The organism is Neorhizobium sp. R1-B (genome assembly GCF_004368875.1).
GTDB lineage: Bacteria > Pseudomonadota > Alphaproteobacteria > Rhizobiales > Rhizobiaceae > Neorhizobium > Neorhizobium huautlense.
Genome location: NZ_SOEM01000001.1, coordinates 283886 through 340516, shown reverse-complemented (window position 1 = coordinate 340516; position 56631 = coordinate 283886). Strand labels below are relative to the sequence as shown.

The window sequence follows — 56631 nt, the reverse complement described above, 5'->3', positions numbered from 1 at the left end:
GCTCCCGCCGCTCTCAATTCATCGCAGGTGCCGCGGGCTGGCCCCAGGTCGAGATCGGCTGGCCCGCCTTGGTCGCAACGCGCATGTCGTAGAGCGCAAGCGAGGCCTGAAGCTGCCGCATGTCGCTGCAGCGGTTGATGATGCCGCCGATATATTGCACGCAGTCGCTGGCGGTTCCCTGCACCGAACCGCTCGCCCAGTCCCTCACGATCCCGTCCGGCCCCACCAGGAAATAGGAAAGCCGGTTGTTCTGCGAGACGCTCGAACTGCCGACAAGGCCGGCGAAATTCGTGCCGCTCTCGGTCCTGGCGCCGGGCGCCATGTGCCGGTAGATCGTCGTGCCATTGGTAAGTTGCGTCTCACCGATCATCGGCCCGAAGGTCGCGCCGGAGCCGGAAAGCCGCGCCATCGGCGATTGGCCGAGATTGGCGACCTCCTGATAAGGCTTGCCCAGCGCATAGCTGGTGAACGAGCGGTTGGCGGCACTCTCCGCCTTTTCCGCAACTTGAGAACACCCCGCCAAAGCGATGGCGAGGCCGATCGCCAGAATTGTCGCAAAACCCATGCCGTAACCCCCGTGCCGGCTGCCGCCACGCTTCGGAACCCAGCAGGCTCCCATCGCCATCCGGTCGGCAGCTGTCCCCTTTACCCGCCGTCTTTGCTAGCAGATTCCGGGGATTTTGGAAGCGGACGTCACGCCTTATCGAGCGCCATCGTCAAATCGGCGATCAGGTCGTCCGGGTGTTCGATGCCGATCGACAACCGGATGGTCGAGTCGAGGACGCCGATCCGCTGGCGCACATTCGCCGGCACGCCGGAATGCGTCATCGTCGCCGGATGGCTGGCAAGCGATTCCGTGCCGCCGAGGCTGACCGCCAGCTTGAAGATCGACAGCGCGTTCAAAAACCGGAAGGAAGCTGGCTGTCCGCCCTCGATGTCGAAGGAAAAGGTCGATCCGCCACCGGTGCATTGGCGGGCAAAGACCTGTCCGGTCGGAGACTGCGGGTCGTCGAACGGCAGGTAGTGGAGTTTTTCAACCCGGGGGTGGCTGCGCAGGAACTCGGCGACCGCCGCCGCATTCGCATTCGCCTTTTCCATGCGGATCGACAGCGTCTCGAGGCTGCGGCCGAGCATCCAGCAGGAATGCGGATCGAGCTGGGTGCCGATTGCCCCGCGCAAGGCCTTCACCAGCTTGATGACCGCCTTGGAGCCGAGCGCGGCCCCGGCGATCAGGTCTGAATGGCCGCCCACATATTTGGTCAGGGAATAAAGGGAGATATCGGCGCCATGCTCGATCGGCCGCTGGAAGACCGGGCCGAGCAGGGTGTTGTCGCAGGCGATGACCGGCATATGCCCCTGGGTTTCCCGGATCGTCTCAGCGACGCGACGGATCATCGCGACATCCACGAGGCTATTGGTCGGGTTTGCCGGCGTCTCGATCAGGATCACCGAAACGCGGCCTTTCGACATCGCCTCTTCCGCAGCGGCGGTGACGGATTTTTCGTTCACGCCGTCCGCAAAACCCACCGCCGCGACGCCGAGATTGAGGAAGGTTTTCGCCAGCAGCGTCTCGGTGCCGCCATAGAGCGGTTGGGAGTGGAGGATGCTGTCCCCAGGCCTCACGAAGGCCATCAGTGTGGTGGCGATCGCCGACATGCCGGAGGAAAAGAGCGCGCAGCTGTCCGTCTGCTCGTAGACCGCCATCCGGTCCTCGACGATCTCGCTGTTCGGATGGTTGAAGCGGGAATAGACGAGGCCCGCACCGGTCCCGGGTGGCGGCTCCTTGCGACCGGAAACGAAGTCGAAGAAGTCGCGGCCTTCTTCCGCCGATTTGAACACGAATGTGGAGGTGAGGAAGACCGGTGGCTTCACGGCGCCTTCGGAAAGTTCCGGGTCGTAACCATAGTTCAGCATCTGCGTTTCTGGGTGGAGCTTATGATTGCCGATATGCGTCTTCGAAGGGTGAGGCGCCGTCATGCTGGTCTCCTGCGGGCGAGAATTTCTATCATGGAGATAAGCTTCATGCCGTCATTCTCAAGCCGCCTCGTGGGCAAGACGAAAAGGACGAAATGTCGGAAGTATGCCGTTGACGATGATTGCCGGCAAACGCTATCACTCGATGCTGTTCCAATGGGAGGATGCCTCGTGAAGTGCCGGGCATCATTGATCAAATATGGCTCGTCTCACCGCATCCACATCCCTTCCTGCCGATGTTGCAAAGCCCGGATATGACCGGGCTGCGCTGAAGCCCGGCATCGTTCATCTGGGGCTTGGCGCATTCCACAGGGCGCATCAGGCGGTCTACACGGATGCAGCGTTGGAAGCGGAATTCGGTGATTGGGGCATCGTCGGTGTGAGCTTACGTTCCGTCGATATTGTTCACGACCTGAGAGCCCAGGACGGCCTCTACACTGTCGTGGCCCGCAGCGCGGCGGGAGACGATGCACGCGTCGTGGCCTCGGTGATCAGAGGGATGTCCGGAACCGAAGATCGGGAGGAAATCTTGTCGTTGATGGCCGATCCGGCGATAAAGATCGTCACCATGACGGTCACGGAAAAGGCATATGGCTACGATCCGGGCTCGGGCGGGCTTGACCGCAAGCATCCGTCGGTCGCCGCTGACCTCGCCGATCCCGCCTCACCCGTCGGCGTCATCGGTTATATCGTCGAGGGCCTTTCCCGTCGCCATGCCGCCGGGCTGCCGCCGTTCACGGTGCTCTGCTGCGACAACCTGCCGACCAACGGCCGCATCGTCCGCCGTCTTGTGATCGAAATGGCAGGCGCCCGCGATCCGGCGCTCGCCAACTGGATCGCGGCCCGGGGTGCCTTCCCGTGCAGCATGGTCGACCGAATTGTGCCGGCCGCAACGGAAGAAACAAGGGCGCGCGCCGAAAAGCTGCTTGGCGCCGAGGACAAGCTGGCGCTTGATACCGAACCTTTCCTGCAATGGGTTATCGAGGACCATTTCATTTCCGGCCGGCCGAAATGGGAGACCGGCGGGGCACTTTTTGTCGATGACGTTGAGCCCTACGAAAAGATGAAGCTGAGGCTCCTGAACGGCGCCCATTCGCTGATCGCCTATCTCGGCCAGTTGAAGGGGCTGGAATATGTGCGCGATGTCATGGCCGTGCCCGAATATCGGGCGCTCGCGCGTCGGCATATGGATGAGGCGCGCAAGACGCTCGATCCGGTGCCCGGCATGGACCTCGATGGCTATATGGACGAACTGATCCAGCGCTTCGAAAACCCGACGGTTGCCCACAAGACCCGGCAGATCGCCATGGACGGAAGCCAGAAACTGCCGCAGCGGATTTTTGCGGGCGCAGCCGAGGCGCTTGCGGCCGAAGGTGACGCCGACTCCTGCGCCTTTGCGACCGCTCTCTGGATCGCCTATGTGATGCGTACGCCGGATCTGGATGATCCGCGCCGCGACGAGTTGTGCGCTGCCGCGGCCAGGTCCGCCGGCAACGACCTCTCGGCTCCGTTTTTCGAACTGCCTGGGCTTTTCCCGCGGGCTCTCATGGAAAATGGCGCATGGCGTGCGCGGGTGAATGCAGAGCTCGAAAAGCTAAACGCCGGCTGATGCCGGCGTTGCCTGTTTTCTTACCCGTTCTCTCAGCCCTTGAAGGTATATTCGGCGATCGATTGAGGCTTCATTTCGATCGAGAAACCCGGCCTTAGCGGCGGCATATAGGCGGCATTCTTGATGACGCAAGGATCGACGAAATGCTCATGCAAATGGTCGACATATTCGATCACGCGGCCTTCCTTGGTGCCGGAGACGGCAACATAATCGATCATCGACAGGTGCTGCACATATTCGCAAAGCCCGACGCCGCCGGCATGCGGCCAGACCGGCAGATTGTATTTCGCGGCGACCAGCAGCACGGCCAGAACTTCGTTGAGCCCGCCCATGCGGCATGAATCGATCTGTACGATGTCGATCGCGCCTTCGGCGATGAACTGCTTGAACATGATGCGGTTCTGGCACATCTCGCCAGTCGCGACCTTGACCGGGCCGATAGCCTCGCGGATCTTGCGGTGACCGGCGATATCGTCCGGGCTTGTCGGCTCCTCGATGAAGAAGGGCCTTGCGAAGGCGAGCTTCTTCACCCAGTCGATAGCCTGGCCAACCTCCCAGACCTGGTTGGCGTCGATCATCAGGTAGCGGTCGGGGCCGATCACCTCTCGGGCGATGGTGAGGCGGCGGATGTCATCCTCAAGATCGCGGCCGACCTTCATCTTGACGTGATTGAAGCCGGCATCGACCGCCTCCTTGCAGAGCCGACGGAGTTTTTCCTCGGGATAACCGAGCCAGCCCGCGGACGTCGTGTAGCAGGCGTAACCCTCGCGTTTCAGCGTCGCGATCCGTTCGGCCTTGCCCGTTTCCGCCTTTTTGAGGATCGCCAGCGCGTCCTCGCGCGACAGCACGTCGGTTAGGTAGCGGTAGTCGACAATATCGGCGATCTGTTCGGCCGATAGTTCCGCGACAAGCTGCCAGACCGGCTTGCCCGCATCCTTGGCATAAAGATCCCAGAAAGCGTTGACCACTGCGCCGGTTGCGAGATGCATCGCGCCCTTGTCGGGGCCGATCCAGCGCAACTGGCTGTCGCTCGTGAGGTGCCGCCAGAATTTCCCCGGGTTCTGGCGGAACGCTTCCAGCTCCTGCCCGACCACCAGATGCCGCATGGCCTTGATCGCCATGCAGCAGATGTCGTTGCCGCGCCCGATGGTGAAGGTTAGTCCATGGCCGGACAGATTTTCGCTATCGGTGTCGAGAATGACATAGGCCGCCGAATAGTCCGGATCCGGATTCATCGCATCGGAGCCGTCAAGGCTTTGCGAGGTCGGAAAACGGAGATCGAAGACGCGGAGTTCGGTGATACGGGTCATGAGGCTCTCTTCGTGAGGTCAGATGGTCCAGCCGCCGTCGATCGCGTAAGCTTGGCCTGACGTATAGGTGGCGCCGGCAAGATAGAGGGCGAGTTCGGCAATTTCTTCCGGCGTGCCGAGCCGACCCATCGGCTGGCGGGCGATGAAGGTAGCGCGGGCTGTTTCGTAATCGCCCTGGGCTTTCATGCGGTCCTGAAGCGAGGGGCTTTCGACGGTACCCGGGCAGATCGCGTTGCAGCGGATGCCCTGCGTGACATAATCTGCCGCAACCGATTTCGTGAGCCCGATCACGGCAGCCTTGGTCACGCCATAGGCGAAGCGGTTCGGCACGCCCTTGATGCTGGAGGCGACGGACGACATGTTGATGATCGAACCCTCCTGTTTCGCCAGCATGCCCGGCAGCACGGCGCGAATGGTGCGGATCATCGCCTTCACGTTGAGGTCGAAGGCGAATTCGAGATCGCTGTCCTTCATGTCGACGACGGTTCCGCCATGCACGACACCGGCGCAATTGAAAAGGACGTCGACGGTGCCGATCTTTTCGATGCAGGCTTTGACGGCAGCATCGTCGAGCACATCGAGCTTCGCGGTTTTCAGATTAGGAAGCGCGGAAAGGGCGGCAAGAAGCTGCTCGTTGATGTCGGTGGCGTAGACGGTAGCGCCCGCTTCGGCGAACGTGATTGCGCTTGCCCGACCGATGCCCTGGCCCGCAGCGGTTACGAGGGCGGTTTTTCCATCCAGTCTGATCGTCATGTCTTGTCCTCAACTCTCTGGCGGAAGGCGTCAGTCATGATGGAAGACCTCTTCCATCATCGCCCACCATTCGCCTTCCTTGCGACTTTCGAGCGGCCTCTGGCAAGGGATTGTGAAGGACCACCATTCCTGATTTTTCGGGTCAGCCGCCATTTTCGCCATGTCGGCCTCGAAATCGGTGCCGTGATATTCCCAGCTGCCGAACAAAAGGTTTTCCGGCTCCCGCAGAAAGATCGTGTAGTTACGGATGTTGCATCGGCTGATGAGATCGAGGATTTCCGGCCAGACTGCGGCGTGCAGCCGCTTGTACTCGGCGACCATTCCCGGCTCAACGCCGATAACCATGCCCATTCTTTGCATGCGCTTCTCCTTCAGACTTCCACCAACGCCTTGACAACGCCGGCCGAAGGGTCGGTCAGTCCGGCAAAGCGCTCGGGCACTTCAGACAGTGTCATTCGGTGTGTAATCAGGGCATCGGGAATTTCGCCTGCGCGCATGGCCTGCATCACGCGCTCGAAATCCGCCCGCGTTGCGTTGCGGCTGCCGAGCAACGAGGTTTCGCGCTTGTGAAATTCCGGGTCGGAGAAGGTGATATCGCTTGAGACGATCGAGACGAGTACATAGGTACCGCCGTGGCCGACGAAACCAAAGCCGCGTTCCATCGCCTTCGGATTACCGGTGGCATCAAAGACGACGTCGAAGAAATCGCCGTTTGTCACGGCCGCAAGCTGCTGCGCGTCGTCGGCTCCGAGGGTGACGGTGGAGGAGATGCCGAGATGCTGGCTGGCGAAATCGAGCCGGTCGGTTCTGCCGTCGATGATGGTGACTTCGCCGCCATCGAGCTTGGCGAAGATTGCCACCGACAACCCGATCGGACCGGCACCGACCACGAGCACTTTTTGGCGGGGCTCTACACGAGCCCGGGTTACCGCATGGGCGCCGATCGCCAGGAACTCCGCCATCGCAGCCTGGTCCAGCGAAAGACCGTCCGCCTTGAGGACGAATTCTTCCGGCAAGCTCAGATATTCCGTCATGCCGCCGTCGCGATGGACGCCGAGCACGCCGATATTGCGGCAGCAATTCGTCTTGCCCTTGAGGCAGGCGCTGCAGCGGCCGCAGGAAATATAGGGGATGACCGAAACCGTATCGCCGGGCGAAAGGGCGCTTCCGGCCGGAGCCTCCTCCACCGTTGCCGCAAGCTCATGACCCATCACGCGCGGATAGGAGAGATACGGCTGGTTGCCGGTGAAGATGTGCAGGTCCGTGCCGCAGACGCCGATGCGCTGCAGCTTTATTAGAACTTCGCCTTCGCCGCGGACCGGCTTTGGGCGGTGGATGGCGCTGAGTCGACCGGGTTCGTCGCAGATTATCGTCAGCATTTACTTACACTCCAAGCCGATAGACGCGGTTGGCATTGCCTCCGAAAACCGCCGCATGATGTTCGGCGGGCACGACATCCAGGCATTGAGCCAGCCACTTGCTATATTCTCCGGCCAACCGCAGCACCGGCCAATCGCTGCCCCAGATCACCCGTTGCGGACCGAAGAGATCGAGAATCGTTTCCGCGTAGGGCCGAACGGCCTGAGGCTTCTGGTCGCCTGCTTCGGTCAGCAGTCCCGAAAGCTTGCAATGGACATTCCGAACTTCGGAAAGCGCCTTCATGCGGCCATACCAACTGATGAAGCGGCCTTCCGCGATCGGCGGCTTGGCCCCATGGTCGATCACGATCGGCAGATCCGGATGGCGGCGGGCGAAAGCAAGCAGAGGCTCCAGATGACGCGGCAGGACGAGTGCGTCGAAGACCAAATGGCGTTCGGCCATCGCCGCGACCGCGGCATCCAGTCTGGGATCGTCGATCCACCTGTCGTCGGCAATATCCTGCAGCATCGGGCGGAAACCCTTGAGCTTCGGGTGCTTAGCCAGATCGGCGATATTGGCCGCGGCGTCCGCCGCATTCATGTCAGTCCAGCCGACCACCCCGAAGATGAACGGCGTCTTATCCGCAAGGCGAAGCATGAAGGCGGTGTCTGCCTCGTGTTCCACCGTCTGCACCAGCACGGTGCCGTGGATTTTCGCTTCATCAAGCAGAGGCTTCATGTCTTCGGGCATGAAGTCGCGATGGATCGCGGCGAGTTCCGGCGGCGGCCATTGACCCACCCGGTCGGCAATCCGCCAAAAATGCTGGTGCGCGTCGATCCGCATGACTCAGGCGCCTTCACGGGGGATAGGTGCACCTTCGGCAACCAATCCGCGCTCTTTCAGGAGCCTCCAGAAGGACATTGGAACCTCTTCCGCAAACCACTCGACATTCGACTTGATCTGCCCTGCCGTGCGCGCGCCGGAAACGACCGTGATCACCGCGGGATGGGCAAGGGGAAACTGCAGCGCGGCCGCCTGAAGGGAAACTCCTTCCTGGCTGCAGGCTGCCTGCAGTTCGTCGACGCGGGCAAGAATATCGGCAGGCGCCTCGGTATAGTTGAACTTCTTGTTGCCGGCGAGCAGGCCGGAATTGAAGGGGCCGGCGACGACAATGCCCACGCCCCGCTTGGTGCAATCGTCCATCAAGGCGAGACTCTCCTGCTCCAGAAGCGTGTAGCGGCCGGCAAGCATGGCAACGTCGATGTCGAAGACCTGCATGGCGTCGCGGATGATCTCCCATTCGTTGACGCCGAGGCCAACGGCCTTGGTCAGGCCTTCATCGCGCAGCTTGCCGAGGGCGCGAAACCCGCCGCCTTCGGTCAGTTGCTGCCAATAGTGCTGGTGCTTGTCCCCATGCGTCACGCTGCCGATATCGTGGACGTAGAGGATGTCCGGCTTCAGGATGCCGAGACGCTGTTGACTTGCTTCGAACGAGCGCAGGATGCCGTCATAGGTGTAATCGTAAACTGGGCGGAAGGGCAGAGGCTCGATATAGCCATCTTCTTCCGGGCCGACGGTGTCGTCCGGCGTCATGACGCGCCCGACCTTGGTGCTGAGGACGTAGTCGCTGCGCGGCAGGTCGGTCAGCATCGTGCCTAGCCGGCGTTCGGAGCGGGTGAAACCGTAGAAGGGAGCAGTGTCGTAGTAGCGGATGCCGGCATCCCAGGCTGCCTTGAAGGCGCCTGCCGATTCCTCATAGGACGTTTTGCGATAGAGATTGCCCATCTGGGCGCAGCCAAGACCCATGAGGGTGATTTCGACCGGGCGGCGGGGCAGGGTTCTCTTGTCGGCGACGTTCATCAGTATGACCTTGAGCAATCGGCTGAATAAAGGGGGCACGCGCCATTTGCGACGCGTGCCCAGGCGGGGGAGGATCAGTAAAGGACGTTCTTGGCTTCCGGCTTTTCGATGTTGTCCTTGGTGACGACGACAACGCCGGTATCGACGAACTTTTCGACCTTTTCCTTGTTCATGGCCTTGAGCACGGTCTGGACGCCGAGTTCGCCCATCTGGAACGAGCCCTGGACAGCGATCCCGGCAAGCGTGCCGTCTTTCACGAATTCCTGCAGGTCCTGGTTTCCGTCGAAGCCGATCGCGACCACCTTGCCGGCCTTGCCGGATTGTTTCAGGGCGCGGCCCATGCCGATTGCCGTCGGCTCGTTGGCGCCGAAGATGCCCTTGAGATCGGAATTCGCAGCCAGAACGTCGGTGGTCTGGTTGAGTGCCGTCGCCATCTGCGACTGCGAGTAGAACGGTCCGACGATCTGGAGCTTGGAGTTCGCCTTGATGTAATCGGTGAAGCCGCCGACACGGCCGATTTCCGAACCGGCGCCCGCGACATAGGACATCACGGCGATCTTGCCTTCCTTGCCGACCTTGTCGATCAGCGCCTTGGCGGCCAGTTCACCGGCCTTCTTGTTGTCGGTCGCCAGGAACGACTGGTAATATTGCTCCGAGCCCTTGGAGAGCATGGAGTCGATGATCACGACGGGGATGCGGGCTTCCCATGCCTTCTTTACGGCCGGAACCAGCGCGTCCGGATCGGAAGGCGCCAGCACGATGCCGGAAACCTTACGGTTGACGGCATTCTCGACCATATTGACCTGGTCGGCGATCGCCGATTCCGCCGCAGGACCCTGGAAGGTCATGGTATTGCTGCCTCCGCCGGCCTTCATGGCTGCATCGGCGCCCTTCTGGACGTTCTGCCAGAAGGTGGAATTGACGGTTTTCACGATGACCGCGATTTCGCCTGCCTGAGCCATCGAGGCCGTCGTAAGGGCGATTGCGGATGTCAGCAGTGCTGCAGCAAGCTTTTTCATTGTATTCCTCCTCTTGAGATTGGCCTGACCGGCCGGTTTCAGGAGAGCTCCTCGCTCTCTTGGCAGTGTCGCGGTTAAAGGACCGCGTGCCCCCTCCTCAGCGGCGGTTGCGCAGCTGGTCGATCCAGACGGTGACCAGAATGACGAGGCCGATGATGATCTGTTGGGTGAAGGCCGAGACGCCGTTCATATTCAGTCCGTTGCGAAGGATACCGATAACGAAGGCGCCGATGGCGGTGCCGGAAATCGTGCCGACGCCACCGATCAATGAGGTGCCGCCGATCACGGCGCTGGCGATGGCGTCGAGCTCGTACATCACCCCCTCGTTCGGCTGGGCGGTCACGAGCCGCGACATCAGCACGCAGCCGGTGAGGCCTGCAAGCGTGCCGGACAGCACATAGGTGAAGCTGACGATGCGGCTGACATTGACGCCGGAAAGACGGGCGGCATCGGGGTTTGATCCGACGGCATAGATATGCCGGCCGAGCACCGAGCGGTTCAGCATGAAGGAGACGGCGACCGCGATCACCACCATGAGGATGACGGGATAGGGGATGCCCGGGAAAACGACGGTCGGAAACCCGTCCTCGCCGATATTCACGACCCGGAGGAAAGAACCATTGCCGAGCTCGCCGAAGGATTCGCCGAGACCGGAAACTGCCCTTGCGCCGGTGATCTGCAGTGCAACGCCGCGAGCGATCAGCATCATGCCGAGCGTCGCGATGAAGGGCGGCAGTCGCAGGCGCGTGACCACGAAGCCGTTGATCCAGCCGCAGATCGCGCCGGTCAGAATGCCGATCATCATGCCGAGCCAGACCGGCGTTCCGTAGTCCTTGACGGCAAGCGCCGCCACGACACCGGAAAGCGCCAGAACCGAGCCGACCGACAAGTCGATGCCGCCGGTAATGATCACGCAAGTGGCGCCGATGCCGAGAAGTGCGATCGAAGTGACCTGCAGCGCCACCGTCATCCCATTGTCGATGGTGAAGAAGGCACTGCTCGTGAACGAGAAGACGGCGATCAGCACGAAAAGGCTGCCAAGTGCCGCAAATTTCTGGATGATGTCCTTCTGCCGGTCGCTGAGCGAGACGCTCTTCTGCTTGGAAACTTCGGTGATCTCAGCCATGTCTTTCCCCATCCCGCCGGCCATAGCCGGAGGCGTATCGCATGATCTCTTCCTGGTCGGTCTTCTTCGTTTCCAGGACGCCGGTGATCCGGCCCTGGTGGAAGACGGCGACGCGGTCGGTCATGCCCAATATTTCCGGCAGCTCGGAGCTGATCAGCACGACGCCGATGCCCTCGGCCGCAAGCTCGTCCATGATGCGGTAGATCGCCAGCTTCGCGCCGACATCGATGCCGCGGGTCGGCTCATCGAAGAACAGCACCTTCGACTTGCGGAATAGCCATTTGCCGATGATGATCTTCTGCTGGTTGCCGCCCGAGAGCAGCCGGACCGGCTGCTTGATCGACGGCGTGCGGATGTTCAGCAGATCGATGTATTCCTTCGCGGCCGTGGCATGCTTGCCGAAATCGATCAGCCCGAAGCGGTTCGACACCGCCTCCATGTTGGCAAGCGTCATATTGACGTCGACCGGCATCTTGATCGCGAGACCCTGAGCTTTCCGGTCTTCCGAGAGGTAGGCGATGCCGGCAGCGATCGCATCGCGTGGCGATGTGATCGAAAGAGCCTGACCGTGCAACGTGACCTTGCCGGCATCGAGCGGATCGGCGCCGAAAATGGCGCGCGCTACTTCCGTGCGGCCGGCGCCCATCAGGCCGGCAAAGCCGAGGATTTCGCCGCGGCGCAAGGTAAAGGAGACGTTGCGGAAGACGCCGGCGCGCGACAGGCCTTCGGCGCTCAGGATGATCTCGTCGCTCGGGACGGAGGTCCGGTCGGGAAATTTCTCTTCCAGCGACCGACCGACCATTTTCGAAACGATCGCGTCGATACTGGTGGCGCCGAAGTCGTCGGTGGCTATATAGCGGCCGTCGCGGAGCACGGTGACGCGATCGACGATCTCCGCCATCTCGTCCAGCCGGTGCGAAATATAGACGATGCCGACGCCGGATGCCTTCAGGTCGCGGATCACCTTGAAGAGAAGCCGCGTCTCCTGCTCGGTCAGCGAGGAGGTCGGTTCGTCCATGATCAGCACTTCGGCGTCGAGCGAAAGCGCCTTGGCAATCTCCACCATCTGGCACTGGGCGACCGACAGGCCGCGTACCGGAGCATCCGGGTTGATGTCGACGCCAAGCCGATCGAGACAGCGCTTTGCATCGGCGCGCAGCTTTTTGCGGTCGACCAAAAAGCCTCGCCTTGGCTCACGGGCAAGATAGATGTTCTCGGCGACCGAAAGATGCGGAACGAGGTTGAGTTCCTGATGGATGATGGCGATGCCTGCCGCCTCGGACTCGCGCGTCGACGAAAACTGCCGTTCCTCGCCCTTGTAGATGATCGTGCCGCCGCTTGGCTGGTAGACGCCGCTGATGATCTTCATCAGGGTCGATTTGCCCGCACCATTTTCGCCGCAGACCGCATGCACCTCGCCGCGGCGGAGGTCGAAATGTACGTTGGATAGCGCCCGTACGCCGGGAAACTCCTTGCTGATATTGTCGAGGCGCAGCAGAAATTCCGTACTGGAAGCCGGCACGCCGCGGGTCGCCGTCGTGGCGATGCCCGGAACGCTTCCGTGATGCTCGGTCGGCCGGCTTTCCATGAACTCCCCTCCCAGGCTATTGCAGCCCGATATCCCCTCGGCTCCTCCCGAGGACTTCTTTAATGCGTAAACCCGCATCTAAAACTGGTCAAGCCAATTTTTACCTCTTAATACGAAAGAGGGCTGTTCCTGCAGGCGAGTACAGTGGAACATCTAGAAAAATCCTGAAATTTCAATGATCTGATTTGCTCCTTGCTCTCCGCGGTTTCGGCAGTTATGGTAAGGCCGCATTCTTAGGATCGCCAAACCATGAACGGATTCATCAAGGCAGCGGAGCCGCGTCGGCTGTATCAGCAAATTGCTGATCAGATCCGATCGCTCATTCAGGGCGGGCATTTTCCGATCGGCACGAGACTTCCTGCGGAACGTGATCTCGCGCAGCAGCTCGGGGTGTCCAGGCCCTCCTTACGTGAAGCCCTGATTGCGCTTGAAATCGACGGAAGCGTCGAAATCCGCATGGGATCAGGCATTTATGTCACGGCTGAGCCGGATCGGCGGCAGTGGCAGGCGGGCTCCATGGGCGAAAGCCCGCTGGAGCTGATGCAGGCCCGCGCCGCCGTGGAAGGGGCGGTCATCGTGCTAGCTGCCTCGAAGATCACCGTGGAAGGGCTGAAGTCGCTGCGCCAGACGCTGGACCAGATGCAGGCGGAAATTGCCGAGGGACGAAAACCGCTCGACCTTGATCGTTTGTTTCATCTGACGATTGCCAATCAGTCGGGAAATTCGGTGCTCGCCCACATTGTCGGCGATCTCTTTGACGAGCGGCACAGTCCGCTTTCGGCTCAAATTCGGGTGCGCTACGAGACGCCTGAAACCTGGAGTTCGGCGCTTGCCGAACATGAAGCAATTTACGCCGCCCTGGAAGCGCGCAATCCGCTGCTCGCCCAGGCCATGATGCATGCGCATCTGGAGGAATCGAAACAGCGGTGGATGAATAACGAGGCCCGCTGAAGCAGCGCCTTGGGAGGAGCAAGACATGAACGAGGCGGTTTCGCCAATCATCATCCTGAACCCGGTCGACGATGTCGGTGTGGCGCGGAAGCCCATGCCCGCCGGGGGGGCTACGGGCTATGGGGATCTGGTCGCACGCGAACTGATCGGTCGCGGCCACAAGGTGGCGATCAAGGCCATCCCAGCCGGCCAGGAGGTGAAGAAATACGGGCAGGTGATCGGGGTCGCCACGCAGGATATTGCGCCTGGCAGCCATGTCCATCTGCATAACCTCGCCATGCTCCCGTCGGAACACGAATATCAGTTCAGCGTCGATATCGAGGAAAAAGGAATGCTGCCGGAAGCGGAGCGGCGTACGTTCCTTGGTTATGACCGCGGCTTCGGCGGAGCGGGAACGCGAAACTTCATCGGCATCATCTCGTCCGTGAACTGTTCCGCCACCGTGTCGCGTTACATCGCCGACTACTTCAATCGCATGGGAGGCCTGGACGGCTTTCCGAATGTCGATGGGGTCGTGGCGCTCACCCATGGCGGCGGCTGCGCACTCAACACCAAGTCGGAAGGCTATCGGCTGCTCATCCGCACCATCCAGGGTTATGCCAAGCATCCGAATTTTGGCGGCATCCTGATGATCGGCCTCGGTTGTGAGACGAACCAGATCGCGCCGATCCTCGAACATTACCGGATGGAAGAGGGCGACCGCCTCCGCACCATGACGATCCAGCAGCATGGCGGCACCAAGAAGACGATCGATGCCGCGATCGCCATCATCAAGGAAATGCTGCCGGGCGTGAACGCCGCAAAGCGCACGCCGCAGCCGTTGTCGAAGTTGAAGCTGGCGCTCGAATGCGGCGGCTCCGATGGCTATTCCGGTATCTCCGCCAATCCCGCGCTCGGCTACGCCTCCGATCTCATCGTCCGCAACGGTGGCACGACGGTGCTTTCCGAGACGCCGGAAATCTATGGTGCCGAGCATCTGCTGACCCGTCGTGCCGTAACGCCTGATGTGGCCAAGAAACTGCTGCAGCGTATCGACTGGTGGCGGGACTATACGGCCCGCAACGGCGATGAGCTGAACAACAACCCTTCCCACGGCAACAAGCTCGGTGGACTGACCACGATCCTCGAAAAATCGCTCGGTGCAGTCGCCAAGGGTGGCTCCATGCCGCTGAAGGCGGTTTACGAGTTTGCCGAGACCGTGACGGACCAGGGCTTCGTCTTCATGGATACGCCCGGTTACGATCCGGTCGCCGTCACCGGGCAGGTAGCAGGCGGCTGCAATGTCATCTGTTTCACCACCGGCCGCGGCTCGGTCTCGGGCTTCAAGCCGGCGCCGTGCATCAAGATTGCCACCAACTCCGAAATGTACGAACACATGAAGGAGGATATGGACTTGAACTGCGGCCGGATCGTCACCGGCGACGAGACGATCGAGGAGGCGGGTAGGCGGATTTTCGAGGATGTGATCGCGGTTGCGTCGGGAAAGAAGACGCTCAGCGAAATCTACGACTACGGCGACAACGAATTCGTGCCGTGGCAGGTCGGGGCGGTGACCTGATCTTCCCTTCGCCCTTCGGGGAAAAAGTGGCTCGAAGGTACGGATGAGGGGGAAGGCGCGTTCTGTCGCTTGACCCTCTCGTCTGCCTGCCGGCAGCCTTTGAACGAAACGAGGCGGCAGGTAGCCGCCTCGTTATGCCTTGTCTCGGGGAATTTCCCTTACCGAAGTACCATCTGCTGCGGCCGAGCTGTTTGCGACTGCTGGGCCTTCACCGGTTGCGGAGCCGGTGTTGCGCCAAACAGCTTGTCGCGTTCGCGCCAGAGCGCGGGAAGCGACAGCAGGCCGATCGAAACCAGCGCGATTGCCGTCTTGGTGATCTCGTTGAGTTCCGGCGAACGTCCGTCGAAATAGTAGACGAAGTAGACGATCGCGACGTGCCACACATAGACATAGAGCGAGTGGCGGCCGAGCAGCTGCAGATACTTCAGCGAGAAGACCCAGGTGATCGCGGAAGCGATGCGGCGTACCCATGCGGCCTTGTGCTTCGGCCCCGCAACGATCAGCCAGGTAACCAACATCGCCATGGCAGCGAAGTTCAGCAGATAGACTGGGCCAAAGTCGGCACGGATTTCCATCGAGGCGAACTTGCCGATCATGTGCGGCGGCATCAACTCATGCGCGGTGATGAGGCGAAGCGGCAGGAAGAAAAGCACCATCAGCAGCGCAGCCTTCGGTATGAAGGTGTTCTCCGGGGAGAGGATCTTCTTCCAGTCGATTTTGCCTGCGGAGGTGAGTGCACCCAGCACCAGCGCAGTATAAAAGACGATCTGCCAGCCGAGCAGATTGAACGACGCGCGAATGCCCTGTTCGTCCGCCCCCATGATCATGTCGTGGACAGGCGTGGTCACGATTTGCTGCAGGCCTAGCTGGGCGGCCATCCAGAGCATCACGGAACCGGCGATGACGTAATGCCACTTGTCTTCCAGCACGAGCTTCACAAGCATGGGCGCAAACAGCATGTAGACGATGTATTGCGGCAGGATATCCATAAAGGTCGGCTGATAGAAAAAGGCCGCAATCGCCGCGAGACGAAGCGGATCATCGAAGTTAGTGTAGCCCAACCAGTTGAACCAGATGGTGTATGCCCCAGGCAGCAGCATCTGTGCGACCAGTACAACCAGCACGATGCCCATAGCATAGCGATAGAGCTCGAAGGCGCGGTTGTAGATTGCCGCGCGGCCGGCCGCATAACCGTTCTTGATCATTTTCTTGGCATAGACCATGCCGATCAGCAGACCCGACAGGAAGACGAAGCCCTGAGCATCTTCCACGAAAGCGAGCTGATTGTGATTGATCTTGACCAGGAAATAGCCGCCGGCGAAGATCAGGTGGTTCAGAACCATGAAAACGAGGAAATATCCTCGCATACCATCAATAATATCAAAGCGTTTCATCGGTCGCGGTCTCCGTCTCTGCCGGTCCCGATGGCTTGCGCCTCTGGGTCCGTAAGGCCTCTGCGGGCCAGGATGTCACGCGCCTAAACGTCATAAAAAGCCGGACAGTTCCAGCCGAAACGAACGCTTAGACCGGATATATCCTAAACAATGCGTGATGACCCTGCGATGAACGCGAGATTGACTGCGGGCCTGACTATTCGGCGGCAATCCGTTTGATGCTTGCAACCTGGGTAAGATAGGCTCGCATGGCAGCCGGGCGGACCGGCTTGTGCTGCACGGCTATCTCGTGTCGCTCAGCCTCGGCGCGGACTTCCGGCGTACGATCGGCCGTAATGATCAGGGCCGGGATGGCCGCCTGATATTCCCCCCGCAATTTAAGGATTGCGTCGATGCCGTTTCCATCGTCGAGATGGTAGTCGGCGATGATGATCTCCGGCGGAGGCTCGCGGCGGGCGATGATTTCGTCGAGCGCGGCAATCGAGTCCGCCTGACCCACCGTGCAGCCCCAGCCGCTGATCAGCAGAGCCATGCCCTCGAGGATCCTCGGCTCGTTGTCGATGCAAAGGACGCGGAGCCCGTTGAGCGGCTGCGACCGGTGACGTCGTTCCGGCTGATCGCCGGTCCGTGATGCCTGCGGTACGGAAAGGTCGATCGGCATCTCCACTCGGAAGCGCGTCCCGCGCCCGGGGGTCGACGAGAGCTGGACCGGATGGCTGAGGACACGGGAAATCCGATCGACGATCGAGAGACCAAGGCCGAGGCCCGCCGCGGTTCGGGCGCCTTCATCGAGACGGGCGAACTCCTTGAAGACGGTGCGGAATTTTGACGAAGGAATGCCAATGCCGGAATCGAAGATTTCTATGATCACCTTATCGCCGCGCCGTCGGGCGCCGATCAGCACTTTGCCGTCGATCGTATATTTGATCGCATTGGAGACGAGGTTCTGCACCAGACGGCGCAGCAGATTGGCGTCCGACCGAACCCGAAGCGACGTGGGCATGACCACGAATTCCAGCTTTTTCTCGCGCGCCATGGGCGCATAGTCGGTTTCGATCCGCTTCAGGAGATCGTCGAGCGGGACGGACGTGAAGCGCGGCTTCATTGCACCCGTATCCAGCCGCGAGATATCCAGAACCGCACCGAGAATTGTCTCGACGGATTCGAGTGCGGAGTCGATGTTGCGCACCAGTGTACTGTCGGCATCGGAGCCGCCGAGGCGTTCCACGAGGGCCGAAGAATAGAGGCGGGCAGCATTGAGAGGCTGAAGAATGTCGTGACCCGCGGCGGCGAAGAAACGGGTCTTGCCGATATTCGCTTCGTCGGCGGAGGCGCGGGCTTCGGCGAGTTCGTGATTGACGCGGGTGAGTTCGGCCGTGCGTTCGCCAACGCGCTGCTCCAGCGTCTCATTGGCCTGTTTGAGTGCCTTGTCGGCCGCGACGCGTTCGGAAATATCCGTGAAGGTGGCGACTATTCCCTTGTCCGGCATGGCGTTGGAGCGGACTTCGATGATTCGTTCGCCGCCGGCAAGCACCAGGGAAAACGGCGCATCCAGCGTATGGAAGTGGCGGATCACTTCCGCCTGCTCTGTGGCGACGATATCGCCCCGCTCGGAAAGGATCGCGACGATATCTGCAAGGGGATAACCCACCTGGCCAACCTGTTCGGGCAGATCGAGAAGATTGCGGAACCGGCGGTTCCAGATGGTGAGCCTCTCGGAATTGTCGAAGACGGCGATACCCTGATCCATCTGCGACAGCGCCGTCTGCAGCATGTCTTGATTGTATTGCAGCGCCTCGCTGGCCTGATCGAGCAGCCAGGCCGTGTCTGCATTGGTGTCTTCCGCCTTCTGCAGGATCAGCGACAAGACAAGCCTTGCGGAGGAGGAGCCGATCGCGCTGCCGAGCAACTGCTCGGAAAAATGGATCATCGCCATATCGGCAGGTTGTTCGTCGCTGAAGGTTCGGCCGGCGGTTCTTTCATAGTTCGAGAAGGAGCGGTGCATGCGCTCCTCGCCGAGATAGCGGGCGATGGCGGCCTTCAGATCACCGACGCTGACGCGGGTTTTCCATCCGCGTGTGGCGAACTGCGAGCGCAGATGCCTTTTGACGAAGATTCCCGCCTGGATTCGCTCGACCGGCCGCGGATTGCGCGACAAAGAACCGAGAAGGAAGGCGAGCGTGTTCAAAGACAGGCTGAAGATCGTCGCATTGACGAGCGGGTCGGTTTCCGGGCCGGCAAATATCGTGGTACCCGGAAAGATGAAGTTCAGGATTGCTGCAGCCACGTAGGAATTGTCCGGGCCGCCAAGGCTCGGGACAAAGAGCAGATAGGCCCAGGCGAGGAAGCCGAAGGACATGCCGAGGATGGCGCCGCGGGCATTGGCACGCCGCCAGACCAGGCCGCCAAACAGGGCAGGCGCGACCTGAGCGATTGCCGCGAAGGCAAGTAGTCCGATCGACGCAAGGCCCGACTGGCTGTCGGCCATGCGGTAGTAGCCATAGCCGAGAAACAACACCACGAAGATTGCCAGCCGCCGGATGTTAAGGAGTGTTCTCGTAAAATCCATGCGCTGGCCGGAACGGGCGGCCATCAGGCGCTGTCGGAGAAAGATCGGAATGATGATGTCGTTCGACACCATGATCGACAGGGCGACGGATTCGACGATCACCATCGCAGTCGCGGCGGAAAACCCCCCGATGAAGGCGATCAGCGAGACGACCTGCAGTTCGCCCGTGAGCGGCAGCGTGAGGACATAGAGGTCGGGATCGCCGATACCGCCGAAGGTAACGAGGCCTGCCATTGCCGCCGGCAGGACGAAAAGATTGATGGCGATGAGATAGAGGGGCAGCAGCGTGCCGGCGACCTTGCGTTCGCGCGTGGTGCGGTTCTCGACCACCGTCACATGGAATTGCCGCGGCAGCAGGATGATCGCGAAAGCAGACAACCCGATCAGGATCAGCCAGCGGCTGAGCGGCGTCTCGTAGGCGAGGGCCGACTGGACAAGCAGATTGTCGGACGCCTTGGCAAGCAGGTCGGCGGGGCCATCGAACAGCACGAACAGAACGGAAAGCCCGACGGTGACAAAAGCCGCCAGCTTCACGACGGATTCCATCGCAACCGCCAGGATCAGCCCGTCCTGATGTTCCGTCGCATCGGTATGCCGTGTGCCGAACATTACCGCAAAGCAGGCCATCAGCAGCGTCACGATCAGCGCGAGGTCGATGAAATAGAGATTGCCGCTGCCGATGCCGTAGTCGGATGGATTGACCACGGCGGCAACTGAACTCGACACGGCCTTGAGCTGCAGGGCGATATAAGGAACCGCACCGACAAGCGCGATGAATGCAACGATCATCGCGACGGTGGAGTTCTTGCCATAGCGGGCGGCGATGAAATCCGCGACCGAAGTCAGCTTCTCGGCCTTTGCCAGGTCGACGATCCGCCTAAGCACCGGCATTCCGAGGGTAAAGGCGAGGATCGGGCCTATATAGATCCCGGTGAATTCCAATCCTCGCTGCGAGGCCAGTCCGACGCCGCCGAAATAGGTCCAGGACGTGCAATAAATGGCAAGGCTCAGCGCATACACCACGGGCCGGCCGTTCTTCGGTACGCCGAACACACGGCTTCGCCGGTCGCCATAACTTGCCACCGCAAACAGCAGCAGCACATAGGCGAAAGCCGCAGCCAATATGATCCAGCCTGGAAGCATCGTTCCTCCCCGCAAAGAATTGCGGCAGCTTGAACATTAGGGGAAAAGCATGCGGTTGGAAATCGCGGCGCTCTCGGCAAAAAGTCCAATAGAGGGTCAGCTTCGCGGGTCCGGAAATTTTCGTCTTTTCCGGCCCGCCGAACGCGCTATCTTGGGCGGGAGCGAAACCTGACAAGCCGGGGGTACAGAAATGTCAATGATCAGCGAGTTCCGTTCTTTCGTCGCCAAGGGCAATGTGATTGACCTCGCGGTCGGCATCATCATCGGCGGGGCCTTCACCGGAATCGTAAACTCTCTTGTAAACGACATCGTCATGCCGATCGTTGGCGCTGTTACCGGAGGCGGATTCGATTTTTCCAATTATTTCCTGCCCCTCTCGAGCACCGTCACCGCGCCGACACTTGCTCAGGCCCGCGAACAAGGTGCCGTTTTCGCCTATGGCAGCTTTATCACCGTGTTCATCAATTTCCTCATTCTGGCCTGGATCATTTTCCTGATGGTCAAGGCGGTGAACAGGATGCGCATGATGGAGGAGAAGAAACCGGCCGAAGCCGCTCCGCCACCGGCTGATGTTCAGCTTTTGACTGAGATCAGAGACATTCTTCAGTCGAAATGATCCTTTGATCACGTTCGGCAATCATCAGCGGAATCGATTGCTGGCGCACGGATTATCATGGGATTTTCAGGCCTTCCTGAGTTACACAAAGGAAACACGCAGGAAAATTTCATGTCGATCATTGCCAGCCTCAGCCCCCGTGCCGTCTCCGCGCCTGAAAGCGGGATCGTCGAAATCATCAACCATGCCCGTGGCCGCGAGGGCCTGATTCCGCTTTGGGCAGGTGAAGGGGATTTGCCAAGCCCGGACTTCGTCAACCGGGCGGCAGCCGACGCGCTGTTGGCCGGCGAGACGTTCTACACCTGGCAGAGGGGCATTCCGGAACTCCGTCAGGCGCTGTCCGACTATTACACCCGGCATTTCGCCGTCAGCCTCCCGGTCGAACATTTCTATGTGACCGGGTCGGGCATGCACGCGATCATGCTGGCGGTACAGGCCATCACCTCCCCCGGGGATGAGATGATCTATCTGTCGCCGACCTGGCCGAACATCATCTCGGCAATCGACATTTCCGGTGCCCGTTCGATCGGGCTTCCGCTTGATTTCATCGGCGGGCGCTGGTCGCTCGACCTCGCCAAGCTTGAAGCGAAGATTACACCGAAGACCAAAGGTCTCTTCATCAACACGCCTTCCAATCCAACGGGATGGACAGCCACCCTCGACGATTTGAAGAACATCCTGGCGCTCGCGCGCAGGCACGGCCTCTGGATCATCGCCGATGAAATCTACGCGCGTTATTATTACGGCGGCGCGCCCCGGGCTCCTTCCTTCCTCGACATCATGGAGGAGGGAGACCGGATCATCTTCGCCAATTCCTTCTCAAAGAATTGGTCGATGACGGGTTGGCGCATCGGTTGGCTGGTGGCTCCGCCTGAAATGGGTCAGGTGATCGAGAACCTGGTGCAGTATTCGAATTCCGGCGTGGCGCAATTCATGCAACGCGGAGCAGTCGTGGCTCTCAACCAAGGTGATGACTTCGTCCAGGAAAATATCGGCCGGGCGACAAAGGCGCGCGACATCCTCTGCGATGCTTTGATCGCGACCAATCGGGTTGAGACCTTAAAACCGGAGGGCGCCCTATATGCTTTCGTGAAGGTGGACGGAATTACCGACAGCCGCAGGGCCGCGCTCGATATCGTCGACAAGATCGGCGTAGCACTTGCACCGGGTTCCGCATTCGGCGAGGGAGGAGAGCTTTTCCTGCGCGCCTGCTTCCTGCGCGACGCGCAGCAAATCTCAGAGGCTGCCGGGCGTCTCGCGGAATATATCATCCGGCTCTGAGCCGATTTGAGATGAATCGATAAAATTCGAACGGTTTGCTCAAGAGTAGGTTTGCCCTGATGCGAGATAAACCCGGCGCACGTCCCATCGGGTAAGCATTGCTGAAGCGAGCCCGTGTTTTTCTCCTGCCAAGACAAAAGGCAGGGAAGAATAGCATGGCAGTTCTGGTAACAGGCGGTGCAGGTTACATCGGCAGCCACATGGCTTGGGCTTTGCTTGATGCCGGGGAGGAGGTCGTTGTCCTCGACAGGCTTTCGACAGGCTTTCGCTGGGCGGTTCCCGGTGAGGCACGCTTTTATCTCGGCGATGTCGGTGATCGTTCGATCCTTCAGCAGATCTTTGCGGAAAACCACATCGACGCCATCTTGCATTTCGCGGGCTCCATCGTCGTACCGCAGTCCGTCGCCCAGCCATTGGATTATTACGAAAACAACACCGGAAACACGCGATTGCTCGCGGCCGCCGCGATCGAAGCCAGCATTCGTCATTTCGTCTTTTCATCCACGGCCGCCGTTTACGGAGATCAGAAGGACGACGCCCCGGTGCTCGAAAGCGCCTCTTTGCAGCCGAAAAATCCCTACGGCCAATCCAAGCTGATGTCCGAGATGATGCTCCGGGATGCCGCCATGGCTCATGATTTCCGGTTCGTGGCTCTTCGCTATTTCAACGTTGCCGGCGCGGATCCGCTTAGGCGGACAGGGCTGTCGACCGACGGGGCGACGCATCTCATCAAGATCGCCTGCGAGGCAGGGCTTGGAAAGCGGCGCGGCGTTGATGTTTACGGGACGGATTATCCGACGCCCGATGGTACCGGTATCCGCGACTATATTCACGTTTCCGATCTGGTGGATGCGCATCTGAAGGCACTCAGCTATTTGCGCCGTGGCGGCGAGCCTCTGATCGCCAATTGCGGATATGGTCGCGGTTATTCGGTCCTGGAAGTCCTGCAGACCGTGATGCGGATCGGTGGCCGGAAATTTGAAATTCGCTTTGGCCCCCGCCGTCCCGGGGATGCGGCGAGCGTGGTCGCCAATTCGACATTGGCGCGCCGGCTGCTCGACTGGACGCCGCGTCATGACAAACTGGATCTCATCGTCGAGACGGCGATCGCCTGGGAGAGAGGCCTGGCTTCTCGCAAGGCCGAGGATCTTCGGTCTCTGCAGCACCGACTGGCAGCCGTCCGGTTCTGAGGTTCCCGAAGAACACGGAAATTTTAACTGGAACTTCCTCCATTGTGTTGGGTTGGGGCCGTGTAGGCAAACAAACCTACCGGCCCAGCCGGTTTTTCACGGAGGAATCCCAATGAATTTCAAACTTGTTACTGCAACCGTTCTCTCCCTCGGCCTGGCCACCAGCGCGTTTGCTCAATCGGGAACCGGCGGGGCAAACCTTGGTGCCGGTTCACAGCAGCAGCAAGGCAGCGACGATACCAATCGGGTATTGGATCCGAATACGACCAACAGCACGACTGGCGGTAGCGCAAGCGGCGGTGCGACGATGGATAAGCGCACCAATTGCGCGCCTAACATTCAGGCTCAAGGTTCTGCTTCGACGGATGCGACAGGCAGTGCTTCGACTTCCGCCGGCGAAGCTGGTGCCAATACCAACGGCCAGGCCAGCGACTGCTGAGGAATAAGGACTTCGTTGCGAAAGGCCGGCTTGGACCGGCCTTTTTTCTGCCGGGTCAGTTGGTCGCATGGAGATTTTCGGAATTTGGCGTTAACGAGAACCATCTCACCTTCGGTATCTCATGCGCTTCCTTTCCTTCTCCGCGTTCTTTGCGCTGGTGGCCTTTGCTGCGAGCGCCGAAAATCTGCCCGGCCAGCTAAATGGGCCGCAAAGGCCGAAATTGATCGAGCCCCACCTGCACGTGGAGGGTACCGGCAACGCGGCCCGGCCCAGGGTGGCATTGACGTTCGACGCTTGCATGGGGGAGGCGGACGAACGGATACTCTCGGTTCTTGTGCGCGAGAGAATTCCGGCGACGATTTTCGTCACGGCCCGCTGGATCAAGAAAAACCCGCAGACAGTGACCATTTTCCTGCAAAATCCCGATCTCTTCGAACTGGAAAATCATGGCCAAAACCATGTGCCGGCAGTGGATGTAGCAATTTCCATCTATGGCATTGCGGCTGCCGGTTCGCCGGAAGACGTCCGGCAGGAAGTGGCTGGTGGAGCGGAGGCGATACTGGCGGCCGGCTTTGCCCAACCCCATTGGTTTCGCGGCTCGACGGCAAAATACGATCTTTCCGCAATACGGCAGATCCGGGCCATGGGATACCGGATCGCCGGCTATTCGTTGAATGGCGATGGCGGGTCCCTGTTGGATGCCGGCACCGCCCAGAGGCGTATTGCGGCGGCAAGGGATGGCGACGTGATACTTGCCCACATCAACCAGCCAACCCACGCAGCCGGCGAAGGTGTTTCGCATGCGCTTCTCGCACTCAAGGGCAGAGGGTTCGAGTTCGTGCGGCTTTCGGACGTCAGCGGGACCGGCGACGCCGGCACCACGCAATAGCACCCGGCGCTGAATTTGAACGGCGAAGAGGGGCCACTGGGGCCCCTCTTTAATGATCGTTACATAATAAAATCGCTGCTAGCGGACGATCTGGACGACGGTGCGGGTCTGGGGATCGACGATCACCCGCTGCTGGTTGACGACCGCATAGGCGTATTGCGGAGCCTCCGGAATCGGCGTCAGCACGACGGCCGATGGGACCGGCTTGCCGACCACGATCCTTTCTTCCACGACGATCGGGTCGGCCGGAAGCGGGGCCTGTTCGACGTAGCTGACAACGCGCTGCGGCGGCGGGTCGATTGCAGTGCCGGCGATGGCGCCGACAACGCCGCCGACTGCGGCACCGACCGGCCCGCCAACGATGGCGCCGGTAACGGCCCCGCCTGCTGCACCGTTGACCGTGCTCTGCTGAGCGGAAGCGGCCGGAGCCAACATGCCAAGGGCCATTGCAGAAAGAACGATGATCTTGGTATTCATGACAATTCTCCTTCGGGCGTTTGGGAATGGCTGTCTTGGGCAGCATTCCGGGATGGTCATGCCTATTTCGTGACTGGTTCAAGTGCCTGGACTTTCGGCAGGCTCACATCGATATTGACGTCTCGGTCTCCGAGATAACCGCTCGCATACAAAATGAATCCGCCGACGATGACGACGATCAGCAAGATGGCAGCAACCGTCCAACCGCTGCCGCTATCTCCGATCACTGTAGGTTCGCGGTCACTCATGGTTGCGGTCCTCCAGATGGGCATCAACCAGCCAGAATGTAGACAACCTCATGGGTCTTCGGCTCGACGATGATGATCCGGCCGTCGGCAAGCACGAAGTATTCGTAGCCGCGATAGGCAGGTACGATTTCAACGATCCGCGGCGGCAACGGGTGGAATTCCACCGTTTCGGGTACGGCGACGCCGACACTCACGTTGATGTCGATATCTACGGGCTCGACCTTGTTCTCGACGAGAATGCTGCGAATTTCTGTCTTCTGTTCCGTCGAAACGTTAATGCTGCCGGTGGTCTCGTTCGAGGGAGCGCTCGTCGCTGCCTGGTTCGAATCCTGCGTCTGACCGGTCTCGCCTGCGGGCTTCTGCTGCGCGGTATCGTCGCTGCGCGGCTTCTTTGGATCGCCGCTTTCCGCATTCATGGCGTCAGCCGGTTTTTCCTGGCCCGCACTTTCGCCCTTCGGCTTCAACTGGGAATTAGCCTCCTGGCTCTGAGCATTCTGGCCGCTGGCGGTTCCAGAGTCTGAGGGCCTCTGTGTCGTGGCGCCCATATCCTGGGACTGCGACCGAGATTGGCCCGCCGTGCCGCCCTGTGGCGCCGTCGTGCCAGATGAACCCTGAGTGCCGGAACCCTGGCGGGGAAGGATCGGAGCAGCACCCGTGCCGCCCTGGCTTTGCTGAGCTTGCGCGATTGCCGGCATGACCGAAAGCGTTGATCCGGCCAAAAGGGCGATCGCGAGCGTGTGTTTCATAAAGGCCTTCATGGTGTCTCCTCTTGTTCTTATCTCGCTTGTGAGGCTCCGCATGAGCCCACTCGTTCTCCAACGCCGCCTAACAAGCCACGTTCCTGCTCTGGGGCTTCAGTCGGGTAAGGAAGGGACTTCAGGCCCATCGCTTATAGGCCTTTCGTCCGATTGAACGACGCAAAGGTCCAAGGGGGATGAAATTACGGAACCATGGACTTATCATGTGGTTGGCCCGGAGCTTCTTCAGGAGGTTCCGCATGGACAACAGCGTATTTCAGGCCCGATGGCTGTTAATTCCCGTGGGCGGGCTTTTTGTCGTCGTCACTGCGTTGGGGGCGCTCGCCGGCTAAAGATTTTGAGGATTCCTGCGCGACATCGGTCCCTTTCAGCGCAGAATCTGGCCCGCCGATCGTCACGTGACGACCGGCGGGCTTTTTGCCGGAATCGGAACCATGAAGGAAATATCCGGTTTCATCGCTATTATAAGTGCGACAGATATAAACAAAGCAATGTCAGGAGTTGCAGATGGCCCCGCGTAAGATCACGGCCCTTGGCACGACATTCACGGCGATCGTTCTCGCCGTTATGCCGTTTCGGGTGGCAACCGATTTTCACGGTCTGCCGTCCTTTGCTTCGCCGGCTGCCTTGGCTCAAGATGACAATGGCGGCGGCAATGGCAACGGCGGCGGCAATGGCAACGGTGGCGGCAACGGCAACGGGAACGACAATGGCAATTCCGGAGGCAACGGAAACGGCTCAGGCAACGGAAACGGCTCCGAAGGTGGTGGGGCCGGCAATGGAAATGGAAGCGGGAATGGTTCGTCTGCCGGCTCAGCCCAAGGGGCGGGCGCCGGATCGACGTCAGTAACAACGCCTTCGGCTAGCAGATCGGCGCCGGCCTCGCCGAAGGCCGCCGAGGTGCAGGTGGATCCCCGCAGTTCCTCGATCACCGTTCGCCACGGCAACGGGACGACAGAGAAGCTGTCCGGGGGCCGCTACGAGATGCGCGATTCCCGTTCGAGGACCATCGTTAACCGCGCTGCCACTCCGTCCGATGCTTCGCGCCTAAAGTCGTTCGGCCGCTGAGCGCTGATCTGCGGCATCGCGAAGGGTGAGTGCCGCTTCTGTCCGGTTGGACACTTTCAGCTTCGACAGAATCCGGGTCATGTGATGCTTGACGGTCTTTTCGTGAAGGTCGAGTTCGCGCGCTACTCTTTTGTTGCTGAGCCCTGAGGCCACCAACGTCAACACTTCCTGCTCGCGCTCCGTCAGTTCCGCCAGCAGATCTTGTTTTTCCGCTTTTTCCGCAGGTGCGGAGAGGCCTGCAATAAGTTTTGCGGAAAGGGCCGGTGACACGTAGCTCTCACCGGAAGCGACGGTCTTGACGACCTCTGCAAGTCCTCTCGATCCCACGCCTTTAAGGACATATCCTTTCGCACCGAGCTTGATCGCCTTGGCTATGTCGTCGCTTGCTTCCGAAACGGTGAGCATCACGATCTTCAGCTCCGGACAGATATCGAGCGCTTCGGCAATTGCATCCAGGCCGTTTCCGGGCATGGAAATGTCCATCAGCATGACGTCGGGACATATTTCCCGCACGATGCGGATGGCATCCTCCCGGGATCCGCCTTCGCCGACCATTTCGAAGCCTTCGATTTCACCGAGGCTGCGGGTAACGCCTTCCCGGAATAAAGGGTGATCGTCAACAACGGCAATTTTGACTGCTGTCATCAGGCCTGCTCCATTTCCTGCACGTTCAGGGACATCCTGACCCTGGTTCCGTTTTTCGACGTAGAAATTTCGAATGTGCCGCCCAAGCTCTCGATTCTCTCCCTAAGGCCTGCGAGCCCCAACCCTTCCGGACGCGCCGCCGCCGGATCGAAGCCCGGACCTTGGTCGGAGACCTCGACAAGCACATTACCGTTCTCAAACGTCTGGCGGACGCTTTGGCCGACGCCGCCGCCATGCCGAAAACCATTATTAAGGGCCTCTTGCACGAACCTATAGATACAGATCTTCGCCGCGGGGGAAAGGGAGTGTGGGCTTTCTGACATCGACAGCATGACATCGAAACCCGTCCTCTGACGGTGCGCGGCAACGGCTCGGGAAAGCACGTCCGGCAGCGCTGCCGCTTCGATCTGCGGCAGGACAAGGCCGCTGCAGATGCTGCGTATCTCGTCCATGGCTTCGTCCAGCCGTGCCTTGATGGTAGACACCTCCTCTTCGCGGGCGCTCGGCGGAGTGGCCGGATCGGTAAGCACTTTGCTGTCCACGCGCAAGGCAGCATAGGCGACGAGCTGGGCGGGGCCGTCATGCAGGTCGGCGCCGAGGCGGCGCAGATAGCTTTCATTAAGCGCCGTCGCCCGCCGCGAAGCGCGCTGCGCGCGGGCATGCAGGGCTTTGTTCTGAGAGAGCAGCTCCGAAAGCTCCGCCACCCGTTGGGTCAGGGCCTGCCGCTGATTGTCGATAATGCGGCTCCCGCGAAACACGATTGCAGAAAGGAGGAGGAAGAAAGCGACGGTGACGCCTGCAACTGCAAACCAGCTTCTCAGCTGAGCCTGATGCAGGCTGTTTTCAAAATCCTGGGCAACTTCGTAAAATTCGGAAACCGCAACGACCTCGCCCGACCAGGGCTGGAGAATAGGATTATAGATCTCGAGAAGAGGAACGCCCTTCGAGCGCTCGAATTCGCTCTCCAGATCCTCAACCGGCCCGTATTGCGCCACCATCTGGCCGGAAAATGCCGCCTTCAGATCGCCGTCCGGCTCGAACCGTTTGCCGATCATGCTCTTGTCCGTGGCATAGAGGATTGTTCCGTCGTTGCGCCAGAGCCTGAAGGATATCACCTTGCCGCCAAGCGCACCCTGCCCAAAGGTCTCGTCGAGCGCCCGGGTCGTCACGTCGTCGAGCGTATTGCTGGTTTTCATGTCGGGAAGTAAGGGTGCGATAATGCTGTCGACGTAGAGTGCCGTCGACGCGGCGGAATTGCGGGTAACGGCAGCTTCGATGAGGCTGGTGACGTAAGCTCCGACAAGCAACATGGCGCAGAAGGAGACGAGCCCACCGGCGAGAAGAAACTGCCTGGCAAGCGATTGATCGTTCCAGTGATTGAGAATTCCACTTATCCGCACGAGACACCGGTCATCGTTCAATCATGATGGCGCAAAGCACGCCGATGCCCCGCAACGCGCGAACGCCCAACTTGTTGCATGGGATGGTCGAGGATTATATTGCGCGAGGCGGGGAGGAACAGGAAGGCAATTTCGAATGCTCATCGCTGGTCCGGACAACAGAGGCATCTTCCGGGGGAAATGGTGCTGCTAGAGAGATTTGAACTCTCGGCCTCTCCCTTACCAAGGGAGTGCTCTACCCCTGAGCTATAGCAGCATTTGGCCGGCGCGAAATGTCCGCGTCGTCGGCGAGGGGCCTATTGCCATAGGTTCATCGGTAGCGCAAGCCGCAAATTCGAAGTTCTTGTGCCCGAATGAGGAAAACATCGCCGCGGCTTTCGCCGGCGCGGCTTTTTCGCTATGGAAAATCATGACCGAAGAAGAAGATCAGCACTCGCAAACGGGAAAGGCGAATGAGACGCGGGGCGCGCGTGCACGCGCGGCTGCGGCTGCGAGGGAGGCCGAGCGCAAGGCCCGCGCCGCGGCGAAGCTCCGCGAGAACCTGATGCGGCGCAAGAGTCAGGCTCGCTCCCGGCGCGCCGGCGAAGCCGATACCGCACATGGATTGCCTGCCGCAAAAACGGACGAATCATCCTGATCTATACCGAACCTGACGGTGGGCCAAATTTAGCAATCATTGAAGTAGCGGCGGATTTCGTCTAAGGACGCGTCCTTTCGCGCTCGCACAAGAAAGAGTGACAACGCATGGATCGCATCAGAATCGTCGGCGGCAATGAACTGAGGGGGACCATTCCGATTTCCGGAGCGAAGAATGCGGCCCTGCCATTGATGATCGCATCGCTTCTGACGAGTGACACGCTGACGCTCGAAAATGTCCCGCATCTCGCCGACGTCGAGCTCCTGATGCGCATTCTCGGCAATCATGGCGTCGATATTGCAGTGAACGGTCGCCGTGAACGTCAGGAAGAAGGCTATTCCCGCACCGTCAATTTTACCTGCCGCACGATCGTTGACACCACTGCTCCCTACGAGTTGGTTTCCAAGATGCGTGCGAGCTTCTGGGTGATTGGTCCGCTCGTTGCCCGTGAGGGCAGGGCGCGTGTATCGCTGCCCGGCGGTTGTGCCATCGGCACCCGTCCCGTCGACCTTTTCCTGGAGGCACTGCAGGCGCTCGGAGCCGAGATCGAGATCGACGGCGGTTACGTCAATGTCAGCGCGCCGAAGGGCGGGCTCGTCGGCGGCCGTTATGTCTTTCCGAAGGTTTCCGTCGGCGCGACGCATGTGATGCTGATGGCGGCGACGCTGGCTAAGGGCACCACCGTGATCGAAAATGCTGCGCGTGAGCCGGAAATCGTTGACCTGGCAAAGTGCCTGACGGCGATGGGTGCCAAGATTTCCGGCGCCGGCACGAAAACCATCACCATCGAAGGCGTGACGTCGCTGTCGGGCGCACGCCACCGCGTTTTGCCGGATCGCATCGAGACAGGCACCTATGCCATGGCGGTCGCCATGACCGGCGGGGACGTGACGCTGGAAGGCACGGATGCTTCGCTGCTCCAGGGCGCTCTCGATACCTTGCGGATGGCCGGCGCGCAGATCACCGAAACCGGAAACGGCATCCGGGTGGTTCGCAACGGAAACGGCATCCAGCCGGTCGATATCACCACGGAACCCTTTCCGGGCTTTCCAACCGACCTGCAGGCGCAGTTCATGGCGCTGATGACCCGGTCCTCCGGCGTCTCCAACATCACCGAGACCATTTTCGAAAATCGCTTCATGCACGTGCAGGAATTGGCCCGCCTCGGCGCCAGAATTTCACTGTCTGGTCAGACGGCGAGAGTGGAAGGCGTTTCGCGCCTCAAGGGTGCTCCGGTGATGGCGACGGACTTGCGTGCTTCCGTTTCTCTGGTAATTGCCGGCCTGGCAGCCGAGGGCGAGACGATGGTGAGCCGCGTCTATCACCTCGACCGCGGCTTCGAGCGGCTTGAAGAAAAGCTCACCCGTTGCGGCGCGACGGTTCAGCGCGTCAGCGACTGACAGTTTTTGAAATTCGGATTTCGCGGGAACGGCAGGGGCATTGCCCTTGCCGTTCTTTTTTGTATTCCTATCTCCCGCAGGCATTCCACCTTTGCCTCCCGCTTCACAATCCTGATCCGGTATATCGCGGAGATTCCCCATGGCTGAAGTTTCCAATCCCGTCTGGTTCATCACCGGCTGCTCCACCGGCTTCGGCCGCGAACTCGCCAAGCTCACGCTCGACCGCGGCTGGCCGACGGTTGTGACTGCCCGCGACAAAGCAAGGGTCGCCGATCTCGCCCAAGGCAGGGACAATGTCCTGGCGCTCGATCTGGATGTGACTGACAGCGGTCAGGTCCATGCTGCCGCGAAAGCCGCGGAAGAGAGATTCGGCCGCATAGACGTGTTGGTAAACAATGCCGGCTATGGCTACCAGGCAGCGATCGAGGAGGGCGAGGAGGATGAGATCCGTGCCATGTTCGACGCAAACGTCTTCGGTCTTTTTGCCATGACGCGGGCGGTGTTGCCGGGCATGCGCGCCCGCCGCAGCGGGCATATCATCAACATCACCTCCATGGCCGGTTTTATGGGCTTGCCAGGCTCGGGCTACTACGCGGCGACCAAGCACGCCGTCGAAGGGTTTTCGGACAGCCTGCGCCTTGAGGTCGCGCCGCTCGGCATCAAGGTAATCGGAGTCGAACCTGGCCCTTTCCGCACCGACTGGGCGGGCCGTTCGCTGAAACAGACGCCGAGCCGCATCGCCGACTATGCCGAGACGGCCGGCGCGCGCATGAGTTCCACCGCCGGATATAGCGGAAAGCAGCCCGGCGACCCGGTCCGGGCCGGCGAGGCGATGATCGCCGCAACCCAAGCCGATGAGGCGCCGCGCCATCTGGTGCTGGGTGCGATTGCCTACACCGCGGTCACTGACAAGTTGAAGGAGCGGCTTGCCCAGATCGACCGCTGGAAGGAAACCAGCCTTTCGGCGGATTTTCCGGCCTAGCCTGGAGTTGCGTCCGCGCTCTCGGCATCCTATTTCGGATTTAGGAACATTGGCGCGGAACCGCGTCTCAGGATGGATAGTCGAACGCGATGACCGAACTCAAGTTGCTGGCCCTGGATACGGATGATCTGGGGATAATTTCCGCTCATATGCAGGATGCGGTGTTCAAGGTGGGCGATGTCCGCTGGTCGCCTTCCGAAAAGAACTTTTCGCTGGCGGCCAACCGGTTCGTCTGGGAAGAGACAGGCAAAAGGCGAAAGGGCTTCGAGCGTCGCCGCTCGGCCCTCGTCTTGAAGCGTGTGGAAGCGGTCCGCTCCAGCGGCATCGACCGCAACAGGAAGGACGACGTGCTGTCGCTGCTTGCGGTGACCTTCACGCAGAAGGGCGACGGCCCGGAAGGAACGGTGGAACTTGTCCTCTCCGGCAAGGCCACGATTGCGCTTGATGTCGAATGCATCGAAGTTGCTCTTGCGGATATCGGCGGCGCGTGGGAAACGGCATCCAGGCCCCGACATCCCTGACCGGGACCGCCCCGACCGTGATAGAACGTCATCTTGAGTTGAAGGAATATCCGCTTGGCAATCTGGCTGGAGCAGGCATCGCAGGATTTTGAGGCGAAATTCTCCGCCTTTCTCTCCACCAAGCGCGAGGTGTCGGAGGACGTCAATGCCGTGGTGCGCGCCATCATCGACGATGTGCGCGCCCGGGGCGATGCAGCGCTCATCGATTATTCTGCCCGCTTCGAGGGCATAGACCTCGCCAAGGCGGGTATCCGGGTAAGCAAAGCGGATATCGACGCCGCGGTTGCCGAGACCGATCCGAAGGTCATGGATGCGTTGAAGTTCGCGGCCGAGCGGATCGAAAGGCATCACGCGCGGCAGATGCCGAAGGACGATATCTATGAGGATGCACTCGGCGTCGGTCTCGGCTCCCGCTGGACCGCGATTGAAGCGGTCGGCTTGTACGTGCCCGGCGGCACCGCAAGTTATCCGAGTTCGGTGCTGATGAATGCCGTCCCTGCAAGGGTTGCCGGTGTACCGCGTGTCGTCATGGTTGTTCCGACGAGCGGCGGCAAAGTCAATCCAGCCGTGCTGGCTGCGGCCCGCATTGCCGGCGTGACGGAAATCTACCGGATCGGCGGAGCTCAGGCCGTGGCAGCTCTTGCTTATGGCACGCAAACCATTGCCCCGGTCGCAAAGATCGTCGGGCCTGGAAATGCCTATGTCGCCGCCGCCAAGCGACACGTCTTCGGAACTGTCGGCATCGACATGATCGCTGGTCCCTCCGAAGTCCTCGTTATTGCCGACAAGGAAAACGATCCGGATTGGCTTGCGGCCGATCTGCTCGCTCAAGCCGAGCACGACGCAGGAGCCCAGTCCATCCTGATCACCGACGATCGCGATTTCGGTCAGGCAGTGGAGGCCGCGGTCGAACGCCAGCTGAAAATGCTTTCCCGCTCCGCAACCGCTGCTGCGAGCTGGCGCGATTTCGGCGCCGTCATCCTGGTGCCGGACCTGCAGTCCGCTCTGCCGCTCGCCAACCGTATCGCGGCCGAACATCTGGAACTGGCGGTCGCGGATCCGGAAGCGCTGATGCCGGGGATCCGCAATGCCGGCGCGATCTTCATCGGGCGCCATACGCCTGAAGTCATCGGCGACTATGTCGGCGGTTCCAACCACGTGCTTCCGACCGCCCGTTCGGCCCGCTTCTCCTCGGGGCTTTCGGTGCTGGACTTCGTCAAACGCACCTCGATCCTGCGCCTTGGCCCGGACCAGTTGCGTCAGCTGGCACCTGCGGCGATCACGCTCGCCCATTCCGAGGGGCTCGATGCCCATGCGCGCTCCGTCGCCATTCGCCTGAATGACGGAGGGTGAGCATGGGCCAGGGGGACTTCCGGCTCTCCGATGTCGAACTCGACGCCTCGATCGGGCGGTCGACCCCTGATGTCGAGCACGAGCGGGCGGTCGCCATCTTCGATCTCGTCGAAGAAAATTCATTCGAACCCATCGGTCATGCCGGCGGCCCTTACAAGCTCAAGCTCTCGCTCGTGGATTCCAAGCTGGTGCTCGGCATTGCCACGGAAGCCGGCGAGGCCGTCGCGACCCATATCCTCTCGTTGACGCCCTTCAGGCGGATCATCAAGGATTACTTCATGATCTGCGAAAGCTATTATGAGGCGATCCGCTCCTCCACGCCGAGCCGGATCGAGGCGATCGACATGGGCCGCCGCGGTATCCACAACGAAGGCTCCCAGACGCTGATGGATCGTCTGGACGGCAAGATCCGTGTCGATTTCGATACGGCAAGGCGGCTCTTTACCCTGGTCTGCGTTCTCTATTGGCGCGGCTGAGCATGGCAACCGCTCCCACGCCCGAGACGAAAAGCAAGCGGCCGGGCGCCATCCTTTTCATGTGCGGGTTCAATTCCATCCGCTCGCCAATGGCGGAAGCCATTGCAAAACGGCTCCTGCCGCACGATATCTACATCCAGTCCGCCGGTGTGCGCGCCGGCGAACGCGATCCCTTCGTGGATGCCGTGTTGGAAGAAGTCGGCCTGTCGATCGGCCGGCATCAGCCCCGCACACTCGATGAACTTGAAGATGATTTTTTCGATCTCATCGTGACGCTCACGCCGGAAGCCCATCATTCGGCGCTGGAACTGACCCGTTCCAATGCTGTTGATGTGGTTTATTGGCCGACCATGGACCCCACAGCAGCGACGGGAACCCGTGACCAGACGCTCGACGCTTATCGTGAGGTTCGCGACCATCTCTGGCGCCTGATTGAGCAGCGACTTTCGGGCTTGAACCGGCGCTCGGCAGAGACGGCCTGAAAGACATTCAGAATCGCTCTCAAGCGAGGTTCACAAAGCGGACATGATTGTGTAGTTTCCGCGCACATTTTCGGGCGGGCGGAAAAGGCTCCCCCGCTTTCGATTCAAAAACAGGAAGAAACCCTTTAGATGGCCAAAGAAGAAGTCCTTGAATTCCCGGGCGTCGTTACCGAACTGCTGCCGAATGCGACGTTTCGCGTGAAGCTTGAAAACGAGCACGAGATCATTGCCCACACGGCTGGTCGCATGCGCAAGAACCGCATCCGTGTCCTGGCGGGCGATAAGGTGCTTGTCGAAATGACGCCCTACGACCTCACCAAGGGCCGCATCACCTACCGCTTCAAGTAACCACATCCTTTGCAGCGGGCACCCATGGCGCTGGAACAAAAGCTGATACTGGCCTCCGGTTCTCCGCGCCGTCTCGACCTTCTGAATCAGGCCGGTCTGGCGCCTGCGCGGCTTATGCCGATGGATATCGACGAGACGCCGAAGAAGTCCGAACATCCCCGATCGCTTGCGCGCCGGCTTTCAACAGAGAAAGCCGAGGCAGCGTTTGCGGCGGTGAACGGCGATCCCAACTGGCGGCACAGCTATATTCTTTCCGCCGATACGGTCGTCGCCGTGGGGCGCCGCATTCTGGAGAAGACGGAATATACGGAAGAGGCCTCCGCCGCCCTGCACCTGCTTTCCGGGCGCGGCCACTGGGTCTACACCGGGATCTGCCTGGTGACGCCTGGGGGCCAGTTCCGTCAGAAGGTCGTGCAGACCAAAGTGCGCTTCAAGCGGCTTTCCAGCCGCGAGATCGAAAACTATATCGCGTCGGGACAATGGCGCGGCAAGGCTGGCGCCTACGCGATCCAGGGGGTCGCCGGCACCTTCGTTCAGAAGCTCGTCGGCTCCTACAGCAATGTCGTCGGGCTGCCGCTTTATGAGGTGACGAGCTTGCTTTCCGGCGAAGGCTTCGACGTGGCTGCCGCCTGGCCGGAAGCCTGAGAGGAAGCCGGTGCAGCCTCCGCCGCCGGTGTCCCCCAAGAAATGGAGTGCTTCGAAACTATGGCATCCGAACCCATCAAGACCGGCGGCAAGGTCGAGCCGCTGAGAAAAACCAGACCTTGCCCCGAATGCGGAAAGGCATCTTCACGCGAGCACTATCCATTCTGCTCGGACCGATGCCGAACGCTCGACCTGTCACGGTGGCTGACCGGCTCCTATGCTATCCCCGTGGCGGAAGACGAGACCAAGGCAGACGGTTCCGACGAACGCGAGTGAGCAGAACCGGCAGACCCGGTTTCAAGAACTTTTCCCGGACCGAATTTCAGCAGGCCCGAACCGAGGATCCGGCGAACTTTTTATCGCTTTGATGAAATCGCTAACCCGGCAGACGCCGCGGCAGTCAGCCGATCCAGGCCTATGCTGTTTTTATTGATGAAATTCGGAATTTCGCAAAGCTGTCAAAAAAGTGGGCTGTGGTGCTGGACATGGCCGAACAAGATGTTATAACCCCGCTCGCTTCCGGGGGAGTTACCCCCGCCGGCCTCGGCCGGAAGGCTGAATGGCCTCGATGCCCGGATAGCTCAGTTGGTAGAGCAGCGGATTGAAAATCCGCGTGTCGGTGGTTCAAATCCGCCTCCGGGCACCATTATTCCCGAAAAGTTCGGCAATGCATTTTGTTTGGCGTCCGCTAGCAGTCGAAGACAAGTCGCTGCGAGCGCATTTATCAATGCCGGACGATATGCGCAGGACATATCCTTGGATCAGCAGTTCTTCGACAGAAATTCGATAGAGGTGGCGCGTGATTTGATCGGCGTCGAACTCGATGTGTCGGGCCTCGGCGGGATCATCGTCGAGACCGAGGCTTACGAGCCTGATGATCCCGCATCGCACAGCTTTCGCGGCCCGACGCCGCGGAACTCGGTGATGTTCGGGGCGCCCGGCCATGCCTATGTCTATCGCTCCTACGGAATTCACTGGTGCCTGAATTTCGTATGCCGCCCGGGCAGTGCAGTGCTGGTCAGGGCGCTGCAGCCAGTCCGTGGTCTGGCTGAAATGGAGAAAAGGCGCGGAAGGGCGGATCCCTTGCTGCTCTGCGCAGGGCCGGGACGGGTCTGCCAGGCTCTGGGGATAACGATAGAACACAACGGGCTGTCGCTTTTCGGCCCGCCCTTCGCTTTCAGCCCTCCGCAGGTACCGCCGTTGATCGTCACAGGGCGGCGGATCGGCATTTCGCAGGCGGTCGACCAACCCTGGCGTTTTGGCCTTTCCGGCTCGCCTTATGTCAGCAAGAGGTTTGTCGGCCGGGGCGTCCCGGCTCCGTAGAACTGCTCATTTATCGCGGCCGAGCAGGGAAAGCAGGCCACCGGTCGCGAGGCCGAGCAAGACGCTGCCCGCCCCCAGAAGCAGCGCATAGGACATGATGTTGTCCGAAAGCCAGTTCGCTGCGATCAGCCGGGCGTTCTCGAAGGAGAACGGTTGCGTCGGGCTGAAGCGGAATTGGCCGACAGGCACCTCGCTTGGTTCCTTGTCCGCGCCTTCGTAGACCGTGATGCGCCCCTTGAGCTTGTCCCATTCGGTGCGCGTGGAAAAATTGCGCATCCCCTCGGCCAGCAAATCCGTATCGGGCGAGATGACCGCGGTCCAGGTGCCGAGTTCTGTCGGATCGCTTTGCTGGGCGACGATCAGCCGCGCTGTCGGTGGCGGTTTGTAGAATTCTTCGGTCGCGGGCGCAAAACGCAGCATTGCAAGCGAAAGGTCGAAATTCTCCTTTGCCCAGTCGCCGATTGTCGAGAACTGGCGTGCAAAGAAATTCGTTCCGGAACGCTGCTGCCAGTCCTGCAGCGTCAGGGACTGGTCGCCGCCGGTCTTTGGGGAGGAGCCCGAGCGCGTCCAGTTGCTGCGGCTGTCCTGGTCGATCTTCAGCTGGGCCAGCACATTTGCCGGAAATTCGGATATGGCGCCGACGAACAGGGCATTGACGCCGGAAACCCGCGCTGCCGATGTGGTGACGTCGACAGGGATGACGTATTGCGCGGCCTCGGCCATCTTGCCGAGGAAAGTAGCGGCTGCGGCGAGTGTCTGTTCGTCGATGCGGCCTAAAAACAGGGAAACGGGCGGCGGACTGGTCCGATACGGGAATCCCGTTCCTGCGGTGGCAGCGAGGTTGGGGACCTGGGCGATGCGGGCAAAATTCGGCATATGAAACTGCGAACTGCCGAAGAGCGCAAAACGCGCCTTGGGATCGGCAGGCATGCCGGGTGCGCAGACCGCATCCTGCGGGGTCAGGAGCGCCGCTTCGATGGTGATCGTATTGACGCCGGGCCTGAAGTGCCGAAGCGTCATCTTGATCGGGAGATGTCGAAATACGCCGCCTCGGTCGGAGGTGATTGGTACGGTCGAAGCGATGTTGCCGTTGACGAATACGTCGATATGGCTGCCCGGTTGAACCTCGGACGTATAGGCGGCATCGAGCAGGATGCGACCTTCGCCATAGGCATTTGCATAGAAATCCGAGGGAACGCCGACCGTGAAGCGGGTGCGGAAGAGGCGGCCCGAAAACTCCTGGCTTTCGATGCCGAGGCGGGTGAAGTCGGCAACGGCGTTGGAGTAAAGGAAGGGCGTATCTATCCCGTGCCAGGATTGGGTGGCAAGTGTCTCGCGCCTTTGGGTCGCCGCGCCGTTCGTGGAGGAAATCAGGCTGTTCACCAGCCCTTCGATTGCCGGCCAGCCTGGGCCGGAAATGACGAATGTCGAAACACCGGCCGCGCCGGGATAGTCGAGGAAGTTTGCCGCGCCGCCGTTTCTGGTCGAGTCCGGCAGTGTCGGGAGTATCGGTTTCAACTCGTCATGGGTGCCGACGAAGATCGCGAGTTCTCCCGGCTGCGGCGGGGCGCTTGGCGTCTTTTCGAAGGTAAAGGACTGGTTCGGCATACCGCTCATCAACGCCAGCCCCTGGGAGAGCCGCATCAATACGTCCGTTGCGCCCAGCTGATCGAGCGCGGGTACGATCAAGCGGAAGCGAGTATTGCCTTTGTTGTCGACACCCACGGCGCGGATGTCGTCCAGACGCGAAAACCGGCCCGCATTCGGAGCGTCAAAAGCGAGGAACGTTCGTTGCGGGTCGATCTCTGTCCAGAGTTCGAATGTCGACTCGATCGTGCAATCGGTACGATGGCGTTGGTCGGCGCGAAAGCGAATGATATTGGACCCGGCCTTCAACGTTCCGGCGGGGATGTCGATCACGCGGTCGCGATAGCCTTCCGGGGAGGAAATTGGGTCATTGTGGATAGGCATGTCATTGATGACAACGGCCAGACGCGATGTTTCCGGCGCCACCACAATGGAGTTCTGGTAGCCGACGTGGAGCTTGGCCGGCGCGGCTGCCTGATCCGGCGTGAGATAGATCGACCAGGAGCGTTGTTCGCCTTCGCCGCGCAGCTGCAATGTCCTGTCGGGCACGAGATAGCGGCGCGCAGCAAGCTCCGACGATGCGGAGGGCGGCCGGGCCGGAGTGGGTTGCCCGGCGGCGGGAATACGCGCATCACCGCTGACAGGTGGAGCTGGAGAGAACGGTCGTGCACCGGGAGTGGTGACGGGAGGGGCTGACGGAAGACGTTCCGGCCCCCGTTCCTGATTCATGTCGAAGGGAGCCGGACTTTGGGCCGAGGCGATACCTGCAGCAGCAAGAAGAAGCGCGAACATGAGGGTTCTCTTCATGACGCTCTCCTACTTTCGCACGCTTGCAGCCGTATCGTGGGCGGTGTTGCGGAATAGGTAGGAAAGACCGCGCACTGTCTGGTAGGCCGCAAGACCCAGGAACCAGAGAGAGCCCCAGATCAATCCCGGATTGCGCCGGCGCGATATCTGAAACTGCGTCCATTGCGTCGAATTGGCGAAGATCAGGTCTGCGATAAGGCGGTGATCCGCGGGCTTTTGCGGCATGTAGCGGCAACCGGCCGAGGTAACGTCACCAGCCGTGCTGAAATGGCGGATTTCGATCGGCAGTTCGCTGACCGGCATGTCGCTGTAGGGCTGGAAACGCAGTTTGGCTGCCTTGCCGACTGCCAGGTCCTTGAAGCCCTCGGCATAGATCTGAAGGGCCGCGCCATGAGCGGAAACGTCCTCGATGGTGGCGGCAAACCAGCGGCCGTCGACGCCCAGTTCACAGCGCCGGCTCACCTTGACCCGCCGCGAAGCCTGGCGTTCGCCGCGCTCGGACACCACACCGAGCGCACAGCCGGCGAAAATGATGTTCAGCACGTTCCAGCCGCCGACCACCAACGTCACATCGGCTTTGTAGGGTTCGGTATAGATGCGATAGACGCTGATGCCGAAGGCGACGAGCAAGACGAAGAAGATGACGAAGAAGGGGCGGCTGATCTCCGACAGGCGGCTGGCGGACACCGATTCATCCTTGGCGGTGACCTTGAAGGTGGGCTTTCGCGGATTGAGTATGACCGACACGACAGCCGGCAGAAGATGCACGGTCTGCACATATTCATAGAGCTCGGAAATCCAGGGCCAGCGAAACGATCCGTAGAGATAGTTCTGCATCATCAGGTTTACGACGATATAGGCAAGCGAATAGACCATGAACTCGCTGCCTGAAGAGGTGAATATCTGAAGGTCGAAAAAGAGATAGAAGAGCGGCGCGAAGAGGAAGACGGTCCGCGGGAAGGGAAATAGCCAGAAAAGCGTGGAGGACATGTAGCAAAGGCGCTGCGGGATGGAGAGCCCACGCTTCAGAGGCGGAAAGCGGAAACGCAGGATCTGCATCATGCCTTGCGCCCAACGGCTGCGCTGGCCGATAAAGCTCGCGAAAGTGGCCGGCTGCAAGCCGGCGATCAGCGGCCGATCGACATAGATGCTGTGCCAGCCGAGACCGTGCAGGTCGAGCGCCGTTTCGCAGTCTTCGGTGATGCTGACGCCGCTGAATCCCTTGGAAACTTCGAGCGCCTTCCGGCTTAGAACGGCTGCCGAGCCACAGAAGAACGCGGCGTTCCATTTGTCGAGCCCACGCTGGATGACGCCGTAGAACATCTCGTTCTCGCTCGGCATTTTTTCGAACGTGCGTAGATTGCGCTCGATCGGATCGGGGTTCAGAAAAAAGTGCGGCGTCTGGACGAGGAAGAGCTTCGGGTCATCGTCGAAATAGCCGACGGTTTCGAGCAGGAAATCGCGAGCGGGCGCATGGTCGGCATCGAAGACGGCTATGAGCGCTCCCGTCGAATGTTGGAGGCCGTTGTTGAGATTGCCTGCCTTTGCGTGCTCGTTGCGCTCGCGGGTCAGGTAGCGGACTCCGAGCTCTTCGCAAAGCTGTTGCAGCACGCGATGGCGTGTCTCTGCGGCATGGGCTTCGGCAATCTTGCCGGACGTGCGTTTTTGCACGGTGCCGCCATCGTCGAGCAGCCAGACCGTGAGCTTCTCCGGCGGATAATCCATATTGCGGGCCGCGGCGAGCGTATTGGCGAGCAGTTCTTCGTCCTCGTTATAGGTCGGTACGAAGACATCGACGGTCGGAAGCTCTCGGCCCTTTCGCTCATAGGGCGGGCGGGGGGGCAACGGCATCGAGACGACGAAGAGGCTGAGACCCAACATCAGCACGCTGTACATCTCAGCAAGATAGACGAGCAGGCCGGGGATGAAATTCTCGAGCTGGTTGAGCGGCGGGAGGGTGCTCGTCGTGCGCCAATAGACGTAACGGAAGACCATCGCCGTACCGAAGGCGAGCGCAACGAGGCGCCACTGGCCCTCGGCTTTCAGCGCCCGGATCACTATCATCACTCCGACCACCAGCAGGCTGGTAATGAGCTGCGTGCGCGTATTGATCGGCAGGGTTACCAGGACGATGATCAGCGCACTTGCAAGCGCCCAGACGACGGCAGACAGGATCATCCGCATGGGTGGCTATCTCCAGCGGTCGGAAAAAACGGTCGGCGGTCGGTGTGTCGCGTGCGGTTTATCGGCATGCATTGGCGGCTCCGCTCGTCATGTCGGTGCAGGAAGGCGATGGTATGGTCACCTCCCGCGCTCCCATCGCAGCGGAAGGCGAAGGCACAAGCGGCGCCGGGATGGCGTTTGACACGGCCGGTGTGGAAACGCTATTCGGTCGACTTCCTGCAGATGCAGGACCTGGCACCGATACTGCCGAAGCCGGGGCGACGGTACTGGTCTTCCGAGTTGCAGGCTGCGCTTGTGGCAGGGTGACGGGTGCGGAGCTCGTATATGTGGTCGTCCTCGGCTGTATGATCGGAACGATCGGCTCGGAGCTTGCCGGTCGCGGATAGATCGGCGCGCCGACGCCGCCGAGAGAGGACGGGACGGATCTTGGCTCGCCATAGGGGTTCCACCCGCCGGCATCTACGGAGCCGACAATCGTATAGTTGTACATCACCGCGAGAAGCTGTTCCTCAGTTCCGCCCGCCTGGCAAAGCCTGAGGCGGATCTGGATCGAACCGTAATTCGCAAGCGGCGAGATGGTTCCCGACGGCGAGCGGATCTGTTGCCAGGCGTACATGCAAAGGTCGCTGCGGGCGCCTCGTCCGAAGGCGTAGCCGAAGGGACCGTAGTTGTTCTGGACAAAGAAGGACGAGCGCGTCATGCGGATGCCCGGCAGCGCGCGGCGCATCTCGGATGCGATGCCGGCCTCCGTGACCGGCGTCGATGTCAGCTTGTTGTCGCTGAGCTTGAAGGGGCTGGTTGTGCCGAAGAACTGCACCCTGAGTAAATTCTGACCCGGAGTGAGGGCGGAAGTGGCAAGGAAAACGTCCTGTTCCACGGCATTGTCAAAGCGCCTTTCGACGACGCTCACGATCGCCGGCCCGCCAGGAGGGGGCAAAACCATGGCCTGTTCGCCGGAAACGTTGCGCGCAAAGGTACTAGTCTGCACCGGCTGCCCCGCGCAGCCGACAGCAACGAGCGGCAGCAGGAAGCTCAGAATCGCCGCTCTCAGAGAGCCGAGGCCGGTCATTTTCTGTTTCCCATTCATTGCTTTTCCGTCATGCCGAGCAATATCGCAAATGGCAGACGTACATCGTCCGCTGAGTCGTTCCAGGAGGTCGATGCGCAAACTCATCCCTGCGCATCAGCCTTCGATGAGCCGACTCAGGCATTTGATGAGCTAAATCTAAATTGTTCGTTAACCATATCCGTTCATTCCTTTGGAATTATTGGCGCAGGGAGCCGAAGTTCGTCCGCATGAGGCGCTGACGGAGATTGTGGACGATCGCGGAGTGGCTATGCGGTTTTCGCTCATTGCATTGACGATCCTGGGCGCTGTGGCCGTGGGAGCCCTTGGCCTGAATCGTCCTGCGGTGGTCGATCCGGACACTTTGACGAGTTCGGTGACGCCGAATCCGGTGCAGGACGAAACGGCACCGCCGCCGGCCACCACCTTCGCCGCCAAGACGGAGCGAATCGTTGCCCAACTCATTCAGCCGAAGCGCCCAGGTGAAGCGCGGCCGGATTCGTCTCCGGTCGTTGTCGCTCAGGCTCCGGCCAATCCCCTACCGCCTGCTTCGCGTTCCGAGCCGGATCCCTCTGCAGATACTCGACCTGTAGAAAACCGGCCGGAGGTCGACGAAAGCGCACTCAGATATTTTGCTGCGCGCGGAGACAACGCTCGTCTGCAGGCCGAAATCTCCCGGTTGAGAGCGCTCTATCCGGACTGGACCCCGCCTGCCGATCCTCTGGCCGCGCGGGTTACGACCGACCGTCAGCTTGAGAACATGTGGCAGCTCTATGCCCAATCCCGTTATGCGGACGTGCGTAAGGCAATTTCCGACCGCCAGGCTGCGGAACCCGAGTGGCAGCCGCCGGCGGATTTGTTGGACCGCCTGAAACTCGCCGAGGCGCGTGCTGCTCTCGTTGTGGCATCGGATGCCAAAAGCTTCGATGCGGTGATCCGGATCGCGGCTGAAAACTCAAGCCTGCTGACCTGCAGCGAGGTTGACGTTCTCTGGCGTGTGGCCGAAGCCTTTGCCAAGACGGAGAAAGACGGCAGGGCGCGCGACGCCTATCTCTATATTCTCGAAAACTGCGACAATGCCTCCGAACGTTATGCGACCGCTCAGAAGGCGAGCGAGTTGCTGCCGGCCGATATGCTGGAGGAGGTGCTTGCAAAAGAGCGTGTCTCATCGGATGGCAAGCCGGAATTCGAGCCGTTACGCGACGATATCGCCCGCCGCCTTGTCGCCCAGGGCAACGACGATCCGAAGCTGGTCCTCCCGGAAAAATACCTTACCCGCCTTGAACGCCAGGCCGAAACCGCCGACCTGGCATCCGATGCATTGCTGCTCGGCTGGTATTTCTACCGGCGCGATAACCTGGGCGGGGCCGAACGCTGGTTCCGCAGGGCCTTTGCCAAAGAGGAAACGGCATCTGCCGCTGAGGGTCTGGCACTGACGTTGATCGCGCAGAATTCGCCCGTCGAGGCGGAATCGGTGCTCTATCGCTGGCGCGAGTCCTCACCCGGGGCCAAGGATGCCTATCTGGCGGCGGTTGCCAATCTGCTGGCTCTCGATCCTCCTCCGGTATTGCAGCAGGAGGTCCTGCAGCGCATCGCGCCGGTGGTCATCACCTCCCGCAATCCTGCTGCCGCCCAGCAGTTCGGCTGGTATGCCCGCGCGATGCGGCAGCTCGAAACGGCCGCCGAGTGGTTTCAGGCAGCACTCTCCTGGAAGCCGGACGACGAACCCTCGGCTTATGGCCTGGCGTTGACCCGCAACGACCTTGGCGACAAGGCCGGCACCGCGCAAATCCAACGCGACTGGGCTGGGCGCTCGGAGCGCATCGCAAGGCTCGGCGAGGTCGCGGAAACCGACGGATCGGAACAGCAAGCGCCGGTCCGGCGATCCGCTCCAGAGCAATCTCAAGTTTCGCGCGAAAGCACTTCCCGAACGACGCGGGTAGAGACCCGTGAGACGCGTGCCGACATGCCTGCAACGCGAAGGGTCGCTCGCGTTCAGGGCACGGCGGTTAGGGGGCAATGCTGGACAACTCAGGACCCGCGCCGCATGTCGCCGGAAGCAGCGCTTGCGAGGGGCTGGTGTCTCATGGACATCAATAGGCCCCTGGAGGCAGCAAAAGCTTTCGACGCGGCCGATGCGAGTTCGTCGGAGACGGTGCGCTCCGACGCTGCCTATGGCAAGAGTCTGGCATATCTGCGGGTAGGCCTGACCGACCAGGCCTCTGTCGCTGCCGCCACCGCACCACAGGCGAACGAACGAGCGGTTGAGCTTCAGACTGCCATTCTGGCGGACCGGGCGCTCAACGCCTTCAAGCTCGGACGCTACCGCGAGGCTCTGCTTGTACTCGATCAGCGGGCGCAGATTGCTCCCGAACAGACGGATCTGATGGCGCTGCGCGCATATGCGCATATGAATCTCGGCAGGCTTGGCGATGCCCGCCGTATTTTCCAGGCGTTGGCAGATATGGGCAACAAGGCGGGTCTCCGCGGGCTGGCCGATATCGAGGCCATGAACTGACAAAAGAGCTTTTGCGGTGCATTCCGCGAGAGGTGCGCGTCATGCGGGTATTGTGTCTCTTATTGAGCTAAAACTGGTACTCTCCTGCCCCTATTAACCTTCAGGCAAGGAATTAACCATACAAATTGGAAACCACGGCGAAATGGGATGACTGCGGTCTCTCACCAGGCATGAAGCCGCAAAGCCGTACCGGTGACAATCCGGTATCCGCTCATGAAAATCCAGGAAAGCCTGCGGTGGCCGCGTTGCCCATGCCCGGCGGATATTGATCCGTATCGGCAAGCATCTCCGATTCATCTCTGGCGCCTGGCCGACAGGAGCCGCATGCCGCCAATCCTCCGGGTTGGCTTTGACGAATTTGGGGATGGTTTTGGTGCAGGAAACGCCATCGGATCAGGCGCGACGGAACCAGGCGGGCAGCCTGGGCGAGAGACTGGCATTTGCCGGCCTCGACGGCGAACTGCGCGATCTGCTGCGCCGTTGCCGCCCGCAGATGGAGCGCCACCTCAAGACCGGTCTGCGCGACCTGTTTCATCGATTCCAATCCTTTCCCGAAGCCGCCCGGAATTTCGACAGCGAACAGCAGATCGAGCGGCTCCATGATCTTCAGGCATCCCACTGGGGTGTCCTGACGGACGCTCGCTTCGATGCGCTGTACGCCGAACGGGTAAAGGTCCTTTCCGACACGGAAAGCCGCATGGGTCTGGACCCGCGCTGGCATGTCGCCGGTCACGGGGTCATGCTGGAGCACCTCATTGCAGGCGCGATCGCCGACCTGGCTCCAAAATCGCTGCTGCCCGGCGGGCGCAAGCGCGAACAGGAGCTTCTCGATCTTGTCGGTGCCATCACCCGCCTCGTCATGGTGGATGTCGAGATCGCTGTCTCGCTCCGTTTCAACGAGTTGCGTCAGAAGCATCAGCGGGCCCTTGCCGAACAGCGGGAGGCCGATCACGCGCAGGCGATCGAGACCTTCTCCGAAGTGATCAGGGCGCTTGCCGACCGCGACCTCACGGCCTGCCTTCCCGCCGACGTCCCGGAAGCCTATCGCGAGCTGGCCGATCTTCTGAACCAGGCAGTCGCCGGTATCCGCAGCTCCGTGGAGCAATCGGACAGCCACGGGCAGAAAGCGGGTGCCATCGCGCAATCGCTGTCCGAGGGCGTACGGTCCTTTGCCGCGGCTTCCGAACAGCAGGCGGTGCGTCTTAAGGATGCGACGCGGGCGCTGACCGACATAGCGGTCAAGGTCAAGGGGAGTGCTGCGGAAACGGTTGCCGCCGAAAAGGCCGCGGCTGAGACGCGCCGTTCGGTCGAGGCAAGCGGTGAGGTCGTCGGCCGCGCCATCACCGCCATGGCAGATATCGAAAGCTCCGCCGAAAAGATCGGCCAGATTATCGGGGTAATCGACGACATTGCGTTCCAGACCAATCTGCTTGCTCTGAATGCCGGCATCGAGGCGGCGCGGGCCGGCGACAGCGGTCGCGGCTTTGCTGTCGTCGCGCAGGAAGTGCGCGCTCTTGCGCAGCGCTCCGCAGAGGCCGCCCGCGAAATCAAGACGCTCGTCAACGGCACGAAGTCGCAGGTCGATGCCGGTGTCGAAATGGTTCATCGCACGCAGGATGCGATCGGCGGCATCGTGCGCCAGGTCTCGGCGATCAACGACGTGATTGCCGGGATCGCGCGGGAAACGGGTGATCATGCCCAGGGCCTCGACCGTCTGACCGCCGAAGTCGGATCGGTGAGCGAGAGCGTCGCCGCAAACGGCAATCTAGCATTCCAGGCAGGCGAAGGGGCGGATGATCTGCACACCGTGATCCTGGAACTCGGCCGCACGGTCCGGGAGTTTCGGATCGAACGGCAGAACCGCTATGCGGAGACACGTCGGCCCGCAGCCCCACGCAATCCACCGGCGCTCGTCGCGATCGCCGGGGCGCCGGACGAAGGCCCGGCCGAGCGAGAACATCTCCTTCAAAAACGACAAGGATTAAGCTGATGGCAGCAAAGAAGGCTGGACCGGAGAATTTGAAGCTGGCCGCGGTGCTGGACCTCAACGAGGCATCGGTTCTGCACGGCAAGCTGATCTCCATGCGCGGCAACGACATTGTGCTCGACGCCTCGGACGTCGATCGGGTCGGCGTGCAATGTGCGCAGGTCCTGGTCGCAGGCGCTCGTGCCTGGGAAAAAGACAAGAAGTCCTTCGTCGTGGAAAAGGCTTCGGACGCATTTGAGAAGACGATGCAGCTGATCGGCATCAATATCGATAATTTGGTTGCTAAGGAGATCTAGCAATGAAGAAAAAAGTACTGACGGTGGACGATTCACGGACCATCCGGAACATGCTTCTGGTGACCCTGAACAATGCAGGCTTTGAAACCATTCAGGCCGAAGACGGTGTCGAGGGCCTCGAAGTCTTGGAAGATGCCAACCCGGACGTCATCGTCACCGATATCAATATGCCGCGCCTCGACGGTTTCGGCTTTATCGAAGGCGTTCGTCGCAACGAAAAATATCGCGCCGTGCCGATCCTCGTCCTGACGACCGAAAGCGACGCGGAAAAGAAGAACCGCGCCCGGCAGGCCGGCGCGACGGGTTGGATCGTCAAGCCCTTCGATCCAGCCAAACTGATTGATGCGATCGAGCGTGTAACTGCCTGAGCCAGGAATTCCTCCGATGGATATGAACGAAATCAAAGAGATCTTCTTTCAGGAATGCGAAGAGCAGCTCGCTGAACTGGAGTCGGGTCTTCTCAAGCTGAACGACGGGGATCGTGACCCCGAGACGGTGAATGCCGTTTTCCGTGCCGTTCATTCCATCAAGGGCGGAGCGGGTGCCTTCGGTCTCGACGACCTGGTCGCTTTTGCCCATGTTTTCGAGACGACCCTCGACTGCGTCCGTTCAGGCAAGCTGGAACCGGGCCAGGACGTGCTGAAGGTCATGCTTAAGTCTGCCGACGTGCTCGCCGATCTGGTCAGCGCGTCCCGTGATGGCGGCAGTGTGGACGAATCCAGGACGCGCGGCCTCGTCAAGGAGCTGGAAGCCCTGGCGCATGGCGAGATGCCGTCAAATGCGGCTCATGACGCGCCGAAACCGGCCCCGGCTGCTGCCGCTGCGCCGAAGGTGGAAACGCCGAAGCCTACCGACGACAGCGGCTTTCAGCCGATCCCCTTCACATTCGAGGGATTCGGTGAGGAAGAGGAGCCGGTAATTGGAGGCGCAACTTACGAAGTCCTCTTCAAGCCACGCCGCGAGCTCTATTCCAAGGGCAATGAAGCAGCGCTCCTGCTGCGCGATCTCTCCCGTGTCGGCGAGATGAGCATTGCCTGCGACACGGACGCCTTGCCGGACCTCGACAAGATGGACCCGGAAGAGTCCTATTTCAGCTGGAAGATTTCCGTAAAAACCACCAAGAGCGAAGACGATATCCGCATCGTTTTTGAATTTGCCGAATGGGATTGCGATCTCGAGGTGAAATTCGCCGACGGGGCTTCATCGGATGAAGACCAGCCGATGAAGCCGGTGCCCTTCGATCTCTCGATCCTTGACGATGACACCTCCGGCGAGGATGGGGACAAGCAGTCCGAACAGAGCTCCGATCAGACAGTTGCTGAAGCCGTATCGGCCGCCGAAACCGCGGCCAGCGTTACGAAGGCCGCCGGTGCTGCCGCTCGCGCTGCGGAACGGAAGGAATCGGCTGCCGCCGCCGCCGCAGCAGCGGCGCAGAACAATGCGGCTGCCGCAGCCGCTTCAGCCGGCCAGACGATCCGCGTCGATCTCGATCGCGTCGACCGCCTCATTAACCTCGTCGGCGAGCTTGTCATCAACCAGGCCATGCTCTCTCAGAGCGTTATCGAAAACGATGCGACCGGCACGTCGGCCGTCAACATGGGCCTCGAAGAGCTGCAGCAGCTTACCCGCGAGATCCAGGACTCGGTCATGGCGATCCGCGCACAGCCGGTAAAGCCGGTCTTCCAGCGCATGTCGCGTATCGTCCGCGAAGTGGCCGACATGGTCGGCAAGCAGATCCGCCTGGTCACCGAGGGTGAAAACACCGAAGTCGACAAGACGGTCATCGACAAGCTTGCCGAGCCGCTGACCCACATGATCCGCAATGCCGTCGACCACGGCATCGAATCGCCTGAAAAACGCGAAGCTGCCGGCAAGAACCCGGAAGGCACGATCAAGCTCACCGCGAAGCATCGTTCCGGCCGCATCCTGATCGAGCTTGCCGACGACGGCGCTGGCATCAACCGCGAGCGCGTCCGCCAGAAGGCGATCGACAACGATATCATCGCCGCCGACGCCAACCTCACGGACGACGAAATCGACAACCTGATCTTCATGGCCGGCTTCTCGACTGCCGACAAGATCTCCGACATTTCCGGCCGCGGCGTCGGCATGGATGTCGTCAAACGGTCGATCCAGGCGCTCGGTGGTCGTATCTCGATCTCGTCGCGCCCGGGGTACGGCTCGACCTTCACGATGAGCCTGCCGCTGACGCTCGCCGTTCTCGACGGCATGGTGGTGACAGTTGCCGGCCAGACGCTCGTCGTTCCGCTGACGGCGATCGTCGAAACCCTGCAGCCCGAAGCCTCCGCCATCCACTCGTTCGGCGCCAACCAACGGCTGATCTCGATCCGCAATTCCTTCTGCCCGCTGGTCGATGTGGGCCGGGTCCTCAATTATCGCGCCACCCAGGCCAATCCGGTCGAAGGTGTCGCGCTACTGGTGGAATCGGAAGGTGGCGGCCAGCGTGCTTTGATGGTCGACGCCATTCAGGGCCAGCGTCAGGTTGTCATCAAGTCGCTCGAAGCGAACTATACCCATGTTCCAGGTATTGCCGCCGCCACCATCCTCGGTGATGGCCGCGTCGCCCTGATCCTTGACGTCGATGCGGTCGTTTCGGCCTCGCGCGGCCAGTCACTGAAGCCTGAAATGTCACTTGCAGCCACGGGTTAATTGGTATGTCGTACGCCGTGAAAAACCTTGTCCAGGGAAGCCGGGAGCTGATCGCCTTCCGTATCGGTGATCAAGAATTCTGCGTGAACATCATGTCCGTCCGGGAAATCCGGGGTTGGACGCCAGCCACGCCGATGCCGCATGCGCCGGCTTATGTTTTGGGCGTCATCAACCTGCGCGGCGCGGTTCTGCCGATCGTCGATCTGTCGGCTCGTCTCGGGATGCAGGAAGCAGAGCCAACGGCGCGCCACGTGATCATCGTGGCGCAGGTCAAGAGCCGCGTCGTCGGCCTGCTTGTTGAGGCAGTTTCCGATATCCTTACGATCACCGAGGAGAATATCCAGCCGGTTCCGGAAATTTCGTCCGATCTGGAGAAACAATATGCCCGGGGAATTCTTGCCATCGACAAGCGGATGATCTGCATGATCGAGCTGGATGCCCTATTCCCGGAAAAGGAAAGCGAAGCTGCATGAAGCCTTTGGGGGCCATTGAAAGCCGACAGTCACCGGACGAGGTGCTGGCCAGTGGAGAATATCCGCTGACGCGCCGCGACCTGTCCGACATTGCGGCGATGATCTATTCGGATGCAGGTATCTATCTCAACGATTCCAAGGCGTCGCTCGTCTACTCTCGTTTGTCCAAGCACATACGCGCATTGGGATTGCGCGGGTTCAGGGACTATTGTGAGCTTGTGGCATCGCCGGAAGGTGCGGCGGCGCGCCGCGAGATGCTTTCGCATCTGACGACCAACTTCACGCGCTTCTTCCGCGAGAACCATCATTTCGAGCACCTGCGTGACGAAGTCCTGCCGGGGCTTATCAACCGGGCCAAGACCGGCGGTCGTGTGCGCATCTGGTCGGCAGCCTGTTCCGACGGTCAGGAGCCCTATTCCATCGCGCTGACGGTATTGTCGCTTTTGCCGAACGCCGTGGACTACGATTTCCGGATTCTTGCGACCGATATCGACCCCAAGATCCTGGCTGCCGCCCGAGCCGGCATCTACGACGAAAACGCCACGGAAACCATGACGCCGGCCATGCGCAAGCAGTGGTTTCGCGAGGTTGACGCAGGCGGCAGACGCAAGCTGCAGATCGACGACAAGGTCAAGAAGCTCATCACCTTCAACGAATTGAACCTGATGGCGCAGTGGCCTTTCAAGGGAAGTTTCGATGTCATCTTCTGCCGCAACGTCGTCATCTACTTCGATGAGCCGACGCAGATGAAGATCTGGTCGCGCTTCGCTTCGCAGCTATGCGATGGCGGTCACCTTTATATCGGTCACTCCGAACGAGTCTCCGGCGAGGCGAAAAACCTGTTCGATAACATTGGCATCACCACCTATCGGTATGTCGGCAAGAACGCAGGGAGGAAAGCATGAGCGCTCCGGCTCGCGTTCTCGTCGTTGACGACTCACCCACCATGCGCGGATTGATCACCGCGGTTCTCAATTCCGATCCCGAGGTCAATGTCGTTGGCCAGGCCGGTGATGCTCTGGAAGCGCGTGCGGCGATCAAGCAGCTCAATCCGGACGTCGTGACCCTGGATATCGAGATGCCCAATATGAACGGGCTGGAATTCCTCGAGAAGATCATGCGATTGCGGCCGATGCCGGTGATCATGGTTTCTGCCATGACGCATCAGGGTGCCAACGCAACGCTTGCCGCGCTGGAGATCGGCGCATTCGACTGTGTCGGCAAGCCGAGCCCTGGAGATTCCCGCCCCTTCATGGATCTCGCCGAAAAGGTGAAGGCCGCTGCCCGGTCCGGTCATCGCCGGAGCGCAGCCGCGCCGTCCCCGGCGGTGACCCCGGCGACCGAATATCGGGTCGGACGAAAGGTTGTGGCGATCGGTTCATCAACTGGTGGTGTAGAGGCGCTCATTACGGTCCTACAAAAGTTCCCGCAGAACTGCCCGCCGACCGTTATTACTCAACATATGCCTTCGACGTTTACCAAAAGTTTTGCTGAACGTCTTAATCGTATCTGTGCTCCTGTGGTGCAGGAAGCGACCGATGGCGCGCGGCTGGAGATCGGCAAGATCTATCTCGCGCCCGGTGGTGACCGGCACCTGCAGGTAGCCAATCCGTCGGCGCCATGTTGTCGACTGGTCGAAAGAGATCCGGTGAATGGCCACAGGCCTTCCGTGGATGTCCTCTTTGACTCGGTTGCCGATCTGGCAGGCCGCAATGCGGTCGGGGTTATCCTGACAGGCATGGGACGCGACGGAGCTGCCGGTCTGCTGAAGATGCGCAATGCGGGCGCGCGCACGGTCGGACAGAACGAAAAGACCTGTGTGGTCTACGGCATGCCGAGGGTCGCCCATGAAATCGGGGCCGTCGAGCAACAGCTGCCGTTAGGCTCCATAGGAGAAGAAGTGTTGAAGTTAACAGCCGCCCGAAAAGAAGGTACCGAATAATGTCTCTCGCTGAAAAAATTAAAGTTCTGATCGTTGACGATCAGGTGACCAGCCGCCTGCTGCTCAGCGACGCCCTGACACAGCTCGGCTTTAAGCAGATCACTGCGGCCGGTGACGGTGAGCAGGGTATGAAGATCATGGCCGAGCAGCCGCACCATCTCGTGATTTCGGACTTCAACATGCCGAAGATGGATGGCATCGGCTTCCTGCAAGCCGTCCGCAGCAATCCGAACACGAAAAAAGCAGCCTTCATCATTTTGACCGCTCAAGGCGATCGCGCACTGGTGCAGAGGGCAGCCCAACTCGGGGCAAACAACGTCCTCGCCAAACCGTTCACGATCGAGAAGATGAAGGCCGCCATCGAGGCCGTGTTTGGAGCATTGAAATGAACGATGCCATTGCGGCCAAGCGTGTCCATATCATTCAGGGGGAGTACAAGGTCGTAAACGATCCGAATGTCGTACTTTCGACGATATTGGGCTCATGCGTGGCTGCATGTCTTCGTGATCCTGTCGCCGGCGTCGGCGGCATGAACCATTTCCTGCTTCCCGGTTCGGGTGGCGCCATGGCATCGGGCGGCGATGCCACTCGGTATGGCGTGCATCTGATGGAGCTCCTGATCAACGGTCTCCTCAAGCAGGGGGCGCGACGCGACCGGCTGGAAGCAAAAATATTCGGTGGCGCAAAGACGATAGCGAGCTTTTCGAACGTCGGCGAACAGAATGCAGCATTCGCGATGCAGTTTCTCAAGGATGAAGGGATTCCGGTTGTTGGCTCTTCCACCGGAGGGGAGCACGGGCGCAAGTTGGAATACTGGCCCATCAGCGGGCGGGCACGTCAGTATCCGCTGACCGGCGCCGAGGCTCAACGGACCGTGGCACTTGAGATGCGCCCGGCTCGTGCGGCGCCGAAGCCCGTCGAAAGTTCGATCGAATTCTTTTAGGCACGAGGAACAATATGACCGACAACGCGAAGCCGCCAGGCGCTCCCTTGGAGGAGGCGCTACCCGAGATTTTGATGCGGCTGGTGTCGGAGCTTCACGACGTCGCCTATCTGATCGAACGCATCGAGCCCCAGCTGCTGGAACTTGGAGGCATGGCCATCTTGGAATCTCCCGACAGCATCAAAGTATTGCAGGGCATCGATCTGGCCGTGCAGAAGACGCGCGGTATTGCCGAATTTATCGATACGATTACCGGCACCATTCCGGAAAGCTGGACCGTCGATGTCTCGACCGCGATCAGCCTCGTCAAGCTGGCCGACATGCAGAAGGCTCTGGCGAACGGTATGCGCCACGGCCATTCCCAGCCCCTGAGCAAGGCCGCAGGCGACTTCGACTTCTTCTAACGGCCTTTTTCGGCCCCTCACACCGAAGCGGTTTACCCTTCCGCCTGCTCTCTTCATCCCCATCGCCTGCGAAACGCTCGCACAAGCTTCGCCCCCTAGGGTCGGCTTGAGCGAAAGCTCTATTTCCTTGTTTGGCGGTGTGGGAACAGAATGAATCTGTTGGCTCAATTTTCACAAGTCTTTAAAAATCTGGCCAATCTGGGCCAGACGCGACTTATTGCTCTGGGTGCCGTCGGCGTTGTCTCGATTGCAATCGTCCTTGCCGCGGCCATCTTTGTAAACAAGCCCTCCTATGAGTCCCTCTACGTCAATCTGGACACTGCCGACCTGAACCAGGTCACCATGGCGCTGGCTGAAGCGAACATGGACTTCGAAGTCGGCGGCGATGGATCGAGCATTCAGGTTCCGGTGGGTACCACAAGCAAGGCTCGCCTTCTGCTTGCCGAACGGGGGCTTCCCAACAGCACGAATGCCGGTTACGAGCTTTTCGACAATGTCGGCTCCCTCGGCCTGACCTCCTTCATGCAGGAAGTAACGCGGGTCCGGGCACTCGAGGGCGAAATCGGCCGGTCGATCCAGCAAATCAGCGGCGTCTCCGCCGCGCGTGTTCATATCGTGATGCCGGATGTCGGCAATTTCCGCAGGGGCGAGCAAAAGCCGTCCGCGTCGGTGATGATCCGCGCCAGTACGACGGCCGGCCGCAAGGCCGCATCGTCCATTCGTCACCTCGTGGCATCGGCCGTTCCCGGCCTTGATGTCGACGATGTCACAATCCTCGATTCGACCGGCCAGCTGCTTGCTTCCGGCGACGATTTCGGCGGCAGCGAGATGAACAAATCGCTGAGCATCATTCAAAATGTTCAGCAGGAAATCGAAAATAATATCGACAAGGCGCTCGCGCCGTTCCTCGGAATGGACAACTTCCGTTCAAGCGTAACGGCTTCTCTCAATACGGACAGCCAACAGGTCCAGGAGACAGTCTTCGATCCGAATTCGCGCGTCGAGCGTTCGGTGCGCACCACCAAGGAAGTTTCGAAGTCTCAGCAGACCCAGAACGATAACGCAACTACCGTCGAACAGAACGTTCCTCAGGCGGCGCCGGAGCCAGGTGGCGCCAACGGTCCGCAATCTTCCGACCAGTCCGACAAGAAGGAAGAGCAGACCAACTACGAGATCAACCAGAAGACTACGGCCACGACGCGCAACAGCTATCAGATCGAAAAGGTCTCGGTTGCGGTGGTGGTCAACAAGGGCCGGATCGCCAAGATGGTCGGCGAGCCGGTCGACCAGGCGAAGATCGATGCCTATCTTGCCGAAATGCAGAAGATCGTCTCGTCGGCCGCTGGTATCAGTTCCAACCGCGGCGACGTGGTCACGTTGACTGCGATGGACTTCCTCGAGAACCAGCTGCTCGAAGAGGCCGCAGACGGTCCCGGCCTGATGGATGTGCTGACCCGCAACATCGGCGGCATCATTAACTCGCTGGCCTTCGTGGGAGTTGCGTTCCTGGTGGTCTGGCTCGGCCTCCGCCCGCTCATCCGCACCGTTAGCGGCAACGGAGTTGCCGGCGAGGCGGCCACCGAAGGGGCAGGTCTCGAACTGCCGGACTTCTCTCCGGTCGGAGGCGGTCCCGCACTCATGGATGGCTTCGGTTCGGACTTCGGGTTCGACAGCGCGGGCGATATGCTTGGCGGCGACGAGGGCGATGGTTTCAACCGGCGTGTCAAGGAAGGCCCGGAAAAACGCCTTGCCCGCATGGTGGAAATCTCCGAAGAGCGTGCCGCGAAAATTCTCCGCAAATGGGCCCTCGAAAAGGCAGCGTGATACCCCATCACGAAAATATGATCACCAAGGGCCGGACTTGTCCGGCCCTTTCTTTTTCAGCCTTGCCACAGACTTGGCTCATTCCTCTGATGCACGAATCAGTTGGACCGGGTTGGAGTTGGGGAAATCCATGCGGGTCCCAATGGTAATTCGCCGGGCCTCTCCTACAATGGCCTGATTCGCGCATGAGTTTCCGAGGCCGGGGAGGTGGCCAACAATGAAGTCCTTGTCCGGCTGAAAACAAAGGGTTGCGGAAAGTAACTTTTGACGTTTTGCCGAAAATCGAGGATCGTTTTGTCAAGGTAACGGTTGTGCGTCAGTGACAATACCGCTTGCGCGCGTTCATGAGGAATGCGTCGTGTGGTTGGGAGCAAGTAGCTGATGGAGTTGTCGGGAATAGACATGGCGATGGAGGGACGGCCGCCCTATGTGGAATCCGTCGGGTCCAGGGTCCTGTCGCGCGAACAACTGGTTCGTCGCCTTTCGGTGTTGGCTGGTTCCAACAATGTCCAGGCAGTGATGCGGCTTCTTGCTGACTA

54 protein-coding genes and 2 tRNA genes (1 of these 56 running past the window's edge) are annotated in these 56631 nt (G+C 60.5%); 34 read left to right on the top strand and 22 right to left on the bottom strand.

The genetic code is table 11. The features are described from left to right. Positions 1-13 precede the first annotated feature (13 nt). On the bottom strand, positions 14-565 hold the full coding sequence (locus tag EDE05_RS01575; protein ID WP_132408469.1) for a hypothetical protein: 552 nt from the start codon (positions 563-565) through the stop codon (positions 14-16). Between the two features lie 128 nt (positions 566-693). After that, entirely contained in the window at positions 694-1977 is a 1284-nt protein-coding gene (locus tag EDE05_RS01570) for a cystathionine gamma-synthase family protein (protein ID WP_134099588.1), read from the bottom strand. A 196-nt stretch (positions 1978-2173) separates the two neighbouring features. Between EDE05_RS01570 and EDE05_RS01565 the strand changes: the two genes are divergently transcribed. Further along, the gene (locus EDE05_RS01565; protein WP_112797316.1) at positions 2174-3583 is read left to right on the top strand and encodes a mannitol dehydrogenase family protein; all 1410 of its coding nucleotides are present in this window, start codon (positions 2174-2176) and stop codon (positions 3581-3583) included. Between the two features lie 32 nt (positions 3584-3615). Here EDE05_RS01565 and EDE05_RS01560 read toward each other — a convergent pair whose 3' ends face one another. From EDE05_RS01560 to EDE05_RS01520, 9 genes are all read right to left on the bottom strand, one after another. Continuing rightward, positions 3616-4893 (bottom strand): L-fuconate dehydratase, encoded by a 1278-nt coding sequence (locus tag EDE05_RS01560; RefSeq protein WP_134099585.1) that lies wholly within the window; start codon positions 4891-4893, stop codon positions 3616-3618. Positions 4894-4911: 18 nt separating this feature from the next. Then, positions 4912-5646, bottom strand: coding sequence for an SDR family oxidoreductase (locus tag EDE05_RS01555; RefSeq protein WP_132408475.1), 735 nt, complete (start codon positions 5644-5646; stop codon positions 4912-4914). Between the two features lie 30 nt (positions 5647-5676). After that, positions 5677-6006, bottom strand: coding sequence for an L-rhamnose mutarotase (locus tag EDE05_RS01550; RefSeq protein ID WP_132408477.1), 330 nt, complete (start codon positions 6004-6006; stop codon positions 5677-5679). Between the two features lie 11 nt (positions 6007-6017). Further along, positions 6018-7025, bottom strand: coding sequence for a zinc-binding alcohol dehydrogenase family protein (locus tag EDE05_RS01545; RefSeq protein WP_105370578.1), 1008 nt, complete (start codon positions 7023-7025; stop codon positions 6018-6020). A gap of 4 nt (positions 7026-7029) precedes the next feature. Continuing rightward, positions 7030-7848: an amidohydrolase family protein gene (locus EDE05_RS01540; RefSeq protein ID WP_105370579.1), complete on the bottom strand. Its 819-nt coding sequence runs from the start codon at positions 7846-7848 to the stop codon at positions 7030-7032. 3 nt (positions 7849-7851) lie between these two features. Further along, positions 7852-8865, bottom strand: coding sequence for an aldo/keto reductase (locus EDE05_RS01535; protein ID WP_105370727.1), 1014 nt, complete (start codon positions 8863-8865; stop codon positions 7852-7854). A gap of 74 nt (positions 8866-8939) precedes the next feature. Then, positions 8940-9884 carry an ABC transporter substrate-binding protein gene (locus tag EDE05_RS01530; protein ID WP_105370580.1) on the bottom strand — a complete coding sequence of 315 codons (945 nt, stop codon included), beginning with the start codon at positions 9882-9884 and terminating at the stop codon, positions 8940-8942. Positions 9885-9981: 97 nt separating this feature from the next. Then, complete coding sequence (locus tag EDE05_RS01525; RefSeq protein WP_105370728.1) at positions 9982-11010, bottom strand: ABC transporter permease; 1029 nt, start codon at positions 11008-11010, stop codon at positions 9982-9984. Then, entirely contained in the window at positions 11003-12598 is a 1596-nt protein-coding gene (locus EDE05_RS01520; protein WP_105370581.1) for a sugar ABC transporter ATP-binding protein, read from the bottom strand. Before EDE05_RS01520 ends, EDE05_RS01525 begins: the two co-directional genes overlap by 8 nt. Before the next feature lie 249 nt (positions 12599-12847). On the opposite strand from EDE05_RS01520, the gene EDE05_RS01515 reads away from it, so the two are divergent. Beyond that, on the top strand, positions 12848-13549 hold the full coding sequence (locus tag EDE05_RS01515; RefSeq protein WP_105370582.1) for a FadR/GntR family transcriptional regulator: 702 nt from the start codon (positions 12848-12850) through the stop codon (positions 13547-13549). A gap of 25 nt (positions 13550-13574) precedes the next feature. Further along, positions 13575-15107 (top strand): altronate dehydratase family protein, encoded by a 1533-nt coding sequence (locus tag EDE05_RS01510; protein ID WP_105370583.1) that lies wholly within the window; start codon positions 13575-13577, stop codon positions 15105-15107. A gap of 158 nt (positions 15108-15265) precedes the next feature. On the opposite strand, the gene opgC is transcribed toward EDE05_RS01510, so the two are convergent. Next, positions 15266-16501 carry an OpgC domain-containing protein gene (gene opgC, locus EDE05_RS01505; RefSeq protein WP_105370584.1) on the bottom strand — a complete coding sequence of 412 codons (1236 nt, stop codon included), beginning with the start codon at positions 16499-16501 and terminating at the stop codon, positions 15266-15268. Positions 16502-16697: 196 nt separating this feature from the next. Then, entirely contained in the window at positions 16698-20213 is a 3516-nt protein-coding gene (locus tag EDE05_RS01500) for a PAS domain-containing hybrid sensor histidine kinase/response regulator (protein ID WP_105370585.1), read from the bottom strand. A 196-nt stretch (positions 20214-20409) separates the two neighbouring features. On the opposite strand from EDE05_RS01500, the gene mscL reads away from it, so the two are divergent. The 5 genes from mscL (at position 20410) to EDE05_RS01475 (ending at position 24628) form a co-directional block, all read left to right on the top strand. Next, positions 20410-20829, top strand: coding sequence for a large conductance mechanosensitive channel protein MscL (gene mscL / locus EDE05_RS01495; protein WP_105370586.1), 420 nt, complete (start codon positions 20410-20412; stop codon positions 20827-20829). A 111-nt stretch (positions 20830-20940) separates the two neighbouring features. Next, entirely contained in the window at positions 20941-22110 is a 1170-nt protein-coding gene (locus EDE05_RS01490; RefSeq protein WP_105370587.1) for a pyridoxal phosphate-dependent aminotransferase, read from the top strand. Positions 22111-22265: 155 nt separating this feature from the next. Then, complete coding sequence (galE, locus tag EDE05_RS01485; RefSeq protein ID WP_134099582.1) at positions 22266-23300, top strand: UDP-glucose 4-epimerase GalE; 1035 nt, start codon at positions 22266-22268, stop codon at positions 23298-23300. A 112-nt stretch (positions 23301-23412) separates the two neighbouring features. Continuing rightward, a complete protein-coding gene (locus tag EDE05_RS01480; protein WP_207914799.1) occupies positions 23413-23739 on the top strand; it encodes a hypothetical protein in 327 nt (108 codons plus the stop codon). Between the two features lie 121 nt (positions 23740-23860). Next, positions 23861-24628, top strand: a complete 768-nt coding sequence (locus EDE05_RS01475; RefSeq protein WP_134099579.1) for a polysaccharide deacetylase family protein — start codon at positions 23861-23863, stop codon at positions 24626-24628. 78 nt (positions 24629-24706) lie between these two features. Here EDE05_RS01475 and EDE05_RS01470 read toward each other — a convergent pair whose 3' ends face one another. The 3 genes from EDE05_RS01470 to EDE05_RS01460 all read right to left on the bottom strand — a co-directional run bounded on the left by EDE05_RS01470 (position 24707) and on the right by EDE05_RS01460 (position 26111). Beyond that, positions 24707-25105: a DUF1236 domain-containing protein gene (locus EDE05_RS01470; protein WP_105370590.1), complete on the bottom strand. Its 399-nt coding sequence runs from the start codon at positions 25103-25105 to the stop codon at positions 24707-24709. A gap of 62 nt (positions 25106-25167) precedes the next feature. Then, the gene (locus EDE05_RS01465) at positions 25168-25353 is read right to left on the bottom strand and encodes a hypothetical protein (RefSeq protein WP_105370591.1); all 186 of its coding nucleotides are present in this window, start codon (positions 25351-25353) and stop codon (positions 25168-25170) included. Positions 25354-25376: 23 nt separating this feature from the next. Then, positions 25377-26111, bottom strand: coding sequence for a DUF1236 domain-containing protein (locus EDE05_RS01460; RefSeq protein WP_245519839.1), 735 nt, complete (start codon positions 26109-26111; stop codon positions 25377-25379). Between the two features lie 507 nt (positions 26112-26618). Here EDE05_RS01460 and EDE05_RS26670 point away from each other — a divergent pair. After that, positions 26619-27179, top strand: a complete 561-nt coding sequence (locus EDE05_RS26670) for a hypothetical protein (RefSeq protein WP_165924088.1) — start codon at positions 26619-26621, stop codon at positions 27177-27179. Here the strand turns inward: EDE05_RS26670 and EDE05_RS01450 are convergent. The 3 genes from EDE05_RS01450 to EDE05_RS01440 all read right to left on the bottom strand — a co-directional run bounded on the left by EDE05_RS01450 (position 27159) and on the right by EDE05_RS01440 (position 29480). Continuing rightward, positions 27159-27827, bottom strand: a complete 669-nt coding sequence (locus tag EDE05_RS01450; protein WP_105370593.1) for a response regulator transcription factor — start codon at positions 27825-27827, stop codon at positions 27159-27161. The two genes, EDE05_RS26670 and EDE05_RS01450, sit on opposite strands and share 21 nt — an antisense overlap. Continuing rightward, the gene (locus tag EDE05_RS01445) at positions 27824-29224 is read right to left on the bottom strand and encodes a sensor histidine kinase (protein ID WP_132408483.1); all 1401 of its coding nucleotides are present in this window, start codon (positions 29222-29224) and stop codon (positions 27824-27826) included. Before EDE05_RS01445 ends, EDE05_RS01450 begins: the two co-directional genes overlap by 4 nt. Positions 29225-29405: 181 nt before the next feature. Then, a tRNA-Thr gene (locus tag EDE05_RS01440) sits at positions 29406-29480 on the bottom strand. Between the two features lie 153 nt (positions 29481-29633). On the opposite strand from EDE05_RS01440, the gene EDE05_RS01435 reads away from it, so the two are divergent. The 12 genes from EDE05_RS01435 (at position 29634) to EDE05_RS01380 (ending at position 37391) form a co-directional block, all read left to right on the top strand. Continuing rightward, on the top strand, positions 29634-29861 hold the full coding sequence (locus EDE05_RS01435) for a hypothetical protein (protein ID WP_105370730.1): 228 nt from the start codon (positions 29634-29636) through the stop codon (positions 29859-29861). A 107-nt stretch (positions 29862-29968) separates the two neighbouring features. Next, positions 29969-31261 (top strand): UDP-N-acetylglucosamine 1-carboxyvinyltransferase, encoded by a 1293-nt coding sequence (murA, locus tag EDE05_RS01430; RefSeq protein WP_134099576.1) that lies wholly within the window; start codon positions 29969-29971, stop codon positions 31259-31261. A gap of 139 nt (positions 31262-31400) precedes the next feature. Continuing rightward, positions 31401-32243, top strand: a complete 843-nt coding sequence (locus EDE05_RS01425; RefSeq protein ID WP_132408541.1) for an oxidoreductase — start codon at positions 31401-31403, stop codon at positions 32241-32243. An 89-nt stretch (positions 32244-32332) separates the two neighbouring features. Continuing rightward, positions 32333-32764 carry a DUF2948 family protein gene (locus EDE05_RS01420; RefSeq protein ID WP_132408543.1) on the top strand — a complete coding sequence of 144 codons (432 nt, stop codon included), beginning with the start codon at positions 32333-32335 and terminating at the stop codon, positions 32762-32764. 54 nt (positions 32765-32818) lie between these two features. Then, the gene (gene hisD, locus EDE05_RS01415) at positions 32819-34117 is read left to right on the top strand and encodes a histidinol dehydrogenase (RefSeq protein WP_132408545.1); all 1299 of its coding nucleotides are present in this window, start codon (positions 32819-32821) and stop codon (positions 34115-34117) included. A 2-nt stretch (positions 34118-34119) separates the two neighbouring features. Continuing rightward, positions 34120-34593: a UPF0262 family protein gene (locus EDE05_RS01410; protein WP_105370599.1), complete on the top strand. Its 474-nt coding sequence runs from the start codon at positions 34120-34122 to the stop codon at positions 34591-34593. 2 nt (positions 34594-34595) lie between these two features. Beyond that, positions 34596-35075, top strand: coding sequence for a low molecular weight phosphatase family protein (locus EDE05_RS01405; protein WP_105370600.1), 480 nt, complete (start codon positions 34596-34598; stop codon positions 35073-35075). Positions 35076-35204: 129 nt separating this feature from the next. Continuing rightward, positions 35205-35423, top strand: coding sequence for a translation initiation factor IF-1 (gene infA, locus EDE05_RS01400; protein ID WP_004435948.1), 219 nt, complete (start codon positions 35205-35207; stop codon positions 35421-35423). 24 nt (positions 35424-35447) lie between these two features. Next, positions 35448-36068: a Maf-like protein gene (locus EDE05_RS01395; protein WP_105370601.1), complete on the top strand. Its 621-nt coding sequence runs from the start codon at positions 35448-35450 to the stop codon at positions 36066-36068. A gap of 60 nt (positions 36069-36128) precedes the next feature. Continuing rightward, positions 36129-36344, top strand: a complete 216-nt coding sequence (gene yacG / locus EDE05_RS01390; RefSeq protein ID WP_105370731.1) for a DNA gyrase inhibitor YacG — start codon at positions 36129-36131, stop codon at positions 36342-36344. A 294-nt stretch (positions 36345-36638) separates the two neighbouring features. Further along, positions 36639-36714: transfer RNA gene (locus EDE05_RS01385), tRNA-Phe, on the top strand. Between the two features lie 110 nt (positions 36715-36824). Then, positions 36825-37391: a DNA-3-methyladenine glycosylase gene (locus EDE05_RS01380; RefSeq protein WP_162712261.1), complete on the top strand. Its 567-nt coding sequence runs from the start codon at positions 36825-36827 to the stop codon at positions 37389-37391. A gap of 6 nt (positions 37392-37397) precedes the next feature. Here the strand turns inward: EDE05_RS01380 and EDE05_RS01375 are convergent, their stop codons facing one another. From EDE05_RS01375 to bcsN, 3 genes are read right to left on the bottom strand one after another with little or no spacing between them, the layout of a single operon-like run. Next, positions 37398-39785, bottom strand: coding sequence for a cellulose biosynthesis cyclic di-GMP-binding regulatory protein BcsB (locus EDE05_RS01375; RefSeq protein WP_134099573.1), 2388 nt, complete (start codon positions 39783-39785; stop codon positions 37398-37400). Positions 39786-39794: 9 nt separating this feature from the next. Continuing rightward, the gene (gene bcsA, locus EDE05_RS01370) at positions 39795-41969 is read right to left on the bottom strand and encodes a UDP-forming cellulose synthase catalytic subunit (protein ID WP_134099570.1); all 2175 of its coding nucleotides are present in this window, start codon (positions 41967-41969) and stop codon (positions 39795-39797) included. Between the two features lie 58 nt (positions 41970-42027). Next, positions 42028-43038, bottom strand: coding sequence for a cellulose biosynthesis protein BcsN (gene bcsN, locus EDE05_RS01365; protein WP_134099567.1), 1011 nt, complete (start codon positions 43036-43038; stop codon positions 42028-42030). A 268-nt stretch (positions 43039-43306) separates the two neighbouring features. Between bcsN and EDE05_RS01360 the strand changes: the two genes are divergently transcribed. The 13 genes from EDE05_RS01360 to EDE05_RS01300 form a co-directional block, all read left to right on the top strand. Next, complete coding sequence (locus EDE05_RS01360) at positions 43307-45553, top strand: cellulose synthase (protein ID WP_134099564.1); 2247 nt, start codon at positions 43307-43309, stop codon at positions 45551-45553. A 370-nt stretch (positions 45554-45923) separates the two neighbouring features. Further along, the gene (locus EDE05_RS01355; RefSeq protein ID WP_134099887.1) at positions 45924-47543 is read left to right on the top strand and encodes a globin-coupled sensor protein; all 1620 of its coding nucleotides are present in this window, start codon (positions 45924-45926) and stop codon (positions 47541-47543) included. Beyond that, positions 47543-47836 (top strand): STAS domain-containing protein, encoded by a 294-nt coding sequence (locus EDE05_RS01350; RefSeq protein ID WP_134099562.1) that lies wholly within the window; start codon positions 47543-47545, stop codon positions 47834-47836. The genes EDE05_RS01355 and EDE05_RS01350 overlap by 1 nt, the downstream gene beginning before the upstream one ends. 2 nt (positions 47837-47838) lie before the next feature. Continuing rightward, positions 47839-48204: a chemotaxis response regulator CheY1 gene (cheY1, locus tag EDE05_RS01345; protein WP_105370623.1), complete on the top strand. Its 366-nt coding sequence runs from the start codon at positions 47839-47841 to the stop codon at positions 48202-48204. 16 nt (positions 48205-48220) lie between these two features. After that, a complete protein-coding gene (locus EDE05_RS01340; protein ID WP_134099559.1) occupies positions 48221-50506 on the top strand; it encodes a chemotaxis protein CheA in 2286 nt (761 codons plus the stop codon). 5 nt (positions 50507-50511) lie between these two features. Next, entirely contained in the window at positions 50512-50979 is a 468-nt protein-coding gene (locus EDE05_RS01335) for a chemotaxis protein CheW (RefSeq protein WP_105370625.1), read from the top strand. Beyond that, the gene (gene cheR / locus EDE05_RS01330; RefSeq protein WP_105370626.1) at positions 50976-51884 is read left to right on the top strand and encodes a protein-glutamate O-methyltransferase CheR; all 909 of its coding nucleotides are present in this window, start codon (positions 50976-50978) and stop codon (positions 51882-51884) included. Before EDE05_RS01335 ends, cheR begins: the two co-directional genes overlap by 4 nt. Further along, positions 51881-52921, top strand: a complete 1041-nt coding sequence (cheB, locus tag EDE05_RS01325) for a protein-glutamate O-methylesterase CheB (protein ID WP_105370627.1) — start codon at positions 51881-51883, stop codon at positions 52919-52921. The genes cheR and cheB overlap by 4 nt, the downstream gene beginning before the upstream one ends. Continuing rightward, positions 52921-53310, top strand: coding sequence for a response regulator (locus tag EDE05_RS01320; RefSeq protein ID WP_105370628.1), 390 nt, complete (start codon positions 52921-52923; stop codon positions 53308-53310). Before cheB ends, EDE05_RS01320 begins: the two co-directional genes overlap by 1 nt. After that, positions 53307-53864 carry a chemoreceptor glutamine deamidase CheD gene (cheD, locus tag EDE05_RS01315; protein WP_105370629.1) on the top strand — a complete coding sequence of 186 codons (558 nt, stop codon included), beginning with the start codon at positions 53307-53309 and terminating at the stop codon, positions 53862-53864. The genes EDE05_RS01320 and cheD overlap by 4 nt, the downstream gene beginning before the upstream one ends. Positions 53865-53878: 14 nt before the next feature. Next, positions 53879-54268 carry a hypothetical protein gene (locus tag EDE05_RS01310; RefSeq protein ID WP_105370630.1) on the top strand — a complete coding sequence of 130 codons (390 nt, stop codon included), beginning with the start codon at positions 53879-53881 and terminating at the stop codon, positions 54266-54268. Positions 54269-54418: 150 nt separating this feature from the next. Further along, the gene (gene fliF / locus EDE05_RS01305) at positions 54419-56092 is read left to right on the top strand and encodes a flagellar basal-body MS-ring/collar protein FliF (RefSeq protein WP_105370631.1); all 1674 of its coding nucleotides are present in this window, start codon (positions 54419-54421) and stop codon (positions 56090-56092) included. 402 nt (positions 56093-56494) lie between these two features. Beyond that, positions 56495-56631, top strand: the 5' portion of a protein-coding gene (locus tag EDE05_RS01300) for a helix-turn-helix transcriptional regulator (RefSeq protein WP_245519850.1). It continues 583 nt past the right edge of the window; the window shows 137 of its 720 coding nt (coding positions 1-137); it begins with the start codon at positions 56495-56497; the stop codon falls past the right edge of the window.

Excerpts from the sequence above, each read along its gene's own strand:
- EDE05_RS01575 (WP_132408469.1), bottom strand. The coding sequence starts at position 565 with ATGGGTTTTGCGACAATTCTGGCGATCGGCCTCGCCATCGCTTTGGCG.
- EDE05_RS01570 (WP_134099588.1), bottom strand. The coding sequence starts at position 1,977 with ATGACGGCGCCTCACCCTTCGAAGACGCATATCGGCAATCATAAGCTC.
- EDE05_RS01565 (WP_112797316.1), top strand. The coding sequence starts at position 2,174 with ATGGCTCGTCTCACCGCATCCACATCCCTTCCTGCCGATGTTGCAAAG.
- EDE05_RS01560 (WP_134099585.1), bottom strand. The coding sequence starts at position 4,893 with ATGACCCGTATCACCGAACTCCGCGTCTTCGATCTCCGTTTTCCGACC.
- EDE05_RS01555 (WP_132408475.1), bottom strand. The coding sequence starts at position 5,646 with ATGACGATCAGACTGGATGGAAAAACCGCCCTCGTAACCGCTGCGGGC.
- EDE05_RS01550 (WP_132408477.1), bottom strand. The coding sequence starts at position 6,006 with ATGCAAAGAATGGGCATGGTTATCGGCGTTGAGCCGGGAATGGTCGCC.
- EDE05_RS01545 (WP_105370578.1), bottom strand. The coding sequence starts at position 7,025 with ATGCTGACGATAATCTGCGACGAACCCGGTCGACTCAGCGCCATCCAC.
- EDE05_RS01540 (WP_105370579.1), bottom strand. The coding sequence starts at position 7,848 with ATGCGGATCGACGCGCACCAGCATTTTTGGCGGATTGCCGACCGGGTG.
- EDE05_RS01535 (WP_105370727.1), bottom strand. The coding sequence starts at position 8,865 with ATGAACGTCGCCGACAAGAGAACCCTGCCCCGCCGCCCGGTCGAAATC.
- EDE05_RS01530 (WP_105370580.1), bottom strand. The coding sequence starts at position 9,884 with ATGAAAAAGCTTGCTGCAGCACTGCTGACATCCGCAATCGCCCTTACG.
- EDE05_RS01525 (WP_105370728.1), bottom strand. The coding sequence starts at position 11,010 with ATGGCTGAGATCACCGAAGTTTCCAAGCAGAAGAGCGTCTCGCTCAGC.
- EDE05_RS01520 (WP_105370581.1), bottom strand. The coding sequence starts at position 12,598 with ATGGAAAGCCGGCCGACCGAGCATCACGGAAGCGTTCCGGGCATCGCC.
- EDE05_RS01515 (WP_105370582.1), top strand. The coding sequence starts at position 12,848 with ATGAACGGATTCATCAAGGCAGCGGAGCCGCGTCGGCTGTATCAGCAA.
- EDE05_RS01510 (WP_105370583.1), top strand. The coding sequence starts at position 13,575 with ATGAACGAGGCGGTTTCGCCAATCATCATCCTGAACCCGGTCGACGAT.
- opgC (WP_105370584.1), bottom strand. The coding sequence starts at position 16,501 with ATGAAACGCTTTGATATTATTGATGGTATGCGAGGATATTTCCTCGTT.
- EDE05_RS01500 (WP_105370585.1), bottom strand. The coding sequence starts at position 20,213 with ATGCTTCCAGGCTGGATCATATTGGCTGCGGCTTTCGCCTATGTGCTG.
- mscL (WP_105370586.1), top strand. The coding sequence starts at position 20,410 with ATGATCAGCGAGTTCCGTTCTTTCGTCGCCAAGGGCAATGTGATTGAC.
- EDE05_RS01490 (WP_105370587.1), top strand. The coding sequence starts at position 20,941 with ATGTCGATCATTGCCAGCCTCAGCCCCCGTGCCGTCTCCGCGCCTGAA.
- galE (WP_134099582.1), top strand. The coding sequence starts at position 22,266 with ATGGCAGTTCTGGTAACAGGCGGTGCAGGTTACATCGGCAGCCACATG.
- EDE05_RS01480 (WP_207914799.1), top strand. The coding sequence starts at position 23,413 with ATGAATTTCAAACTTGTTACTGCAACCGTTCTCTCCCTCGGCCTGGCC.
- EDE05_RS01475 (WP_134099579.1), top strand. The coding sequence starts at position 23,861 with ATGCGCTTCCTTTCCTTCTCCGCGTTCTTTGCGCTGGTGGCCTTTGCT.
- EDE05_RS01470 (WP_105370590.1), bottom strand. The coding sequence starts at position 25,105 with ATGAATACCAAGATCATCGTTCTTTCTGCAATGGCCCTTGGCATGTTG.
- EDE05_RS01465 (WP_105370591.1), bottom strand. The coding sequence starts at position 25,353 with ATGAGTGACCGCGAACCTACAGTGATCGGAGATAGCGGCAGCGGTTGG.
- EDE05_RS01460 (WP_245519839.1), bottom strand. The coding sequence starts at position 26,111 with ATGAAGGCCTTTATGAAACACACGCTCGCGATCGCCCTTTTGGCCGGA.
- EDE05_RS26670 (WP_165924088.1), top strand. The coding sequence starts at position 26,619 with ATGGCCCCGCGTAAGATCACGGCCCTTGGCACGACATTCACGGCGATC.
- EDE05_RS01435 (WP_105370730.1), top strand. The coding sequence starts at position 29,634 with ATGACCGAAGAAGAAGATCAGCACTCGCAAACGGGAAAGGCGAATGAG.
- murA (WP_134099576.1), top strand. The coding sequence starts at position 29,969 with ATGGATCGCATCAGAATCGTCGGCGGCAATGAACTGAGGGGGACCATT.
- EDE05_RS01425 (WP_132408541.1), top strand. The coding sequence starts at position 31,401 with ATGGCTGAAGTTTCCAATCCCGTCTGGTTCATCACCGGCTGCTCCACC.
- EDE05_RS01420 (WP_132408543.1), top strand. The coding sequence starts at position 32,333 with ATGACCGAACTCAAGTTGCTGGCCCTGGATACGGATGATCTGGGGATA.
- EDE05_RS01410 (WP_105370599.1), top strand. The coding sequence starts at position 34,120 with ATGGGCCAGGGGGACTTCCGGCTCTCCGATGTCGAACTCGACGCCTCG.
- EDE05_RS01405 (WP_105370600.1), top strand. The coding sequence starts at position 34,596 with ATGGCAACCGCTCCCACGCCCGAGACGAAAAGCAAGCGGCCGGGCGCC.
- infA (WP_004435948.1), top strand. The coding sequence starts at position 35,205 with ATGGCCAAAGAAGAAGTCCTTGAATTCCCGGGCGTCGTTACCGAACTG.
- EDE05_RS01395 (WP_105370601.1), top strand. The coding sequence starts at position 35,448 with ATGGCGCTGGAACAAAAGCTGATACTGGCCTCCGGTTCTCCGCGCCGT.
- yacG (WP_105370731.1), top strand. The coding sequence starts at position 36,129 with ATGGCATCCGAACCCATCAAGACCGGCGGCAAGGTCGAGCCGCTGAGA.
- EDE05_RS01375 (WP_134099573.1), bottom strand. The coding sequence starts at position 39,785 with ATGAAGAGAACCCTCATGTTCGCGCTTCTTCTTGCTGCTGCAGGTATC.
- bcsA (WP_134099570.1), bottom strand. The coding sequence starts at position 41,969 with ATGCGGATGATCCTGTCTGCCGTCGTCTGGGCGCTTGCAAGTGCGCTG.
- bcsN (WP_134099567.1), bottom strand. The coding sequence starts at position 43,038 with ATGACCGGCCTCGGCTCTCTGAGAGCGGCGATTCTGAGCTTCCTGCTG.
- EDE05_RS01360 (WP_134099564.1), top strand. The coding sequence starts at position 43,307 with ATGCGGTTTTCGCTCATTGCATTGACGATCCTGGGCGCTGTGGCCGTG.
- EDE05_RS01350 (WP_134099562.1), top strand. The coding sequence starts at position 47,543 with ATGGCAGCAAAGAAGGCTGGACCGGAGAATTTGAAGCTGGCCGCGGTG.
- cheY1 (WP_105370623.1), top strand. The coding sequence starts at position 47,839 with ATGAAGAAAAAAGTACTGACGGTGGACGATTCACGGACCATCCGGAAC.
- EDE05_RS01340 (WP_134099559.1), top strand. The coding sequence starts at position 48,221 with ATGGATATGAACGAAATCAAAGAGATCTTCTTTCAGGAATGCGAAGAG.
- EDE05_RS01335 (WP_105370625.1), top strand. The coding sequence starts at position 50,512 with ATGTCGTACGCCGTGAAAAACCTTGTCCAGGGAAGCCGGGAGCTGATC.
- cheR (WP_105370626.1), top strand. The coding sequence starts at position 50,976 with ATGAAGCCTTTGGGGGCCATTGAAAGCCGACAGTCACCGGACGAGGTG.
- cheB (WP_105370627.1), top strand. The coding sequence starts at position 51,881 with ATGAGCGCTCCGGCTCGCGTTCTCGTCGTTGACGACTCACCCACCATG.
- EDE05_RS01320 (WP_105370628.1), top strand. The coding sequence starts at position 52,921 with ATGTCTCTCGCTGAAAAAATTAAAGTTCTGATCGTTGACGATCAGGTG.
- cheD (WP_105370629.1), top strand. The coding sequence starts at position 53,307 with ATGAACGATGCCATTGCGGCCAAGCGTGTCCATATCATTCAGGGGGAG.
- EDE05_RS01310 (WP_105370630.1), top strand. The coding sequence starts at position 53,879 with ATGACCGACAACGCGAAGCCGCCAGGCGCTCCCTTGGAGGAGGCGCTA.
- fliF (WP_105370631.1), top strand. The coding sequence starts at position 54,419 with ATGAATCTGTTGGCTCAATTTTCACAAGTCTTTAAAAATCTGGCCAAT.